The following is a 56,698-nucleotide window of genomic DNA, read 5'->3' as shown; positions in this document are numbered from 1 at the left end:
ACCAGATGGTGTCCGGCACCACTGTCAGCTTGCTCCAGATCCGTATAACCGCTGCCATCAGGTAACCAACGGGTTGAGCCAACGGATTTAGCGCGGTACGCAGAGCTGTTATAAAGCGCATCAAGGGTCAGCAAGTTTCCCTGTACGCGCGCAGGCGATTCATTGTCCGCCGATTCATTGTTAGCAGAAATTGTGCTACAACCGGCGATAGCCAACAGCATACAGACGCTGACGAGCGCTTTTAAGCTAAACCTGTGGTGCATGATGAATCCCTTATTATGATGGTAGCTAACGCGTGCTTGCCTTGAAAAAGCCGCTATTGGTCCACACATGGTTAGAATAGTTACTTAATTATCAAACGCATTATTCAAGAGGACGTTCCATGAGTCAAAACCCTTTGCTCACTGATTACCATTTACCGCCCTTCGATGCGATAAAACCTGAGCATATAGTGCCAGCCATTGAGAAGCGTATTGCTGACTGTAAAGAAACCATCGCTGAGGTGCTGGCGCAAAACGACTATAGCTGGGACGGTCTGGTGGCACCACTGGAAGAAGTGGACGATAAGCTCGAACGCAGCTGGTCGCCGGTGTCGCACTTAAATGCGGTGATGAGCTCACCAGAACTGCGCAGCGCCCATGATAGCTGCCTGCCGTTGTTATCCGAGTACGGTACTTTCGTGGGGCAGCATGAAGGCCTGTACAAGGCGTTCAAGGCGGTGCATGAACGGGATGATTTTGCGGAACTCAGCGAAGCCCAGCAAAAAGTAATTACCGACACCCTGCGGGACTTTAAATTGTCAGGGGTCGCGCTGCCAGCCGACAAAAAGCAGCGTTATGCCGACATCATGACGCGCAAATCCGAGCTGTCTTCAACATTCAGTAATAATCTGCTGGATGCAACCGATGGTTTTCACTACCTGGTAGTCGATAAAGATCAACTGCAAGGCATGCCTGAAAGCGCCATCGCTGCCGCCGAAGAAGCGGCCAGAGAAAACGATCAGAAAGGCTGGCGACTGGGTCTGGACATTCCCAGCTATTTGCCGGTAATGACCTACGCCGACAGCAGCGAACTGCGCCGCACTATGTACATTGCCTTTACCACCCGCGCGTCGGACCAGGGGCCCCAGGCGGGCAAGTACGACAACAGTGACATTATGAAAGAAACCCTGGCACTGCGCGACGAGCTGGCGCAGTTACTTGGCTTTCCGAATTACGCCGAGTTGTCGCTGGAAACCAAAATGGCTGAATCGCCGGAGCAGGTGGAAAGCTTCTTACTGGATCTGGCCGAGCGCTCGTTGCCGCAGGCGCGGATTGATTATCAGGAAGTAGTGGATTTTGCCCGCAGTGAACACGGTGTTGATGATATCGAAGCCTGGGATGTGGCCTATTACAGTGAAAAGCTGAAGCAGAAAAAGTACGCGATTTCGGATGAACAGCTGCGCCCTTATTTTCCTGAACAGCAGGTGCTGAAAGGTCTGTTTGAGGTGGTCGAACTCTTATTCGGGTTGCAGATGGAAGAGCAATCTGATGTTGAAGGCTGGCACCCGAATGCGCGCTATTTTGAAATCCGGGATAACAACGATGATGTGCGTGGCAGTTTCTGGCTGGATCTCTACGCCCGTACCGGTAAGCGTGGTGGCGCCTGGATGGCAGAAAGCTCGGTGCGTCGCATCAAAGCGACCAAAGAGCTGCAGTTGCCGGTGGCCTATCTGACCTGCAATTTCAATAAGCCGGTTGGCGGTAAACCGGCGCTATTCACCCATGATGAAGTGCTGACGCTGTTCCATGAATTCGGTCACGGACTGCACCATATGTTGTCCAAGGTTGATGTTGCTGGTGTATCTGGCATTAACGGTGTGGCCTGGGACGCGGTCGAGTTGCCGTCGCAGTTTCTGGAAAACTGGTGCTGGGAACCCCATGCCCTGGCGCTGATCTCCGGCCACTATGAAACCGGTGAACCGCTGCCGAGCCATTTGCTGGATAACATGCTGGCGGCGCGTAATTTTCAGTCGGCTATGCAAATGGTCCGGCAGCTTGAATTCAGCTTGTTTGATCTGCGTATTCACCGGGATTTTGATGCCAGTAAGGATAATCAGATCCAGGCCATTCTGGATCAGGTCCGGGATCAGGTGGCGGTGCGTAAACCACCAGAATATAACCGCTTCCAGCACAGCTTCGGGCATATCTTTGCCGGTGGTTACGCCGCCGGGTACTACAGCTATAAATGGGCCGAGGTGCTGTCGGCGGATGCCTTTGAGCGCTTTGAGGAAGACGGTATTTTTAACCGGGATACCGGCCAGGATTTTCTCCGGGCTATTCTGGAGCGCGGTGGTTCACGCGACGCCATGGATTTATTCCGTGAGTTTCGCGGTCGCGAGCCGCGGGTGGATGCGCTGTTGCGTCATTCAGGAATTGTCGACCCGACTAAGCCTATGGCAGCACCCAGTTCACAATCAGAATCAGACTAAGTACGAACAGCACGATAAAGATAATACCGATGGTGATGTAGGTAGCGGGGCTTCCGCTACCGAAGTCGCGTTGCCGGTTACGCTCGGTTTGCACGCCAAATAAGGCGGCAATAATACTTAAGGCAACACGGAGCAGGCCGGGCTTGTCTTGCTTCTGTTCTGAGGAGCTCATCGGGTTAGCGTAGCTTGTTGCTGGAATAGTCTCGCTGCGCGGTGTCGCCGAAGAGTAATTCGAATAAATCAAGGTAGTGGAACTGAGTAGAGCGGCTACCGGTAAACCAGGAACTCCAGGTCACTTCTTCGCTGGCTGCGCTGCAAACCAGTTTAGCCTGCTCGGCTTCAGCATAACGCATGAGTTTGTCGCATTGCTGAGCAAGGTTCGCAGCTTCGACCTGAGACGCAGGATTACTCATTGCGCTAAGCAGCACAATTCCGCAAATTACCGCAACTGAACCGAACCGGTACGTCATGGACATTTCCTGAGTAAGACCTAAGTTAAACCTGCGTAAAGACAAGTGCTCATAATTTAACAGGAAAAGGACGCATCTGCCAAGCGTCACAGCGGTTTTTTTGACTGTTAAGTGAACGCCCGTCTGGTACACTATGGCCAATTTCAGACAGGCTTGAGGTTCTCATGGCGGATTATCTTATTGCTCCTTCCATATTGTCAGCTAATTTCGCGCGCCTTGGCGCCGAAGTTGATGCAGTGCTGGAAGCCGGTGCCGATGTGGTGCACTTTGATGTGATGGACAATCACTTTGTCCCGAATCTGACAATAGGCCCGATGGTATGCAAAGCGCTTCGCGATCATGGGGTGACGGCGCCGATTGATGTCCATCTGATGGTGCAGCCCGTTGAGCGAATGATCGACAGCTTTGCTGAGGCCGGCGCGTCGATTATCAGCATTCACCCGGAAGCGACCATGCATGTTGATCGCTCGCTGCAACAAATCAGAGACGCTGGCTGTAAAGCCGGGCTGGTATTTAATCCGGCAACGCCGCTACACCACCTGGATTATGTGCTGGATAAAGTGGATGTGATTTTGCTGATGTCGGTGAACCCGGGCTTTGGCGGACAGAAGTTTATTCCGGCCACCCTGGATAAGCTGCGACAGGCCCGCCAGCGCATCGATGAGAGCGGTTATGATATCCGGCTGGAAATTGATGGCGGCGTAAAAACCGATAATATTGCCGAAATAGCTCAGGCCGGGGCCGATATGTTTGTCGCCGGCTCAGCGATTTTTAATGAACCCGATTATGCGAAGGTGATCGCGGCGATGCGTCGCGAACTGGCTTCGGTAGCACATTCGAAAAAGTAGTAACAGGAAACCCCGAATCATGAGCGGTAAACCCATTGTATTAAGCGGCTGTCAGCCATCCGGACAACTGTCTGTCGGTAATTATATCGGTGCCCTGCGCCAGTGGGTGGCGATGCAGGATACTCATGACTGCCGGTTTATGCTGGTCGATCTGCATGCCATTACTGTGCGTCAGGATCCGGCCAGGCTGCGTGAAGCGACATTAGATGGACTGGCGCTATATATGGCCTGTGGCCTGGATCCGCAGCGCAGTATTATTTTCGTGCAGTCCCATGTGGCCGAGCACGCGCAGCTGGCCTGGGTGTTAAACTGCTACACCCAGATGGGCGAACTGAACCGCATGACGCAGTTCAAAGATAAGTCACTGCAGCATGCGGGTAATATTAATGCCGGGCTTTACACCTATCCGGCGCTGATGGCCGCAGATATTCTGCTGTATCAGGCCAACCAGGTGCCGGTGGGCAATGACCAGAAACAGCATCTGGAACTGGCCCGCGATGTCGCCACGCGCTTTAACAACCTGTATGGCAACGTGTTTACCATTCCGGATCCTTTTATTCCGGAAGTGGGCGCACGGGTTATGAGCCTTCAGGATCCGACTAAAAAAATGTCGAAGTCAGATGAAAACGAAAATAATTTCATTGGTTTACTGGAAGATCCTAAGCGCATTACCAAGAAACTGAAGCGCGCCGTAACTGACTCTGACGAGCAGGCCCGCATCTACTTTAATCCGGAAGAGAAGCCCGGCGTGTCGAATCTGTTGTCGATGTTGTCGGCGGCAACCGGTAAGCCGATTGCCGCACTGGTTCCGGAGTATGAAGATAAGCTTTATGGTCATCTGAAAACCGATACCGCTGAGGCTGTGGTGGCCATGTTGGAACCCATTCAGCAGCGTTATCAGGATTACCGTAATAACATGGATTACCTGAATAAGGTGATGGCATCCGGAGCTGAACGGGCCAGTGCTCATGCTGCGCAAACCTTAGCTAAGGTCTATGATGTAATAGGGTTCGTTCCGCGTCCTTAAATTCATCTTTCGCAGGCAGGTGGTGTAAATGACAGCTTCGATGCCTAAGATTTATCAGTATCCGGATCAAGTTGCTGACGCTATTATTCAGCAGGTTGGCAAAACCATCGTGCTGGGTTTGCCGCTGGGGTTGGGAAAAGCCAACCATATAGCCAACGCGTTGCTGCAGCGGGCGGTGAAGGATTCCAGTATTCAGCTGAAGATAGTCACCGCGCTGAGTCTGGAGGCACCCCGGCCGGGCAGTGAGTTGGGCCGTCGTTTTTTTGAACCTGCCCGCGAGCGTCTGTTCGGTAATTATCCTGACCTTGATTATATCCGGCTGATCCGCGAGCAGCGCCTGCCGGATAATATTCAGGTCAGCGAATTCTTTTTTATGGCCGGCCAGTGGTCGACTAGCCCCGTTGCCCAGCAAAGTTATATCCCCGTGAATTACAGTCATGCGCTTGGCCTGTTAGTGGATCAGGGTGTGAATGTGGTGGCGCAGATCCTGGCCCGCGAAGGCGATGACTTCAGTCTGAGCTGTAACCCCGATATTACCGCCGACCTGTTGAAATTACGCCGCCAGGGCAAGCTGAAATTCGTGCTGGCGGGCCAGTACAACAGTGAATTACCTTTTATGGGCGGTGACGCCCAGATTGGTGCCGATCAGGTGGACGTGCTGCTGGACAGCGAAGAAACTGATTTTGAACTCTTTTCAATTCCCAAGCGTCCGGTCAGTTTTCAGGATCAGGCGATTGGCCTGCATGCCGCACGGCTGGTACGCGATGGCGGTAGTCTGCAGATTGGTATCGGCTCGATTGGTGATGCCATTGCCCATAGCCTGATCTTACGGCATAAACAAAATCGCGATTTCCGGCGGCTAGTGGCAGACATGACCGCCGGGCAGCCGGCGCTGGCCGATGCCGAAGATACGCCGTTTGCCGTGGGGCTATATGGTATCAGCGAGATGTTTGTTGATGGCTTTTTGCACCTTGCCGAGCACGGCATCCTGAAACGCGAAGTCGACGGCGCCATTCTGCACGGCGGTTTTTTTGCGGATTGCCGCTCGTTTTACCGGCGGCTGCGCGAAATGAGCAGCACTGAGCGCGCCCGTTTCGTCATGAAACCCGTTAGTTTTACGAATCATTTATACGGGCAGGAGCATGAGAAGCGGCAGGCCCGCGAGAAAGCGTCCTTTATTAACAATGCCATGATGGCGACTCTGCGTGGTGCCATTGTTTCTGACGGCCTGGCTGACGGGCGGGTGATCAGCGGCGTTGGCGGGCAACACGATTTTGTTGATCAGGCGTTTGCGCTGGAAGATGCGCGGTGCATCATTACCGTTAATGCCACCCGTACCGAAAAAGGCAAAGCGCGTTCGAATATCGTCTGGAACTATGGCCATCAGACTATTCCCTGGCATTTGCGCGATATCGTCGTCACCGAATATGGTGTGGCTAAGCTGCGTGGTAAAACTGAATCTGAAGCGATTAAAGCCATGCTCAATATCAGTGACTCGCGGTTTCAGGATGAACTGCTGGAGCAGGCAAAACAGGCTGGGAAAGTAGAGAAATCCTGGCAGATTCCGTCCGCATGGCGCGACAACACGCCTGAACGTCTTAATACGCAGCTGTATCGCGCGCGACAAGAAGGCTTATTGCCGAAGTTTCCACTTGGAACCGACTTTACTGAAACCGAACAGCGGCTGCTGGCTCCTCTGGAGCTGCTAAAGGACCGAAGTCATTCGAAGTGGGCGCTGACAAAAATGATCTTGTCCGGATTACTGGCCGGTACTCCCAACGAGCACGACCAGGCTTGTCTCGAGCGCATGCAGTTAGCCAGCCCCAGCGGATTCAAAGAACGTATATATCAGAAGCTGCTATTGGCAGCGCTGGCTGAAAGCCGCGTATGACAGGTATTTTCGCATGTTGCTGATGGTGGATAACTACGATTCGTTTACGCACAATGTGGTGCGTTATTTTCGTGAACTGGGCGCCGACATTCAGGTGGTCCGCAACGATGCACTGACACTCAGCGCGATTCGTGAACTTCCACTAACCGGATTGGTGATTTCACCAGGCCCCTGTACGCCAGATGACGCCGGTATCTCGCTGGAACTGATAAGAGCCTTCGCTGGCACGCTGCCGATACTGGGGGTCTGCCTTGGTCATCAGGCGATCGGCCAGGTATTTGGCGCTAAAGTGGTGCGCGCCGGGCGTGTCATGCATGGCAAAACCTCATTGCTACATCATAACAGTGACGGCCTGTTCCGCGGTTTGCCCGAGTCATTTACTGTGGCCCGTTATCATTCACTGCTGCTGGATCCGGCAAGCATGCCGGCCGAGCTCATGGTCGATGCCTGGACCGAAGATGCAGAGGGTAACCGTGAGGTCATGGCGATTCGCCACGCTTCGTTGCCGATTTGGGGTGTGCAATATCATCCGGAAGCAGTGCAGACTGAGCAGGGCCATGCGGTACTTGAAAACTTTTACCGCGCCACAGTTTCTTTGCAGTAGTTATTCGTCGCTACGCGGTTAAACCGCATACTTATGCAGCACCCCTGCAAGCTTAGCTAAATCACTGTCAGCCCTCAGTTTTTCTGCGCCGGCGCGCAGACAGAGATGCTTTTTTCTGCAATAATATGGCCATCAAAATAGTCGTAGTGAATAGCGAACAAGGGGAATTTATGTCAACGTCCAAATCAGCACAACAACCAGTCAGTCGCGCCATGTTCGACGATGTCATGGTACCTAATTACAATCCGGCTAAGATGATTCCGGTCCGCGGTGAAGGCTCCCGGGTCTGGGACCAGGCCGACACCGAGTATGTCGATTTCGCTGGTGGTATCGCGGTGAACTGCCTTGGCCATTGTCATCCGGCGATGGTCAGCGCGCTGACCGAGCAGGGCAATAAGCTCTGGCATCTGAGCAACGTATTCACCAATGAGCCGGCTATCCGGCTAGCCAAAAAACTGACTGACGCGACCTTCGCCGAGCGGGTTTATTTTGCCAATTCGGGCGCCGAAGCCAATGAAGCGGCGCTGAAGCTGGCGCGTCGCTGGGCGCTGGATAACCATGGTGAACAGAAGCAGCAAATTATTGCCTTCACCAAAGGTTTTCACGGTCGCACCTTCTTTACCGTGACCGTTGGCGGTCAGCCTGCTTATTCTGAAGGTTTCGGACCTAAGCCCGGCGGTATTGAACATGTTGCCTATAACGATCTCGAAGCGCTCGAAAAGCTGATGTCAGAGAAAACCTGCGCGGTGATGATGGAACCTCTGCAAGGCGAAGGCGGTATTATCAGCCCGGATCAGGAGTTCGTTAAAGGCGTACGTGAGTTATGTGATAAGCATCATGCGCTGCTGATTTTTGATGAAGTTCAGACTGGATTTGGCCGCACCGGTAGCCTGTACGCATACGAGCAGCTGGGTGTGACTCCGGATATCCTGACTACAGCCAAGGCGCTTGGCGGCGGTTTCCCGATTGGCGCGATGCTGACGACCGCAACGATTGCCTCACATCTGAAGCCCGGCACTCACGGTAGTACGTATGGCGGCAATCCGCTAGCCTGCGCGGTGGCTGAAGCTGTATTTGATGTGGTGAATACCGAGGAAGTACTAACCGGTGTGAAGCAGCGTGAATCGCTGTTCAAAAAGCTGCTGAACGACATCAACGACCGCCACAATGTCTTTAAAGATATTCGCGGCCAGGGGCTTTTGCTCGGTGCCGAATTGAACGATACCTGGGCCGGTAAAGCCCGGGACTTTCTGAACGCTGGTGCAGATGAAGGTGTAATGGTGTTAATTGCAGGCCCTAACGTGATCCGGTTTGCGCCATCGTTAATTATTCCTGAGCAAGATGTAATTGAAGGTCTGGCACGATTTGAACGTGCGGTAGCTAAACTGGCGGGTTAATCCGGCGGAGATAATTTATGTTAGTGGTTCGTCCTATTACGCCCCAGGATTATCAGGCGCTGTATACCTGCGCGGAAGAATCCGGTCATGGCTTTACGTCGCTACCGGTTGACGAAGACCTGCTGCAACGGCGTATTGCCCGGGCGCAGGAAGCTTTCGCCCTGGAGCAGGTCAGTAAGCCCGGTGAAGAAGGCTATCTGTTTGTGATGGAAGATACTGAAACGGGCGAGATTGTCGGCTGTAGCGGTATTGAAGCAACCGTGGGTTTGTCGGATGCCTTTTATCATTACCGCTTAGGTAAGGAAGTGCATCATTCCAGGCAACTGGGTGTCTATAACGCGTTAGAAACACTGACGCTGTGTAACGATTACACTGGCGTGAGTGAACTCTGCACGCTGTTTCTGCGCGAGCCCTTCCGGAAAAATATGAACGGCCGGGTATTATCCCGTTTCCGCATGTTGTTTATGGCTGAATTCAAAGAAAGGTTCAGCCAGTATGCCATCGCTGAGATGCGTGGTGTGTCCAACGACGACGGCGAGTCGCCGTTCTGGCGCTGGCTGCAGCAGCACTTCTTTTCGATGGACTTCATTGATGCAGACTATCTGACGGGCATTGGCGAGAAGACCTTTATCGCCGAGCTCATGCCCCGGCAACCCATCTACGTAAAATTATTAGATGCTGAGGCTCAGGCTGTGGTTGGCCAGGTACACAAAAGTACCCGCCCGGCCTTAGGCATGCTGGAAAGTGAAGGCTTCCGCTTCCGCGGCTATGTCGATATTTTTGATGCCGGCCCGACAGTGGAAGTGGAAGTAAATAATATCAAGAGCGTCCGCGAGAGTAAGCGCTTACCAGTGACCATTGGCGAGGTTGCAGAAGGACCACTCTATATTGTCTGTAATACCCGCGTAGCTGACTTCCGGGCGCTGCAGGCACGGGTCAAAGTGACCGCAGAAACCGTCACCATTGACGCTGACAGCGCTGCTGCGCTGCGGGTGCAACCTGGTGATCAGGTTCGCATTGTCTCACTGACAGGAGAAAATTCATGACAGCAAAAAATTTATTTATTAATGGGATCTGGACTGAAGGGCAAGGCGACCAGTTTAGTTCAGTCGATCCAGCGCGCAATGAAACCATCTGGAGCGGCAAAGCAGCTATTGATACGCAGGTTGAGCAAGCGGTTATCGCCGCCCGTGGTGCCTTTGTTGCCTGGGCTGACAAAAGCTTTGATGAGCGCCTGGCGATTTGTAAAAAGTACGCTGAGCTGCTGGAAGAGAACAAAAAAGAACTGGGCCTGCTGATCGCCCGTGAAACCGGCAAGCCGCTGTGGGAGAGCCTGACAGAAGTTGGCGCAATGATTGGCAAGGTCGCTATTTCTGAGCGGGCTTACCATGAGCGTACCGGCACCGTCGAAAATCCGATGCCTTCGGGTAAAGCCTTTGTCCGCCATAAGCCGCACGGCGTGGTGGCGGTATTTGGCCCCTATAACTTCCCCGGACATTTACCCAACGGCCATATAGTGCCTTCCTTGCTGGCAGGTAATACGGTGATCTTCAAGCCCAGCGAGATGACTCCTTATGTGGCGGAATATTGCGTTAAGCTCTGGGAAAAAGCTGGCTTGCCAGCTGGGGTGCTGAATCTGGTTCAGGGCCTGGTAGATACCGGCAAATCCTTGTCCGCGCATCCGCAGATCGACGGGCTGTTCTTTACCGGTTCTTCCGGTACGGGGCACATTTTGCATAAACAGTTTGCCGGTCGGCCGGATAAAATTCTGGCGCTGGAAATGGGCGGAAATAACCCGCTACTGGTTAAAGACGTTGCCGATGTTGATGCCGCCGTACACGATATTGTGCAGTCAGCATTTATCAGCTCTGGCCAGCGTTGTACCTGTGCCCGACGGCTGTTCCTGGAAAAAAGCGACAACGGCGATGCGATCCTTGAGCGTCTGCTGGAAGTGGCTGAAAACATTCAGGTTGATGACTATGAAGCCGACCCGCAACCCTTTATGGGCGCGATGATCTCTGCCAAAGCTGCCAGCGATATGGTTAGTGTGCAGCATGAACTCAGCGACGCCGGCGCGACCGTATTATTGCGTATGGTTCAGAAAGATCACAATCTGGGCTTCGTATCACCGGGGATCCTGGATGTCACTAACGTCGATGAGATGCCTGATGTTGAGCATTTTGGTCCGCTGCTGAAAGTTTACCGTTACACCGACTTCGACGAAGCGATCAAAGAAGCGAATAACACCGAATTCGGGCTTTCTGCTGGTATTTTATGTGATGAAGAAGACACTTACCGGTACTTCTTTAAGCGTATCCGTGCGGGTATCGTCAACTGGAATAAGCCGATTACCGGTGCCAGCAGCGCGGCACCTTTCGGTGGTATAGGTGCCAGTGGTAACCATCGCCCCAGCGCCTACTACGCCGCCGATTACTGCGCTTATCCGGTCGCCTCGGTGGAAGCAGACAAAGTGGCTCTACCTGAAAAGTTATCGCCGGGTCTGAAATTTTAAGCTGACTGACTACGAGGACAGAACATGACCAAGCCTGCCACTATGAGTGCCCGCGTTGACTGGACGCAGGGCCTGCAATTTACCGCCACCAGTGGCTCTGGCCATCAGGTGCTTACCGACGGTGATAAGCAGACGGCGGCCAGTCCGATGGAGTTGGTACTGATTGCCGCCGGCGGTTGTTCGTCGGTGGATGTGGTGATGATCCTGGAGAAGGCCCGGCAGGATGTTACGGCCTGCCGGTGCGAAGTGACAGGAACCCGGGCCGATCAGGTGCCAGCGGTATTTACTGATATCCATCTGCATTTCGTGGTCACCGGCAACAACATCGCTGAGGCACATGTTGAGCGGGCAGTACGCTTGTCTGCCGAAAAGTACTGTTCGGTGGCAAAGATGCTGGATGTTGCTGTGGTCATGACCCACAGCTACAGCATTGAGCCGGCCTGAGCCACCATCGATGAATTATCGCCACAGCTATCACGCCGGTAACTTTGCTGATGTACTGAAGCATTCGCTGCAGATGATTTGCCTTGATTACCTGCGGCAGAAAGACAAACCATTTTGGGTGCTGGATACCCATGCCGGTATTGGTATGTATGATTTGCGGGGCGAGCAGGCAAGTAAAACAGCGGAGTGGGAGCAAGGTATTGCCAGGCTGCTGGATGCTGAGAATCCGCCTGCTGCGCTCAGTGCCTACCTTGATTGTGTCCGCGTTCTTAATCCTGACGGCGAATTACGCTGGTACCCGGGATCCCCCTGGTTGAGCGCCCGGCAGCTGCGCTCGCAGGATTCACTGGTACTTTGTGAATTACACCCTGAAGATGGCGGCTTGCTTGAGCAGAATGTGCGCCGCGATTTCCGTTCTGCCGGGTCAGTCAAAGTCATGACAGAAACCGATGGTTATGGTGCTGTAAAAGCGCTGCTGCCGCCGCCAGCAAAGCGCGGGTTAGTCCTTATTGATCCACCGTTTGAGCAGCGCGATGAATTCATTCAGGCAAGTACGGCGCTCGGCCAAGGGCTACAGCGCTGGGCTAACGGCACCTATGCGGTCTGGTATCCGATTAAAGATCCCCTTAATGTCGGTGTTTTTCATAAGCATGCTGTGCGTCTGGCGGGGGCTGATAAAGTGCTGGCGGTGGATTTAATGATCCGGGCACCGCACGATCGCACCAGACTAAACGGCTGCGGTATGTTTTTTATTAACCCGCCTTATGGGCTGCTACAACAGCTGACCGAAGTGATGGAATTTCTGACCCCATTGCTGGCCCAAGGCGAAGGCGCGGAATGGCGTGCGACCTGGCCAGCTTAGCGGCTAAGCTTATCCAAGGGTTCGCCCCGGCGCTTCCTCTCAATGATCTCTTCAATCAACGGCGCCAGAATAAGCTCCATAGCGAATACCATTTTGCCACCGGGCACCACTAAGGTATTCATCCGTGACATAAAAGCACCGTCGATCATCTGCAGATAATAAGGGAAGTCGACATTTTTTATGCCCCGGAACCGGATCACCACAAAGCTCTCGTCGAGCGACGGAATATCTTTTGCGCTGAACGGATTCGAAGTATCTACGGTGGGCACCCGCTGAAAGTTAATATGGGTACGGGAGAATTGCGGCACGATATGGTGAATGTAATCCTCCATACTGCGCACTATGCTCTGGGTGACCGCTTCGCGCGAATGGCCGCGTTCTGAGGTATCCCTTAGTAGCTTCTGGATCCACTCAAGGTTGACGATCGGCACCATACCAATCAGCAGATCAACGTACTGGGCTACATCATAATCTGCACCGCTGACTCCGCCATGCAGCCCTTCATAGAACAGCACATCGGTATTTTCCGGGAGTGGCTCCCAGGGTGTGAAGGTACCCGGCATCTGATTGTAGGGCACCGCGTCGTCGAAACTATGCAGGTACCGCCGGATCTGGCCGTCGCCGCTTTCGCTGTACTCGCGGAACAGTGCTTCAAGGCGGGCAAAATCGTTGGCTTCAGGGCCAAAATAGCTGATGTGCCGGCCTTGTTCCTGGGCTTTGCGAATGGCCAGGTCCATCTCGGGCCGGGAGTAGCGGTGAAAGCTGTCACCTTCGGCAAAAGCAGCGTTGATGTCCTGGGTACGGAAAATATGCCGTAATGCCTGGCTGGTGGTGGTTGTGCCGGCACCCGATGAGCCAGTCACTGCAATAATAGGGTGTTGTACCGACATATGCCCTCCGCGAAGTTGAGTGAATGTTATACGGCCTCAGCTGCGAGGGGTCAAGTTCAGGACGGGGCTGATCAGTAATGTGGTGGTCGTTCGTTGCCGGCATCCGGTGTTGCGTTGGCGCTCTCATCCTGCACTTGCTGGAAGCGTTCGCCGAGCAAAGCGACCTTACGTTGTAGTTCGTACAACGCATCCGACTGCTGGGTCAGTAACTGATTCAGCGTTTCGATGGTATCTTCCTGAAACGCCAGTTGGCTTTCGAGATCAGCAATACGCTGGCTAAGTTGGTTATCTTCGGTGGCAGCCATAGGCAAATGCCCCTGTTTATGTGTAGTATAGGAATTGCGATGAATTACACCTTGTTCTGATAGAAAATTCAATCCTGGAGATAGGCATGAAGCAATTTAAAGTACCACTGGCTATGACGATAATCGCGTTAGCTGTAGTGGGGTGTACCAAACAACAAGAACCTTATCCTGTCAGCGAGCAGGCCCCTACTGAAGAGCGTGGCAAAATGGCTTACGCACTGGGCGCCTCGGTTGGCACTTTTGTTGATTCAAACTTAACCAGCCAGGAAGAAGTTGGCTATGAGCTTGATCGCAGCCTGGTTATCGCTGGTTTCGTAGACTCCCTGAAAGCTGAATCAAAAATCAGCCAGGAAGAAGCTGATGAACTATTAGCGCAAATGCAGCAGGAATTTATGGAGCTGCGTCAAAGCGAACTAGGCTCAAAGGCGATGGAAGAAGGCGAAGCTTATCTTGCTGAGAACGCCCAAAAAGAAGGTGTGACGGTCACTGAGTCAGGCCTGCAATACGAAGTCATCAGCGCAGGTCCGGAAGGCGCACCAACCCCTGAAGCCACCGATATCGTTGAAGTTCATTATGAAGGTAAGCTGATTAACGGCGAAGTCTTCGACAGCTCATTTGAGCGCGGTGAGCCAGCAGTATTCCCACTGAACCGGGTCATTGCGGGCTGGACTGAAGGCGTACAACTGATGCCGGTTGGTTCAAAATACCGTTTCGTGATCCCGGCTGATTTAGCCTATGGCGATCGCGAAGTTGGTGGTGGCGCTATCCCGCCTAATTCGACACTGATTTTTGAAGTCGAACTGTTGGATATCAAAGAGCCGGCAGAAGAAGCGCAACCAGTTGAAGAAGGCGGGCAATAATAGCCGCTGAAGTTAGCAAAATGTGCTACAAAAAAAGCCAGTCAGTTGACTGGCTTTTTTAATTGTTTCGTTGTTTATTCGACTTCAGGCTCGGGGGCTTTGATTAACTGGTGTTGTTCCAGCGTTTGCATCAGCTCGTCTTCAAACTCCATCCGTAGTTCAAGCGCTTCACCAAGCTGTGACAGGGCCGCATCGAAGCCCGGTAATGGAGCTTTCGGCGCTAAGTCGCCAAACGTATCGTTGAAATCAAGTGCAACTTCGGTGGTATCCGCAATCAGCGGAAACAGTCGGTTAGCCAGATCACGGGTCGATTGGGGCAGCTCTGCAGCGTTACTGATCAGCTGGTCATAAATTTCAAAGTGGCCGGCAGATACATAGTCCACCAACGAACCACAGAATTCCCGTAGCTCATTTGTTTCCGGCAACACGTTATGCTCTCTTTCGTACGGCGGCAAGCCCGCCAACTTAAAATATTCAATCAACAATAGCTGGCGAGCTTGTAGCCAGTTATCTATTGCCTGGTGAGCGCCAATCCATCGCTCGGTTGTTTGCTCATGACGACTTAACATGATCTTCCCCTAGGTGACTGATAGCCCCCATAATCGGATGATGCTAAGCTGGCGTCAACTATTTTTACATCGGATTTAGTACGTTTTATGACCAAACCTAATCAACGCCCCGGTCCGAATGAGCCAGCGTGGTGGTTTATTGTCGCGGCTGGTGAACTGGTTCTGGGCCGTGATGAGCCTCTACCGCCGCACGGTATGGCGGCCCAGATGCCGATGCCTGATCTGTCGGAGTACAAGATTGTCTTTTTAGGCGAACTCCGGGAGCGTAACTGCTATCTGGTGCTGGCTGATTATGGCGACACTCAGTTTGCTGAACTCGGCGAATTCGGTAACGTTCGCGAACTGCTGACAGTCGGCGATGAAGCGCTGTTTGCAATCGCGGCACGTGCTAAGCAGGTCAGCGAATTCCTTTCTACCCATCGCTTTTGCGGTCGCTGTGGGGTACGCATGCACGAAGTGGACTGGGAGCTGGCGATGCACTGCCATAGCTGCCAGCATCGCTGCTACCCGCGTATTTCGCCCTGTATTATTGTAGCTATCCGCAAAGGCCGGCAGGTATTGCTGGCGCGCGGCAAGCGTCATCCGGAAGGACTGTTTTCGGTGCTGGCCGGCTTTGTCGAAGCCGGAGAAGCAATTGAGCGCACGCTGGAACGGGAGGTGATGGAAGAGGCTGGCATCAAAATTAAGAATCCCCGGTTTGTTGGTACCCAGTCGTGGCCGTTTCCACACTCACTGATGATTGGCTTTACCGCCGAGTGGGAATCAGGCGAGTTGCGGCTCGATCCCTTTGAGCTGGAAGAAGGCGACTGGTTTGATATTGATAAGTTACCGCGCATCCCGTCGGCAGGAACTATCGCCCGCAGACTAATAGATCGACTAAAAACTGAAATTGATCAGGAAACCGAAAGCAGAGGCTGATAAAATGCCGCCCACTTAAGGTAACGGATTCGTATCGCCATGACTGAACTAAAAAATGATCTCTATCTTCGTGCTTTATTGCGCCAACCCACGGCCCGGACTCCTATCTGGATGATGCGCCAGGCGGGGCGCTATTTGCCGGAGTACCGCGAGTTACGTCAGCAAGCTGGCGATTTCATGAGTCTGTGTAAGAATCCGGAACTTGCCTGTGAAGTGACGCTGCAGCCGTTGCGTCGTTTTTCGCTGGATGCGGCGATTCTGTTCTCTGATATTCTGACCATTCCCGATGCTATGGGTTTAGGCCTTTACTTTGAAACCGGCGAAGGTCCTAAATTTAAGCACCCGGTGCGCGACTTAAAGGCGATAGAGCGGTTAGGCGTACCTGATCCTGAGCAGGAACTACGGTATGTAATGGACGCGGTACGCACCATCCGCCGCGAACTGAAAGGTGAAGTGCCACTGATTGGTTTCTCCGGCAGCCCCTGGACACTGGCAACTTATATGGTCGAAGGCGGCAGCACCAAGAACTTCAGCCAGGTTAAAAAACTGATGTTTGCCGAACCTCAGGCTATGCACCTGCTATTGGATAAGCTGGCGGACTCGGTCATTTTATATCTGAACGCCCAGATTGCTGCTGGCGCGCAGGCCGTGATGGTATTCGATACCTGGGGCGGCGTGCTGAGTCCGCGCGATTACCGTGAGTTCTCGCTGCGTTATATGGACAAGATCGTTAAAGGGCTGACCCGCCAGGCCGAGGGCCGGCAGGTACCGGTGACGCTCTTTACCAAAAACGGTGGCGCCTGGCTGGCTGATATGGCGGCGACCGGCGCCGATGCCCTGGGCGTCGACTGGACCATGAATATGGGCGATGCCCGCGCTGCGGTAGCCGATAAGGTCGCCTTACAGGGCAACATGGACCCCAGCGTATTGTATGCATCGCCCAACCGCATTGAAGAAGAAGTTGGCCGTATTCTGGCCAGCTACGGGCAAGGTAATGGCCATGTATTTAACCTGGGCCACGGTATCCACCCGGAGGTTAATCCCGAGCACGCCGGGGCCTTCATTAATGCGGTTCATAAGCTGAGCCCCGCCTACCATAAATAATAATCGCTGATTTGCGGTTAACCCCATGTATTGAGCGGTAAGCGGGACTTCCGCTCGATACAGCTGCGTTACAATAGGGCATCTGATTTCGTCTGCCTTGCTGTGCAGTCTCTGGGGTTTTTTTTATGGCAATTCGCAAAATATTTAATCCACTCACACTGTTTGTCGCAATCTTTGCACTTGCAGCGGCATACTTCTGGTTTATCCACGAGCCCCAGGGCGAGCAGCAGCAACAGCAGGCGGCGGTGCCGGTACGGGTGCAGATCGCAGAAATGGCGGAATACCGCGATGTCATTGAAGCCCTCGGCACGGCGCAGGCCAATGAGTCGATCGTGGTTACCGCACAGGCGCAGGAAGTGGTGGTTGCCGTTCACTTTGATGACGGCGACATGGTTGAGGCAGGTGAGTTACTGGTTGAGCTGGATGCCCGCGAAGAACGTGCCGGGGTTCAGGAACTGAAATTTCGACTGGCAGAAGCTCAGCGCCAGTATCAGCGGCTATTGGATCTGTCCCGCCAGAACGCTGCCTCACAGCAACAACTTGAATTACAGGACGTACTGGTAAAAGAAACCACCGCGGCGCTGGCTGTGGCCGAAGTGCGCCTGGCCCAAAAACAAATTATTGCCCCATTCGCCGGTCGCCTCGGCATCCGTCACATAAGTGTCGGCTCACTGGTATCGCCTGGCCAGGAAATCACTACGCTGGATGACGTCGCCCCTATCAAGCTTGATTTTAGTGTTCCTGAACTATACTTTGCCAGCCTGCAGATCGGCCAGAAGATCACGGCCCGCAGCGGTGCTTATCCGGGCGAAGAGTTTACCGGTGTCATCCGTGGTATTGATTCACGCGTTGACCCGCTTACCCGATCAATTCTGGTGCGCGCAAATATCCCGAACGACGACGCCAAACTACGCCCGGGCATGTTGCTGCGGGTGAATCTGCTACGCAGTGTAGATACCACCATGATTCTGCCCGAAAAGGCGATCGTACCGATGCAGGATCGCCATTACGTTTACGTGGTTGGCAGCGATGATATTGCCCGCCAGACCGAAGTCGTGGTGGGTCGTCGCAAGCCCGGTATTGTCGAGATTGTCAGTGGCATTAAGCCGGGCACCAGAGTAGTGACCGAAGGCATGGTGCGTTTACGTGACGGCGTTGCTGTTACTGTCCGGGAGGGCTAACCATGTTGCTGTCTGACGTTTCGGTCAAGCGCCCGGTATTCGCGTCGGTAGTCAATATCCTGCTGATCGTTTTCGGTATTGTCTGCTTCACGATGTTGCCATTACGAGAGTATCCGGATATTGACCCACCGGTAGTCTCTATTGATACCCGTTATAACGGCGCTTCAGCGGAAATTGTTGAAACCCAGATAACCCAGATCATTGAAGACCGCATTAGTGGCATTGAAGGCATCAAAAATATTAATTCGAGCAGCCGTAACGGCCGCTCGCGCATCAGCATCGAGTTCACTCTTTCCCGCGATATTGATGCCGCGGCCAATGACGTCCGGGACCGGGTGTCACGGGTGTTAGATAATCTGCCCGAACAGGTCGATCCGCCGGAAGTGTCCAAGGCGAACTCCGATGAAAGCACGGTAGTCTGGTATAACCTGCGCAGTGAAACCATGAGTATTCTGGAACTCACCGACTACGCCGACCGCTATATCGTGGACCGCCTGTCGGTAGTTGACGGCGTTGCCCGGGTTAATCTGGGCGGCGAACGCCGCTATGCGATGCGCATCTGGCTGGATCGCGAGGCCATGGCAGCGCGCAATATTACCGTTGCTGACATTGAAAACCGGTTACGTTCCGAAAACGTCGAGCTACCGGCCGGAGAGGTTGAGTCGATCGATCGGGAATTTACTGTGCGGGTGGCCCGCACCTATCTGACCCCCGAAGATTTCAAGCGCCTTTCCATTAAGCGGGGTGACAATAATCAGCTGGTACGCCTGGGCGAAGTCGCCCGCGTTGAAATGGATGCTGAGGACGATAAAACCGAATTCCGCGGCAACGGTATCAACATGATTGGTATCGGCGTTATCAAACAATCGAAAGCCAATACCCTGGAAGTGGTGGAAAACGTCCGGCGCGAAATGGACTTAATCAGCCAGACCTTGCCAGGCACTATGATCATTGTGCCCAGCTACGATTCATCCATATTTATCAAAGGGTCGATCGATCAGGTATACAACACCCTTGCCATTGCCATGGGCCTGGTGGTGGTGGTGATTTACCTGTTCCTGGGGAATGTGCGGGCCACCCTGATCCCGGCGATAACCGTACCTGTTGCGATCATTGCCTCTTATATCGCGCTCTTCGCCATGGGTTTTTCAATTAATTTGCTGACGCTGCTGGCACTGGTGCTGGCAATCGGGCTGGTAGTTGATGACTCCATTGTCGTGCTGGAAAATATTTACCGCCGGGTTGAGGCCGGCGAGCCGCCGTTGCTGGCGGCCTACCGCGGCGCCCGGGAAGTGGGATTTGCGGTGGTAGCAACTACCCTGGTGCTGGTCTCAGTATTTGTACCACTAGCCTTTCTGGAGGGGAACATCGGGCAGCTGTTTACCGAGTTTGCCCTGGCGATTGCGGCGGCGGTGGTGTTCTCAAGTATCGCCGCGCTCACGCTATCGCCAATGCTTGGCTCTAAGATCCTGCGCCGGCAGGAACGTTCAAGCCGCATCGGCCGAACCATTGAAAAGACCTTCAACTGGGTTGAGACCGGCTATGTGCGCGTGTTACGCCGCACCCTGGCGTATCCATGGATGGCAGCGGTGCTGGTTATTATCTCAGGCTTACTTGCTTACAGCCTGGTGCAACAGATCCCGCAGGAATTTGTGCCGCCGGAAGACCGTGGCACCTTCTATGTACAGGTACGCGGGGCTGAAGGTGCAAGCTTTGAATCCAACGCCGCACATATGCGCGAGGTCGAACAAATCCTGCTGCCGTATATCGACCAGGGTAAAATTGACCGCCTGATTATCCGCTCGCCCGGTTGGGGCGGCTCAGCAGGTATCGCTATTGTTGGCGCCATTCCGTTTGATGAGCGTGAGTGGTCTACTTTTGATCTGATGAAAGAGGTTTCCGATAAACTCAATACGGTGACCGGCGTTCAGGCTTTCGCCTTTATGCGCAGCGGCATCAGTGGCGGCGGTGGCCGCCCGGTGCAGTTCGTGCTGCAGGGAAACACCTATGAGCAACTGGCGGCCTATCGCGATGTGGTTATCGAAGAAGCCAGTAAGAATCCGCAATTGCTTAATATTGACAGCGATTTCCGCCAGACTTTGCCGCAACTGCTGATTCGGATCAACCAGGAGCGCGCCTCTGATATGGGTGTTTCGGTTGGCGATATCGGTCGTACGCTTGAAACCATGCTCGGTCAGCGCCGTGCCACCACCTATCTCGACCGGGGTGAAGAATACGACGTTATTCTGGAGGGTGAGCGCGCGGATTACCGTAGCCCGACGGCGATCGATAATATCTATGTGCGCTCAAACTCCAGCGGCGAACTGATCCCGCTATCGAATCTGGTCACTATTGAAGAACGGGCTACCTCTGGCAGCCTGAACCGGTATAACCGTATGCGCAGCATTACCATTGAAGCCAACCTCGCTGAAGGCTACTCACTGGGCGAAGCGCTCGCTTACCTTGAGAACATCGTACAGGAGCAACTACCTGACGATGTCTCGATTGATTACAAGGGCGAGTCGCAGCTGTATAAAGAAAGCGGCAGCTCGGTCATCTTTGTCTTTATTCTGGCGCTGGTGATTGCTTACCTGGTATTGGCCGCTCAGTTTGAGAGCTTCGTGCATCCGCTGATCATCATGCTGATGGTGCCCCTGGCTTTTCTGGGGGCGGTAATCGGCCTGTATCTGGCCGATATGAGTCTGAATATTTATAGCCAGATAGGTATCGTCATGCTGATTGGTCTGGCAGCTAAAAACGGTATTCTGATCGTTGAATTCGTCAACCAGCTGCGCGATGCCGGCGTCGACTTTGATGAAGCGCTGGTGCGTGGTTCACAGCAGCGGTTGCGGCCTATCGTTATGACGGCGTTTACCACCATCATGAGTGCGGTGCCCCTGATTCTGGGCTCAGGCCCTGGTGCTGAAAGCCGGATGGTAATAGGTATGGTGATTTTCTGTGGGGTAGCCTTGTCAGCGTTTCTGACGATTTTCGTGATTCCGTCACTGTATTCATTGCTGGCGCGCAACACCACCTCGCCATTGCAGCTGACTCATAAGTTAGCGGAACTGCAGCGTGAGCATCCGGTGAGCGGTCGCAACTAGCAAACTGGCTGCCGGGCTAAATATTCTTCTGTAACTCAGGGGGAGTCACCGGCAGTCCGTTAAGAATATTAATACTGCGCCGTGGGTCGTTGGTGAAAATGCCATCGACGCCCATGGTCTTCATCTCATAGATATCTTCAGGCTCATCCACGGTATAGACAAACACTTTCAGGTTACGCTGATGGGCGTCTTCGACAAATTCCTTAGTAACGAAATCAACATCGGCGTGTACCGACCAGGCATTCAGCTCTTCGGCAAACTGTGCATAGGTGAGCGGACAGGCAGAGGTAAGCGCACCAATAAGTTGTTCAGGATGATCCTGTTTGAGCTGCTTTAACCAGTGATGGTTAAAGCTCGAAATGATCAGTTGTTCAGGTTTGAAATTGGCGTTATTGACTGCGTTTAGCAAGTGACGGGTAAGGCCGCGGCGGATGTCCGCGCCCTTCAGCTCAATATTGACCAGACAGCGGCCGTTAATAAATTCCAGCGCTTCAGCGAGGGTTGGCACCGGATGCTGGCCAAAAACTTTTAGCCGGCGTACCTGCGCCAGGGTCAGATCACAAAGACGGCCGGGATGGGCCGCCAGTCGCGTCAGATAGCGATCGTGAAAGACAATCCACTCATCCTGCAGCGGGTAGATATCAAACTCAATACCATCGACACCGGCATCCAGCGCCCGGCTGAATGCCGGCAGGGTGTTTTCCGGTGCCTCAAAGCTGGCGCCGCGGTGAGCCAGGATTAGCATAGCTTTTAGTCACGTTCCCCGATGACTTCGCCGACCCGGGTCACATCAAGGGGTTTGAGATCCTCATCAAAGTCGATGACATCTTCAGGAAACAGCATAATGACCGTCGACCCGAGCTTAAAGTGTCCCATTTCTTCTCCCTTTTTCAGGTGAATCGCCTGATCACCGCCGGCGGGGTATTCCCAGCTATGTACTTTAGGCCCTCTGGGCGGTGTAACAGTGCCAGACCAGACCGTACCGATACTGGCTACTATAGTAGCGCCAACCAGAACCATAGCGAACTTGCCAAAGTCACTGTCAAAGATAGCGACCACGCGTTCGTTGCGGGCGAACAGGTTAGGAACATTAGCGGCAGTCATGGGATTGACTGAGTACAGATCGCCGGGCACATAGATCATCTTGCGCAAGGTACCGTCCCACGGCATATGAATGCGATGGTAGTCGCGTGGGGCCAGGTACACAGTCGCAAAGTCACCGTTACGGAAGGGGTGTGCATCGCGCGGGTCGCCGCCGATCAGCTCAGTCAGACTGTAATAATGGCCTTTGGCCTGAAAGATGCGGCCGTCTTCGATATCGCCAAACTGACTCATAGCCCCGTCGACCGGATGGGCAAACTGTTGCTCGCCGGTTGCTTTGAAAGGGCGCGCCTCTGGCTTCAGATAGCGGGTAAAGAAATCATTAAAGCTTTTATAGTCTGATGGTTTTTCCATGATCGCTTCAGACATATCTACTTTATAGCGCCAGATGAAAAAGCGAATAAAAATTTGCGTCAGCCAGCCCCAACGGGCCGCTGCGTACTTACCGACCAGGCGCGATAAGCCATGTTTGGGGGTAAGGTGTTGTATCTGAACTTTAAATTTATCCAGGTTCACGTCTTCGATCCTTTAGCGGTAGCCCGTGATGGCTTCTTCAGCGTCATCGACTCAATAATTCGGTGGAAATTGTACAGCCTAAGTTCATGCAGGTCACCATCCACCACGGCTTGTTGTAATGCACAACCGGGGTCATCGACATGCTTGCAGTCGCGGAACTTACATTGCCCCAGAAACGGCCGGAAATCCCGGAAGCACCAGGCTACACGCTCGGGTTCAAGGTGCCAGAGGGCGAACTCACGGATTCCCGGCGAATCGATGAGTACGCCGCCGTCGGGTAGCGGATAGCGGGTTGCCACGGTAGTGGTGTGCTGACCCAGCCCGGAGCCACCGGAGATTGGCCCAACGCTGGCATCAATATCCGGCAGCAAGGCATTGACCAGTGACGATTTGCCGACCCCGGATTGCCCGACCACGATAGACACCTGTCCTTCTAATACGTCGTGGAGCGGTTTCAGACCACCAATTTGTTTGGCACTGACTTTAAGCACCCGATAGCCGATATCCTGATACATCTGCAGCGCGGCTTCGATTTGGTTTTGTTCTTCCGGCGGCAACTCACTCATCAGGTCGGCTTTATTCAGTACGATCACCGGGGTGACTTCAATGTCTTCACAGGCAACCAGATAGCGATCGATGATTTGGGTCGAAAATGCCGGTAACAGGCTGGATATAATCAGGATCTGATCGACATTGGCAGCAACCGGCTTGAGGCCGTCATAATAATCGGGGCGGCTTAGTAAGGAGCGCCGTGGCTGGACGGCTTCGATGACACCGCCGACATCTTCAGCGGAGCTCGGATCCAGCCGGCGCCAGACGACTTCATCACCGCAGACCAGTGATTCCACGGTACGGCGGATATGACAACGCATGGGCGTATCATCGGCAGTCACAATAATTGCTTGCTGGCCGTACCGGCTGATAACCACACCGGCTTCGGGACCGCCCACTGTATCTGCGGTTGTTTCGGGCTCAAGCCCGGCCTGATCGAGCCGCTTTTGCTGATTGGCGCGAACCCGCCGAATCTGACCTTTATTTAGACGTCGCTGTTTTGCCACCACTACCTACTTTATGAAAACCGGTTGAATTAAATATAATTCAGTTAATACTGGTAAGAATCATACCTCATTACGCACAATAGCGCCTGAAGTTAATTGTAACTGAACCCTAAAGGATAGTTGTTATGAATTCGCCCGCAAGCCAAGCAGCACAGCGGTTAATCTGGATTGACCTGGAAATGACCGGCCTTAGCCCGGACTACGATCATATTATCGAAGTTGCCACTATTATAACCGACTATGATCTGAATATTTTGGCCGAGGGGCCGGTACTGGCGGTGCATCAGCCACAGGCTAACCTGGATAAAATGGATGACTGGAATGTGCGCACTCACACTGGCTCCGGCCTGGTTAAGCGGGTGCAGGAGAGCGCGTTCTCTGAAACCGATGCCAGCAATGCGACGATCGAATTTCTGCAGCAGTATGTAACGCCGGGCAGCTCGCCGATGTGCGGTAACAGTATCTGCCAGGATCGCCGTTTTCTGGCGCGCCATATGCCTGAACTGGAGGCATTTTTTCATTACCGGAACCTTGATGTCAGCACCGTTAAACAGTTGGCAAAGTACTGGGCACCGACGGTGGCGGAAGGGGTGACAAAGCAGGGCGCGCATACCGCGCTGGCGGATATTCGTGAATCGATTGAAGAGTTACGCTATTACCGTGAGCACTTTTTCATCATTCAGGGCGAATAAGCTACAAAAACGGTTGCAAAGGCTACTGAATTCAGTAAAATTCGCCTCCGTTGTCACGTTTGGCAACAGAAGTTTCTGCGGGAATAGCTCAGTGGTAGAGCACAACCTTGCCAAGGTTGGGGTCGCGAGTTCGAATCTCGTTTCCCGCTCCAGACTTCCTCCGAATAATTATCTTACCGATGCGGGAATAGCTCAGTGGTAGAGCACAACCTTGCCAAGGTTGGGGTCGCGAGTTCGAATCTCGTTTCCCGCTCCAGATTCCGAAAAACCCTGAACGCCGAATGAATCTGGCCTTCAGGGTTTTTTTATGGATGAAATTTGCCGCAGGGACTATGGTTAGTTAACCGTTCAATTCATTTGAAAGGAGCTAACTAATGGCAAAAGTTTTAGTTTTATATTATTCGATGTACGGGCATATCGAGACCATGGCGAACACCGTTGCTGAGGGAGTTAAATCCGTTGATGGTGTCGAAGTGGATGTAAAGCGGGTGCCTGAGACTATGTCGGAAGAGCAGTTTAAGGACGCCGGCGGCAAGACGGATCAGGCTGCACCGGTAGCCAGAGTCAGTGATCTGACCGACTACGACGCGCTTATTGTTGGTACCCCCACCCGGTTCGGCAATATGTCAGGACAAATGCGCACCTTCTTTGATCAGACCGGCAAACTCTGGCAGGAGGGTTCGCTGGCTGGGAAGCTGGCAAGTGTATTTACTTCTACCGCGACCGGCGGTGGTGAGGAAATGACCATTACCTCAACCTGGACCACTCTGGCCCATCAGGGCTTCATTCTGGTGCCTTTAGGTTATACCCATTCGGCGATGATGGATGCCGATGCGGTCGGTGGGGGCACACCTTACGGTGTTTCAACCATTGCGGGTGCGGATGGCTCCCGTCAACCGGATGACCGTGAGAAAACGCTGGCCCGTCATCAGGGGGAGAAAGTTGCCAGGCTGGCACTGAAACTGTTCGGTTGATAAATCACATTCATTCCTCTTGACCTTCCCATGAGGGGAAGCTTTATCATAGTCTTATCTTCTGTGATCAGGCTAATTGCTAAGGCTTCCCCATGACGTCAGTCAGACAACTTCAGTTTAAAGTGAAAGGCATGAGCTGCGGCTCGTGTGTTAAGCGTGTGGAGAAAGCGCTGAGCGCCGTACCGGGTGTTATCAGTGCTAATGTGAACCTGGCTACTGAGCAGGTTATGGTAGAAGCCTCTGCTTCAGTGAATGCCGGCCAGCTGGCTGAAGCCGCTGAAAAAGGTGGCTACCAGCTCGAAGCCATGGGCGGCGTCAGCCAAGCTGAAGACTCTGGCGAGACGCCATTTTACCGGCAGGACTGGTTTCCGGTAGCTGGTGCCGCCGTACTGACGATACCGCTGGTACTCCCCATGATTGGTTTATTATTCGGTAAACACTGGATGTTGCCGCCATTCTGGCAATGGCTGCTCGCTACACCGGTGCAGTTTTACTTTGGTGCGCGCTTTTATCGTGCCGGCTGGCTGGCGCTTAAAGCCGGCACAGGCAACATGGACCTATTGATTGCAATAGGCACCAGTGCCGCTTATGGTCTGTCGATATATCTTTGGTTTACTTTTACCGGCCATCATGGCGGTCCGGAGCTCTATTTTGAAACCAGCGCCGCGGTACTTACCCTGGTGTTGCTGGGTAAGTACCTTGAGCATCGTGCCAAAGAAAAAACCACCGATGCCCTGCGCGCACTGGAAAGCCTTCGCCCGACAGAAGCCCGTATTTTGCGCGACGAGAAGTGGATAACCGTTGCGGCCACTTCGGTGGTGGACGGACAAAGGGTTAAGGTATTACCCGGCGAACGGATCCCGGTTGATGGCGAGGTGATTTCCGGTCAAAGTAACGTCGATGAAGCCCTGATCAGTGGCGAAAGCATTCCTCTGCATAAAAGTACCGGCGATAAGGTGATTGGCGGTTCGGTAAACCTTGATGGCGTGCTTCAGTTGCAGGCGGCCGGAGTGGGTACCGAATCCACTTTATCAAAAATCATCCGTATGGTTGAGCAGGCGCAGGGCGCTAAAGCACCGGTGCAGGCGCTGGTGGATAAGGTGGCGGCGGTGTTTGTACCGGTCGTGCTGGTGGTAGCTTTATTCACTTTATTGGGCTGGGGGGTTATTGGCGGGGCCTGGGTTGCCGGTATTCTCAATGCGGTGGCCGTGCTGGTTATTGCTTGCCCCTGCGCACTAGGTCTGGCTACGCCCGCTGCGATTATGGCAGGGACGGGTACGGCCGCCAGGCTGGGCATACTGGTAAAGGATGCCGCGGCGCTGGAGCAAGCCAATCAAGTCGATCTGGTCGTATTCGACAAAACCGGCACACTGACGATGGGGCAGCCGGTACTCACGCAACTTACGGCACTGAACGGCACTGAGCACAAGCTCCTTGAGCTGGCTTGTTCACTGCAGCAGCACAGCGAGCATCCGCTTGGTAAAGCGGTGGTCGCAGCGGCGGAACAGCAACAGATTTTGCCGCGTGTTACAGATGATTTTCAGGTGGTGGCGGGGCACGGCGTAAAAGGCGCCCTGGATGATCAGCAACTGCTGATGGGTAGCAGTCACTGGATGCGCGAACTGGGGCTTGAATTGCCGCTGGAGCGGATTGAAACCAAAGGCGCTTCAGTGGCCTGGCTGGCCCGGCAGAATAGCAGCGAAACCGAACTCATCGGGCTGTTTTGTTTCCGGGATGCAGTAAAACCAGAAGCAGAGCATACCATCAGGCAACTGCAGCAACAGGGTATCCGGGTAGCCATGTTAACGGGTGACAGCCAGGCCAGTGCTGAACTGGTTGCTGCTGAGCTTGGCCTTGATAGCTATCAGGCGGAAGTGTTGCCAGGAGACAAAGCTGATTTTATCGCCCGCTATCAGCAGCAAGGCTATCGGGTCGCTATGGTGGGCGATGGTATTAACGACGCGCCGGCCTTAGCCCAGGCGGATTTAGGTATGGCGATGTCGACTGGCACCGAAGTGGCGATCAGCGCTGCGGATATGACCCTGATGCGGGGTGAAACCCAACTGGTAGTGGCGGCACTCAGATTATCCCGGCTGACGTACCGTAAAATTAAACAGAACCTGTTCTGGGCCTTTATTTTTAATACACTGGGTATTCCACTGGCAGCGCTGGGCTACCTGAATCCGATCATTGCTGGTGCGGCAATGGCGTTCAGCAGTTTATTAGTGGTAAGTAATGCATTACTGCTGCAGCGCTGGGGTAACAAGGAGTAAGCAAATGGCAAAACCATTAACTATTGGCGAGGCTGCCGCGTTGACCGGTGTTTCGGCCAAAATGATCCGGTATTATGAAGAAATCGGAATGCTGCCGGCGGCCGCCCGTACAGAATCGGGTTACCGGTTATATAACGGGTTCATGCTTCAGCAATTAGGCTTTATCCGCCAGGCAAGGAATCTCGGCTTTTCGCTGGAAGAAATTCAGTCACTCGTGAAGCTTTGGCGAGATCCTTGTCGTGAAAGCCGGGAGGTGAAAGCCATTGCTGAGCAGCATCTGGCCGATATCAGCCAGAAAATTGCTGAGCTGAACCGCATGCAGCAGGCTTTGCAGCAGTTGGCAGCGGATTGCCGCGGGGATAGCGCTGCCAATTGCGCCATTCTCGATGCCATGATTCCCGAGCACTTACTGACTGCTGCCGTTTAACCAGAGGATAAAGCTCATCATAAAAGGTATAGAGAGTCTGCTTTGCCCGCTTGATGGCGGTTTACTCGAGCGAACCGGTAATAGCTGGTGCTGTGCCCACGGCCATAGCTTTGACATTGCCCGGCATGGCTACGTTAACCTGTTACCAGTACAGAACAAGCGCTCAAAAGATCCAGGTGACAGCAAAGCCATGGTGCAGGCGCGCCAGCGTTACCTCGGCCACGGCTTCTATGCGCCTGTTGCTGATGCGCTGACCGCCAGGGTACTCCAACTTAATCTTGGCAGTGTGCTTGATGCTGGCTGTGGTGAAGGATACTACCTGAGGCAGTTAGTCGATGGAGCTGAAACTGAGCAGATTCCGCTGAAGGCGGCCGGGCTGGATATCTCAAAGTGGGCAGTTATGGCAGCGGCCAGAGGGGAACAGCGGCTTACCTGGCTGGTGGCTTCAAATGCGGCAATTCCGTTAGCTGATGCGAGCGTCGACGGGGTGGTTTGCGTATTTGGGTTTCCCGTTGCCGGAGAGTTCCGCCGCGTTCTGCGTCCGGGTGGGCATTTGTTGACTATTGATCCTGGTCCGGATCACCTGGTTGAGTTAAAGCAAATTATTTACTCGGATATTAAAGCTAAACCGGTATATCAGCCCATGCCTGAGAGCTCTTTTGAACTTATCTCAGAGCAGGTGATTAATTTCCCGATCGGGCTCAGAACGAATGACCTCGTTCAGGATCTGTTGATCATGACGCCACATCTGTACCGCGCCAGTAGTGCAGGGCGGGCCAGGGCCAACGCGCTCGATAACCTTAACCTGACGGTTGATATGCGGTTACGAACTTACCGCTGCTGAATAACTGTACGAGCATGTTAAAAACTAATTGCGTGACGTAGTTATTCTGTTGTGAGAAACTGCCCCTGTGGAATAATTGTTCACTTATCAGGGATGGTCCGACAATGAAAGCTACTCTGTTTTTGCTTCCTGCTCTATTCAGTCTCGTTGTTATCACTCCCGAAGCAGCAGAAATAAATCTTGCGAAGGCTGAGACGCTGGGCTGTATCTCTCTTGACGAGATCAGTAATAGCAACAGCCCGGCAGAAATTTTTGGTGCCCTGACTTTGTGCATGGATAAACAGGATTATCAAAGTGCGGCCGCGCTTTACACCGTGGGAACCTTGTATGCAGTTTATGATACCAAACGGGTAGCGGACGAAAGCGCCCATCAGGCGATTTCTTTGTTGCGGATGTACGCTTTGAGTGGTCGCCCGGAGGGGGCGCTGGAACAGCTACAGGCGGAAGTTTCTGAATTATTAACTGACAACACGGAAGTATGTAAGGATATTCTGAAAAGAGGAAAACCTACTTATCGGCCTACTTATATGACGGAATATAGTACGGCAGAACGAACCGATAGTAACCCTGAGCCGCAACTCGTGGAGGACTTTAATGAGCAGGAAGCCTGGCGGGATTCGCTGGCGATAGTACCCCACTGCTGAAAGGCCGGCATAGCGCTGCGTTGAACGCTATGCCGGTAATAACTTAAAACCAGTTAAATGCCAAAGTCATCAAAGCGAATCTGATCGCGTGGTACACCTGCCTCGGCAAGCATCGCCATAGTCGCTTTCAGCATCGGCGGCGGACCGCAAACGTAGACATCCAGCTGATTAACATCCTGATTCCGGATCCAGGCTTCAACTTCCTCGTGCACAAAACCTGTTGCTCCTTTCCAGCCTTGGTTTTCCTTAGGTTCCGAAATGACCGGAATATATTCAAGCTGGTCAACACCGGTGAACTCGTTACGATAACAGAGCTCATTCACGTGGCGCGCGCCATAAAAGAATACACAGCTACGCGGCTGGCTGCGGCTTAACTCGGTTTGCAGCAGCGCCCGTAATGGGGCAATGCCTGCACCGCCACCAATAAACAGCTGCGTACGCTGGCTGTTTTCACTGAGTATGAAATCACCAAAGGGACCTATCGCTTCAATGGTGGCGCCTTTTTCCATACCACACAGGTAAGTAGAACCTATCCCGGGTGGGATTTTCTCACTGGGTGATGGCATCTGGCGAACCGTGAACACGAAACGATGCGGATCCGGGCTGGTAGCCATTGAATAATGGCGTGTCAGCACCTGCTCGCGGTGCGGAATACAGAACTGCATGAACTGGCCCGCCTGATAACTCACCGCTTCGCTACTGTTGAAGGTAAGTTCAACGATAGAGGGTGACAGCAAGCGCCGTGTTGCCAGCTCCAGCGTTACGGTAGCAGCATCATGATCAGGCAGTTTGATGCTGTACTTGTCGTCCACACGATGTTGGCAAGACAACCGCAAGCCACCTTCAATCTCTGATTCGCTGAGCAGAATTTTCTCAGCGGGCGTAGGTGCCGGCAGGTCGTCGCCTTCCAGGGTGACTTTACACAGGCCACAGGTACCGCCTCCGCCACAACTGCTCGCTACGGGTTTCTGCTCACGTTGCAGGTGCTCCAGCATAGTGGGCTTACGCCGCGGATTCATATCGCCTTTTGCAAAGTTATTAATCAGCAGAATTAACCCGGACAGCGAGAACCATAAAGCCAAGAGCCCGGCACTCCAGATCAGGAGGTGATTAAAGCTGCGGCCCCCACTGTAATCCATAAAATGCAAACGGAATGCCCAGTCTGCCAAGGTCCATGGCGTGTTCCGGTGGTTCAGCATCTGGCCGGAGGCAGCATCAATATAGATGCGGGTATTCAGATCATCCTCGAGATTCACCTGATAGCCAGCGTCGTCCCAGTTGAGGATCTCATCTGAACCTTGTATGGCCGAAACTTCCTGCACGTCACCAGGGCCATTGTAGGTGCTCATGGCAATGGTCGTCGCCAGTTCGGGGCTGGTAGTCCAAACCGCACCGGTGAGGCCATTCAGATAATGGGTATCATCGACTGAGGTCACGATAAATTGCGGAATACCAGCAATGCTGTGCAGACGAATCGTTTTCGCATCCGGATAGCGCTGGCGGATGTCGGCAACGTCTACCGTCGGGGCGACCTCACTTAACATCGCGTGATCACCGTGTTCAAGGTACTGGTGCCCAGACATACCGTGGTGGCCATTCAGACTGAAATAGAAGCCACTAACCAGCCATAACAGAACCTGGATAACGATAATTAAGCTTACCCAGCGGTGCAGCCATTGGAAAAATCGCATCATTCTGCACCTCCAGGACGCTTACGGCGGAAACTAATGGTGTAAACCAGCAACACAACGCCGGTGATCATTAAAATAAAGGTGCCAATCATGAATGCCTGCAACCACCAGGATTCTATGTCGGTGCGATCCTCATAATCCATGATGTGGGTCATCCAGAAAAAATCGAATCCGCGCCAGAAGGTATGACGTTTTACCAGCATTTCGCCGGTCTCCGGAGACAGATATAAACTGGTATTACCGAAATCATCGTAGTTAACCTGCCAGATAGGCAATAACTTCGGATTTAACTCCGTCGGTGGATTTTCAGTAAGGTAAACCACTGAACTCACCTTGGGCTCGCCTTTGGCGTAATAGCGATTGGCTAGCTCAACGATATGCTCTTCGCTTAGCTCAATCGGCGCCAGTGAAGTAGCATCAAGTAGCTCGGTACCGTGATGACCTTCAGCGATATAAACCGAATGCAGCTGCTGGTTTATCCAGCGGGTATCTAACGTGACTGTTTGACTATGCGGGTAATTCTGAATTACCGCGCTAACAGGCTGGACATCTGCGTCAGGGGGAACAACGGTAGTGATATCCTGAACCAGGTGATCACCATGAATGAAATCAAGATCAAAAAACACCATGTAGGCGCCGCTAATGCTCCAGATCACCATCTGAACGCCAAAAATAACGGACAACCAACGGTGCCAGACTCGCCAACGACTTGTACGTTGCTGTTGGGGCATGAATTACCTCAGAAATTTAATCTGGAAAAAGGCCGCCTGCAGAACAGACGGCCAACCAGGGAAGTTATCAGAACGCGTAGCGAAGTTTGACGTATAACTGACGACCAAGTAAATCATAAGTCATGGTGTCGGTGTTAGCATCAGTCCAGCTTTGTATAAATGGCGGTTCTTTATCGAACAGGTTATTCACGCCGCCGGTCACGCTTAGCTCGTTGTTGACGTAGTATGTACCTTGAACGTTGTGATAGAACACACTCGGCGCTTCAGCACCAATATCACCAGGTGACGCGTTAATGTCGTCAGCGCCGCCGATGTACTGAATACCATAATGAGCGCGCCAGTTATCGCCTTTTACCGTTGCTGATGCATTTGAACGCCACTGCGCATAGCTGCCGCGGCCGCCGGTAATATAGCCGGCATATTCAATCTCCGGCGCACCTTCAAATGGCGCAAAGGTATACTCTTTCAGGTAGCTGATATTCCAGTCAAAGTTCGTATCAAAACCGGCAATCTGAGTCTGATAGAACATTGCTGCGTCGATACCCGAGACATTTTCTGTCGCGGCATTGGTAGGCTGTGCTGACAGGAAGTTGATTTCGCCGGTCAACGGATCACGGGTGAAATGCTCATCGGAACAGAACTGATGTGACATGTTGTCCGAGTTGTAGCATACCGCCAGCTTGGTTGAGCCAGGGATCCGCTGAATCGCGTTTTTCACGTCGATGTCGTAGTAATCCACAGTTAACTGAAGATTTTCGATATAAGACACATCCCAGACAAATCCGGCGGTGAAGGTATCGGCATCTTCTGGTTTCAGGTTTGGATTACCGCCTACGGTAGTCAGTACTGTGGCACCTAGCTGAGTATAACCGGCTGGTACACCATCGGCGCTACAGTTAGCTGCAACCACAGGATCTTTGCCCGGCTGATCCCAGCCATCACATGGATCCGTGGTGGTCAGGTTACCTTCAGCTACGCCTCCAAAGAGTTCCGGAATGTTCGGAATACGGAACGCCGTCGATTTGGTAGCGCGTAATTTCAGATCGTCCGATACTTGCCAATGCAGGCTGGCTTTGTAGTTACCATCGCTGCCAAAGGTGTCGTAATCGCTGTAGCGGTATGCAAGGTCAAGACTGATATGTTGTGCAAACTGCTTGTCAGCGACTAACGGAATTGAGGTTTCTGCATAAACTTCATTAACCGTGTACTGGCCTTCAATTGGTTCAGCCTGGTTAGTGTTCATAATACCAGCCGCAATTGAGGAGTCCGGATTACGCCAGCCTTTCTCTTTACGATGCTCGACACCGAACGCTACTGGTACCCAACCTGCTGGTAAGCTGAACAGGTCGCCGGTGATGTTAGCGGTTAATGAGCGCTGCTCGTTACCACCATCGCCACTGGTACGGAACATGATGTGATCCAGTGCTTCGTCGGTAAGGTCGCCAAAGCCCAGCAAATCAATACACGGGATACCGTCAGAGCCACAGGTGTTTGGATCCAGACCCTGAGCCAGGCGTTGGGTATTTACGATATTGGTCATGCCGTCGACTGCGGTATTACGGCCGTAGTTATAAGCGACTTCCCAGTTCCAGCCCTCGCCAACAACGCCGTTCAGGCCAGTGACAACGCGGAAGGTATTGACGTCCTGGAAAAAGATCCGTGGTCCGCCTTCCAGCAGCCGGCGACCGTCCAGCCGGATATCTTCACCGGTAGGGTTGGTCGGATGGCTCGCATCAAGCTCTATACCACGCAAGGTGCCAGGCGTCGCCAACTGATCAGAAGTCCGGTTGTTATAAACAAACTCGCTAAAGAACGTGGTATCTGGCGACAGGTGGTAGTCACCAAAGGCAGTGAAATTCCAGTTACTTACCGGGTTAACCGAGTTCAGGAAAGGGAAATAGTCAAAGTTATGTATATCTGGATCATAGGGTGCGAACGAGTCGCCGTCGCCACTTGGATCCTGATTGAAATTGATTCGTTGACCAGCGTCAGGACCGGTTAAGATGGTCGCCCGGCCACCAACGGTGCTGGAACTACCAAAACAACGTAGCTCACCCGGAACTGTTTCAGCCAGCGCGCATTTTGCCTGGTCCGACATATTAAGAGCGTCAGATGAACGATAACCAACGGTTGCCATCACGCTGCCTTTGTCACCGGAAGTACCAAGGATCAAGTTAACGCTACGATCCTGCGCGTCGCCACTATCAGTAGCGCCAGTGCGGGCTTCGATCGCGAAACCGTCATAGCTCTTTTTGGTGATGATGTTTACAACACCAGCAACCGCGTCTGCACCATAGATGGCTGACGCGCCGTCTTTCAGCACTTCAACACGCTCAATCACTTCCACCGGAATCATATTCAGGTCGACAGAACTGTTCGCGCCGGTGCCACCGTTCACGATACGACGACCGTTAAGTAGCACCAGAGTACGGTTAATACCAAGACCGCGCAGGTTTACCTGGGCCGTACCGTAACCGTTGCCGGTCCAGTAGGCGTTGCTCTGGTTACCGGCAAAACCAGCGGATGCTGACATCCGTTGCAATACCATTTCGAGCGAGGTCACGCCTGATGTTTCGATATCTTCGGCGGAAAACACCTGTATCGGTGCTGCACTTTCAGCTTCGGTACGCTTAATACGTGAACCGGTGACAACAATGCGCTCATCGACTTTAGCCTGATCGGTATCGCTTGCCTGAGCGGATACGGTCATTGGAGTGATAGCGGTTGCAACGGCTACTGCCACGGTTGAGAAGAGTAGTTTTTTCATATTGTCACCCTGAATAAATTATCATTATAGTGTGTGCTTTGTGACGGAGTTCTCACCCGGCCAAGTTGTTTATACAACTCCTACAATAAGAGCTTCTGAACAATAGTAAAGTGTTATGAAATGAAAAGTTGTATAAAAAACGTCATATTTGGTGGTATTTTCCGTGGTTGTATAGTCAAGTCAGACACAGCTAACTAAAAGCGCCGCAAAGGAAAAAATGCCAACCGACAGGAAAAAACAGGGCAAAATAAAAAAGTTGTTCAGGATGAAAATATAAGTGCTAATTATGCATTTATATTCATAATTTATTAGGCCTTAATTACGGCGTAGGCAATCCATAGCCAGCCAATAATAAAGGCCGCTCCTCCGACTGGAGTTACCGGGCCGAACCAGCTGATGCCGGTCAGGCTGAGCAGGTACAGGCTACCGCTGAACAAAATGATGCCCGCTAACAAAATCCAGCCCCCGGTCCGCAGCCCCCGGGCATTAGGAAAATACAGCAGTAGCAGGCTGACGAGCAGTAAGCCCAGCGCATGGTAAATCTGGTACTGCACCCCCACCTGAAACACCGCCAGCATATCGGCACTTAACTGTTGCTTCAGGGTATGGGCCGCAAAGGCGCCTAAAATCACGCCCATGGCCATATTAAGGGCACCCAGCATCGCAAATAGTTTCATGGCTGAACTCCTGTGTAGCAGCCCGATGAATCGACATGGATCAAATCGCGCTTAGCTACCATACTTATAGTGGTTTAATTATTTATTAGCTTACCAGATTTACTCAAGGAGGCATTCATGAAGTTAGGTTTTGCTCGAACTGCTTACCCCGTTATTCTTAGTGCAAGTGTGGTACTGGCTGCGCTGATATCGCAGGATGCGCATGCCGTGAATGGTAAGAAGTCGTACGCGGCGAACTGCCAGGCCTGCCACCAGGCTGAAGGGCAAGGCATTCCTGGTGCATTTCCTCCGCTGAATGACAACCCGCATATTCAGCAAGATAAGCTGCATATCGCCAGAACGGTATTAAAAGGGATGTCTGGTGAACTGGAAGTAAAAGGTAAAACCTATAATGCGGCAATGCCGGCGCAGCCCCATCTGACTGATGTTGAAATCGCGCAGATAGCCACCTACATCCTGCAGCAATTTGATAATGGCGGTGGCACAGTGACGCCGGAAGAAGTCGCAGAGGTGCGCGAAGAAGTGAATAAATAAAAAAAACTTATTGACAAGATTCCGATTCATCTCTATATCGTCAGTGTCGCTATAAGCAAAACCAGTTTTAGCTAGTTGTTGGTCTGGAGGAAGAGGCACAAAATGGCAACGATGAATCGTGATCTGATCACTAAGAAGGCGTTTAACGACTTCAAAAATTATCCTTACGGCTTTGCCCGTTCAGGGGATTTCTCCATTCGTGAAAGCGACTTGCTGGCTAAGCATGGCAGCCTGATCGCTGCGCTGATGAGCGGTGAAATTGAACCTGAATCGGCAGAAGAGCAATCATTACTGGCAGTTGCCCGTGGCGAAAAAGCGGCAGAGACAGTGGTTGAGAAGGCCTGGTCAAAGTATCAGGCGCGTATTAACCGCCCGAAAGTTGGCAGCATGTATGGCCGCAGCCGCTACACTGACGATGTCTTTGAAGTCACCAGTAGTGATGATGATGATTTGGTAGTCGAAGACTAATTCAAAAAAGCCGGAGCGCTGCATGATGCCGCGCGCCGGCCCTTGCTGTCTTATTGCTCGCGGGCGATTGCCCGATGAGCGATGTCATTGCGGTAGTACAGATCCCGCCAGTCGATTTCTTTGACCGCCCGATATGCCGCACGTTGCGCTTCAGTAACATTGTCGCCGATGGCGGTGACGCATAAAACCCGGCCCCCGGCAGTGACCAGGTTACCTCGCTCATCGGTTTTGGTACCCGCATGGAATACCTTGGCACCTGTTGCCTCGGCTGCATCGATTCCCTGAATCACATCGCCTTTCAGATAGTTATCAGGATAGCCTCCAGCCGCTAATACCACACCAACTGTAGCGCGTTCATCAAACGCGATGTGTTGCTGCGCCAGATCCTGTTTACAGGCGGCCAGACATAGTGCGACCAGGTCGGATTGTAAGCGCATCATAATTGGCTGAGTTTCGGGATCACCGAAGCGGCAATTGAACTCCAGCACTTTGGCCGTGCCATCAGGGGCTACCATCAGGCCGGCGTATAAGAATCCGGTATAGGGGTGACCTTCATCCGCCATCCCTTCAATAGTCGGCTGAATCACGTGATTCATAACCCAGTCATGAACCTCAGGCGTCACTACCGGAGCGGGAGAATAAGCGCCCATACCACCGGTATTAGGGCCTTTATCGCCATCGTCACGGGCTTTATGATCCTGACTTGAAGCAAAAGGTAAGGCAGTTATCCCGTCTACCATGACGATGAAGCTGGCTTCTTCACCAACCAGAAACTCTTCGATAACGACCCGGCTACCGGCTTCGCCAAAGCGATTACCAGCCAGCATGTCATCAATGGCGGCAAATGCGTCGGCTTCGGATTCAGCAATGATCACGCCTTTGCCGGCTGCCAGGCCATCGGCTTTAATAACAATCGGCAGACGGTTTTGTCGTATATAAGATTTAGCTTGTTCGATATCGGTGAAGGTACCGTAAGCGGCAGTTGGTATGTTATGACGAGCCAGAAAATCCTTGCTGAAAGCTTTGGAACCTTCCAGTTGTGCAGCTGCCCGGGTCGGTCCAAAAACCTTCAGTCCGTCGGCCCGGAACTTATCAACAATACCCGCTACCAGAGGGGCTTCAGGACCAACGATGGTCAGCCCGACCTTGTTGGTTTTGGCGAAATGCAGCAGGCCATCGATATCCTCTGCGCTGATATTCACATTCTCAATGCCTTTTTCACTGGCGGTGCCGGCATTGCCGGGGGCTACATAAACTGTTTCCGCCAGGGACGATTGCGCTGCCTTCCATGCCAGCGCGTGTTCGCGGCCACCGCCGCCAATAACCAATACATTCATGCTCAGACTCATTACTCGTTCGTTGTTTCAGGTTTCACAAATCGCAGGGTGAAGCGGTCACTCTCGCCAATACCAACGTAATAATCCCGGTTATCTTCGCCTAAGCGCAGCGTTGGGGGCAGGGTCCAGACACCTCGTGGGTGATCTGCGGTATCATCAGGGTTGGCATTCACATCGCTGCTGGCATCCAGCACAAAACCAGCTTGCTCGGCCTGTTCAATCACCCAGCTTTCTTTCATGTAGCCGGTTGAGGCCATATCTTCATCAGGCCGGTCCTCTGGCAGACGATGATCAACAACGCCCAACACGCCGCCCGGTTTAAGTGCTTCGTAAAAATCGCTGAAGGCACCTTCAACGCCTTCCTCACCATGCGCCATATACCAGTTGTGCAGGTTACGGAAAGTCAGCACCATATCGGCGCTGGCAGGTGGTGCGATGTCGCTGTCGGCCAGAGGCGCAAATTCAGTGAGGATAACGTCCGAGAAATAGGGATCATTAGAGAGCCGCTCGGCAAAATCCTGACGTGACTTAGCATAATAGCTGCGCGTATCAGAGGCCGGGAAGTGCGCTGCGTAGAGTTGTCCCTGGGCTTGCAGGTAGGGTGCCAGAATCTCGGTGTACCAGCCGCTGCCGGGCCAGATCTCGACCACGGTCATATCAGGCTCAATACCAAAAAACTGAAGCGTTTCGACCGGGTTACGAAATTCGTCCCGGAGTTTATTGGAGGTTGAGCGGGCCGGGTGATTCTGGGCTTCACCAAGGGTGATAATCTTCTGATTACTGGTGTCGGTTGCCTGTTCGGTTTCCCGCGGTGCATTGTCGCAGCCAGCCAGAGCCAGCACGGCCAGCATACTTGCAGTAGTTAACATTGGATGTCTCATAACCTATCTCCTGTAGAGGGTATTCGGTAACTAACTAATTATACTGCTTATCCTAGTCGGCTTGTGGCAAAGGGGCAATGTTAACTGCCTGTTGCTGGCGTTAGTGGCAGCATTAGTGCCGAAAATGTCGCATGCCAGTAAAGACCATGGCAATGCCATGCTCATCAGCGGCGGCGATGATTTCGTCGTCACGAATGGAGCCACCCGGCTGAATAATTGCTTTAATCCCGGCCGCCGCTGCCGCGTCAATGCCATCGCGGAACGGAAAGAATGCATCCGAAGCCATCACTGAACCGGTTACCTCAAGGTTTTCATCTGCTGCCTTAATACCGGCGATTTTGGCGCTGTACACCCGGCTCATCTGACCGGCTCCGACACCAATGGTCATGCCGTCACGGGCATAAACGATGGCGTTGGACTTAACGAACTTAGCCACTTTCCAGCAGAACAGCAGATCCTGCAGTTGCGCTTCATCAGGCTGGACCTTAGTCACCACCTTGAGGTCGCTGCGGTCGATTTTGCCCTGGTCGGAATCCTGCACCAGCAAGCCCCCGGCTACACGTTTATAGTCAAAGCTGACTGGCCGTTGTGCTGACCATTGGCCGCACTCCAGTAACCGGACATTGGCTTTACTTGCCACGATGTCGCGGGCTTGCGCGCTAACAACCGGAGCGATGATAACTTCAACGAACTGGCGATCGACGATAGCCTTGGCGGTGGCCGCGTCAAGTTCACGGTTGAAAGCAATGATGCCACCGAAAGCTGAGGTAGGGTCAGTTTTGAAGGCGCGCTCATAGGCATCAAGTAGCGAATCGCCAATAGCCACACCGCATGGGTTGGCATGCTTGACGATAACGCAGGCAGGTTCGGCAAACGACTTAACGCATTCCAGCGCGGCATCGGTATCAGCGATATTGTTGAACGACAGCGCTTTACCTTGCAGCTGTTTTGCTGTTGCCACAGAGGCTTCGGCGGTTTCAGACTCAACATAGAATGCTGCTTGCTGATGGCTGTTTTCGCCGTAGCGCAGATCCTGCTTTTTCTGCAGTTGCAGATTATAAGTACGGGGAAATTTGCTGGTCTGTTCAGCCAGGCGTGCGCCAAAGTAATTGGCGATCATCCCGTCGTACTGGGCCGTGTGCTCAAAGGCTTTGATAGCCAGGTCAAAACGGGTATCCAGGGTCAGGCTGTTGTCATTAGCGTCCATTTCGGCGATTACCCGGCCGTAATCTTCAGCATTGACAAGGATGGTGACATCCCGGTGATTCTTAGCTGCGGCGCGCACCATGGTCGGGCCGCCGATATCGATATTCTCCACCGCATCTTCATGAGAGCAGTCTGGGTCAGCAACGGTTTTAGCGAAGGGGTACAAATTGACAACGACCATGTCAATAGGCGCGATATCCTGCTCGGACATCACCTGTTGGTCACAATCGCGGCGGCCTAAAATGCCACCATGTATTTTCGGATGCAGGGTTTTCACCCGGCCATCCATAATTTCGGGCTGACCAGTATGTTCTGATACATCGGTCACTGCGATGTCATGCTTGCGCAGCAGACTCGCAGTACCACCGGTCGACAGCAACTGCACACCACGTTGCTGGAGATTACGGGCAAAATCAACAATACCTGTTTTGTCTGAAACACTCAGCAAGGCGCGTTGAATAGGACGATGTTGCATTGAATTCACCATTGTAGCCATAAATAAAAAAGAGCACACCAGGCGCTCTTTTTTGTTTTGAAATTAGTTCATACCGTATTTTTTTAGCTTCTTCCGCAAAGTACCGCGGTTGATGCCCAGCATGGTAGCAGCGCGAGTCTGATTACCCCGAGTATAGGTCATAACTTCTTCCAGCAGCGGAGCTTCTACTTCCGCCAGTACCAGATCATATAAAGCTTCAGGGTCAGCACCTTCCAATTGCTTAAGGAAGGAATTAACCGCCTGCTTTACCGAGTCGCGCAGCGGCTTGGGCTGAGCATTGTTACCAATAGTGGTAAATGGAGAAACCTGGTCACGATTTGTGTTGTGATCAAACATAGGTGCGCTCTATCTCTTCTAGTTTACAGTTACAAAATAATCCGCCAACGCATCAAGTTGCTGCTGTGCATCCTCAAATGCGACAAACTGGCGGCGAAATTCACTGGTGGGATACTGCTGCTGCAAGTACCACCCCACATGTTTGCGGGCTATCCTGACTCCCGTGAAGTCGCCGTAGTGCTCATGCAGCCGACGAACATGCGTCTGCACCACTGCGGACACTTCCGCCGGAGTTGGCGGAGCCAGTTGTTCACCAGTTGCCAGGTAATGCGCAATCTCGCGAAACAACCATGGATTGCCCTGGGCTCCGCGACCAATCATGATCGCATCGGCACCCGTGTAATCTAAGACTTCTCTGGCCTCTTGTGGTGATGTGATATCGCCGTTGGCGACCACCGGAATCGATACCGCAGCCTTGATGGCCTTAATGGTGTCGTATTCCGCTTCACCTTTGAACATACAGGCCCGGGTACGGCCGTGAACTGCCAGGCATTGTATGCCCGCCTGCTCAGCAATACGGGCAATTTCCCGGCCGTTCCGGTTATCCGGATCCCAGCCCGTGCGTATTTTTAACGTGACCGGCACATTCACCGCAGCAACCACTGCAGAAACTATCTGTGCGACGAGTTCCGGATACTGTAGTAACGCGGAACCGGCCAGTTTTTTATTCACCTTTTTTGCCGGACAACCCATATTAATATCGATGATCTGGGCGCCGTGCTCGACATTATGGCGAGCGGCTGCAGCCATCAACCCGGGTTCTGAGCCGGCAATCTGCACTGCTTTTATCCCCGGCTCGTCGGCATGACCCATGCGATACCGTGATTTCCTGGTATTCCATACCCGCGGATTGCTCGACAGCATCTCAGACACTGTAAGCCCCGCCCCCAGCTCATGACACATGCGCCGGAAGGGTAAGTCAGTCACCCCGGCCATCGGGGCCAGAATGACAGGATGTTTCAGATGATAAGCTCCGATCCGCATCGGTTAAAAACTGTGCAAGTAAAGGGTCGGAAATTTTAGGGAATTTGGGGCAGAAAGAAAAGGACGTAATTTGTACAAAAGCCGTCTTTTTTGCAATTTTGACTCTTGACAAATTACGCCTGGGTTACTGTTTGCGCGTGGCGTGGAGCATCACCCATTCATTTTTAAGGCGCGGCTGACTAAACTCGAATTCACTCAGGTAAGCTTGCTGTACGGAATCAATCTGGCGTTCCAGAATGCCAGACATGACCAGTTCGCCACCCGAGCCAACGTAGCCGCTGATAACAGGAGCTAACTCCCGTAGCGGGCCCGCCAGTACGTTTGCCAGTACCAGGTCGGCCTTCAGACTGGGTTGATCGGCGGGCAGGTAAACCTCAAGCCGGTCGCCGACACCATTGCGTATGGCATTGTCGCGGCTGGCGATAAGGGCCTGCTTATCAATATCAATACCTATGGCACGTTCAGCGCCAAGCAAGAGCGCGGCGATCGCGAGGATGCCGGAACCGCAGCCAAAATCGACCACGGTTTTGCCGGTCAGATCCTGCTCATCCAGCCAGCCCAGGCATAAAGCGGTGGTGGAATGGGTGCCGGTACCAAAAGCCATGCCCGGATCCAGCATAATATTAACTGCTTCAGGCTCAGGAATATCACGCCAGCTCGGACAAACCCATAAGCGTTTGCCGAACTGAATCGGGTGGAAGTTATCCATCCATTCCCGTTCCCAGTCTTTATCTTCAAGCTGATCGGTTTTGTAACTGAAGTCAGCAGGTACCAGATCGGACTCCCGTAGCGCGCGTACTACCGGGCTGATATCGGTATCGGCTTCGAATAAACCGGTTACCAGCGTTTCATGCCAGTAAAGGATCTGATCCAGGGGTGGTTCAAATATCGGATTATCCTGCGCATCGCGGTAGGTGACCGCCAGTGCGCCTTCTGCTTGCAGCATGTCACCCACTAAAGGTGCATGCTGCTCAGAAGCCGATAGAGTAAGCTGAATCCAGGGCATAAGGCTTAATGACCGCCCATACCAAGTTTCTTCTCCAGATAATGGATATTGGTTCCGCCTTGCTGGAAATTCTCATCCGCCATGATATCTTTCTGCAGCGGCACATTGGTCTTGATGCCTTCAATAATCAGTTCGCTCAGGGCGTTGCGCATGCGGGCAATAGCCACTTCGCGAGTTTCGCCGTAGGTGATTAGCTTGCCAATCATTGAGTCATAGTTAGGTGGTACCCGGTAGTCCGCGTAAACATGCGAATCCCAGCGTACGCCCAGACCGCCCGGGGGGTGGAAGCGCGTTATGGTGCCGGGTGAGGGCACAAAGGTTGCCGGGTCTTCGGCGTTAATGCGGCACTCAACGGAATGGCCGCGAATCACCACGTCTTCCTGAGAAAAAGATAACGGACGGCCAGCGGCAACGCGCAGCTGTTCTTTAATCAAATCGACACCGGTGATCATTTCGGTCACCGGGTGTTCAACCTGAATCCGGGTATTCATTTCAATGAAGTAGAATTCATTATTTTCGTAGAGGAACTCGAACGTACCGGCGCCGCGGTAGCCAATCTCAATACAGGCTTTTGAACAGCGCTCACCGATGAACTTACGCAGTTCCGGAGTAATACCGGGTGCTGGCGCTTCTTCCACCACTTTCTGGTGGCGGCGTTGCATCGAGCAGTCACGCTCGCCAAGATAAACAGCGTTGCCCTGACCATCAGCCAGCACCTGAATTTCAATGTGGCGGGGGTTCTCCAGGAATTTTTCCATGTAGACCACAGGGTTGCCAAAAGCGGCACCGGCTTCAGCCTGGGTCATGCTAATAGCACTAAGCAGTTCATCTTCTTTACGTACCACGCGCATACCGCGGCCACCGCCGCCACCAGCGGCTTTGATGATCACCGGATAGCCAATCTTCTTGGCAATTCGCATATTTTGCTGATCATCGTCGTCCAGCGGACCATCTGAACCAGGCACACATGGTACACCGGCTTTTTTCATAGCGGCGATAGCGGAAACTTTATCGCCCATCAGACGGATAACATCGGCGGTGGGGCCGACAAAAATAAAACCGGAGTTTTCGACCTGCTCGGCAAAATCAGCATTTTCGGCGAGAAAGCCGTAACCCGGATGAATCGCGGCGGCGTCAGTGATTTCTGCGGCGCTGATGATCCGGGGGATATTCAGATAGCTGTCAGTAGCAGGCGCCTTACCGATACAAATCGATTCATCAGCAAGCAGCACGTGCTTAAGATTACGGTCCACGGTGGAGTGTACCGCGACTGTTTTGATACCGAGCTCTTTGCAGGCGCGTAATATGCGCAATGCAATCTCGCCCCGGTTTGCAATTACAACCTTGTCTAACATGATGGTGTCCTGATCTGGTGAGCTTACTCGATGATAAATAGCGGCTGGTCAAATTCTACCGGCTCGCCGTTTTCTACCAGAATTTGTTTGATCACACCGCCTTTGTCGGCCTCGATCTTGTTCATCATCTTCATTGCTTCAACAATGCATAACGTCTCGCCGGCTTTGACTTGTTGGCCAACGCTGACGAAGTCAGGGGCGCCTGGCGCCGGAGCTGCGTAAAAGGTACCGACCATAGGCGAGCGCATAATATGACCGCTAACTTCCGGTTCAACTGGCTCAGCAGCAGGTGCCGGAGCGGCTGCCTGGGCTGGCGGTGCGGGCTGTTGTAGCTGTTGCACTGGCGCGTATTGCATGGGCTGACTATAGCTGCTGCCCCGATGAATACGCACTGATTCCTCACCCTCGGTAATTTCCAGTTCGGCAATGCCTGATTCTTCGACCAGCTCAATCAGTTTCTTTATTTTACGAATATCCATGATCTGTAATGACCCCAGTAGTAAGTTATTTAATTGGTCAGGACGTCAACTGTCGCTGTGCGGCTTGCAAGGCAAAGGTATAGCCCTGCGCACCCAGCCCACAAATGACTCCGGTGGCGATGTCTGATAAATACGAATAATGACGAAATTCTTCCCGGGCGTGAATATTGGACAAATGAATTTCGATAAAAGGAATGGCGACGCCGCTTAAGGCATCCCGTATCGCTACGCTGGTATGACTGTATGCGCCCGGGTTAATCAGGATAAAATCAATGTCGGTGCTGCGCGCTTCGTGGATCCAGTCAATCAGCTGATGTTCAGCGTTAGACTGTCGGCATTCCAGGCTGATCCCCAGATGTTTTGCCTGATCTAGCAGCCGCTGCTCGATTTCGGCGAGCGTTTCTGCTCCATACAGTTCCGGTTCCCGCGTTCCCAACAGATTCAGGTTCGGGCCGTTTAGTAGGAGTACTCTGCTAGTTTGTGCGTTATTTTCAGTCATTATGCTGCTATCTGCTGCGATGTGATTGATAAAGTGAGTTGACTCTAAATTTAGACGCCGACGGATTAACTATCAACTCATTATAATTAAAAAATACAGTAAAGCAGTAAAATACTGGTCTTATCACCGAAGTTCGCCGCAGTATCCCGAACAAAAACAACTTATTGCAGTTGCTCAACATGGCGGGCAAAGGTTTCCGCCGGCATAAAGCCGGTTACCCGCGCAGAACTTAACTCGTCGCCCTGATAGAAAAACAAAATTGTCGGCAGACCCAGCACCTGGTATTCCCTGAGAATCGCATTATTCGCCGGGGTGTTGGCGGTGACGTCCGCCTGCAATAATAGGGCGTTGCCAAGCGCTTTTTTTACGCGTTCGTCGGTAAAGGTGTAGCGTTCAAATTCTTTGCAGGCGACACACCAGTCAGCATAGAGGTCGAGCATCACCAGCCGATTTTCCTGCTCGGCCGCGCTTAGTTGCTGCTTAATCTCAGCAAGCGACTGCACTTGCGTGAAGGGCAGCCGATCTTCCGGGGCATGGGGCCACCACTGGATCATCAGTATGGTTGCTATAGTCAGCCAAATCGCGCTGAACACACCGGCAGCCCGGGTCGAAAGTTCACGCCAACCGCTGAAAATCAGATAGCAGGCGCTGACAAAGATAAAGCCAATCCATAGCCAGTCAGCGATCACATAGGGGAGCAATCGCTCGACCAGCACCAGTGCCACGGCCAGTAATACCACCCCGAACAGCCGCTTCACCGTATTCATCCAGGCACCGGCTTTGGGCAGCAACTTGCCTCCGGTCACCCCAAATAGCAGCAGCGGTAGCCCCATGCCGACACTGAGGGCATAGAGCACGGCACCGCCAATCAGCAGGTCGCCGGACTGCGCGATAAACAGCAGGACACCAGATAAGGGCGCAGTGGTACAGGGCGAAACGATGAGTCCGGACAGCGCACCCATCAGGAATACACTCGGATGGGCACCGCCGCGACGCGCCTGGACGATATCATTCAGGTACTGTTGCACGCGCTGGGGTAATTGCAGCGTGTAGGCGCTGAGCATGCTCAGCGCGAGCAGGATAAACAAGGTGGCCAGGGTAATCAGGATCGCCGGATGCTGTAACATCGCCTGATAACGTAGACCCGCCAGAGCCACCACGACACCAAGCAGTGAATAGGTTATTGCCATGCCCTGTACATAGGCCAGCGATAGCGTAAAGGCGCGGCGGGTACTGATTGGCTCGCGCTGACGGGCACCATGCTGCTGGCCCATGATAATGGCTGAAATAATCGGGTACATAGGCAATACGCAGGGCGTAAATGCCAGGCCAATGCCGAGCACCAGGAACATTGCCAGCGATAACCACAAAGGCTGCTGGTGAAGAAAGTCCAGCAGGCTGTTGGAGGTACTCTGCTGACTGTTGGCGGCAACCTGTGCCACGTTAATCCCGGTACTGCCGTCACCGGCTACAGCATCCAGATAAATGGTCTTGTCAGTAGGTGGATAGCACAGGCCGGCATCAGCGCAGCCCTGATACGAGACAGTAAACGACTGGTCGGCAGCGGCCTGATTCAGTACATAAGTTATGGAAACGTGATCACGATAGACGATGGACTCACCGAAGAATTCGTCAACGTGCTCTTCACCCGGCGGGTAAACCGGCAGTTCCGCTAATTCAGCAGCAGGATCAGGGCTGAAGCGATGTTGATACAGATAATAGCCATCGGCGATATCCCAGCTCAGAATAAGTTTGTCGCCCTGTTGGCGAAAATCAAACTGAAAGGCTTCATCGACGGGCAAAAACTTCTGCTGCGCGAACGGGTCATCATCCGCGGGGAAGTTACCGGCCTGACCGAAGGCGGGCGCCGTGGTAGTTAACAAAAGCGCGAAAAAGAGACTGAACAGAACGGCTAACCGCATCATGAGCGCACGACCTGTGCCAGCCAGTCGAGGTACTCATTGCCGCCTTCGCTTACCGGCACCGCCAGTAACTCAGGCACATCATAGGGGTGCGCCTGCTGTAGGGCGCTGAACAATTCCGGTAACTGACCGGTGGTGGTTTTGATCGTCAGTACTACTTCGTCATCGCTATGCAGATGATCGTCCCACCAGTACATCGAGGTACTGGTCGCGCCGATGTTGACGCAACCCGCCAGGCGTTGCCGTAAAACCTTTTCAGCGAGGGCTTTGGCGGTGCCCCGATCAGGGCAACTGCAGAATACAATCCGGAAGTCAGTAGACATAATCAGTACTCGTTGAAGCAATCAGATTAAGTGATGCCATCAGTATACGGAAAACTGAAAAAATTTTTAGCTAAAACCTTGTGATTGGCAATTTGCCCCCCATAACTGTGGCACACAACATTTTTAACTGCCCTGTGTCAGTTTCTGAACAGGGAATTGTTATCAACCCACAACTTAGGTTTAGGAGTCATCAAAGATGAAACTTCGTCCCTTACATGATCGTGTGATCATTAAACGTTCTGAAGCAGAAACCAAATCTGCCGGAGGCATTGTGCTAACTGGTTCAGCCGCTGAGAAATCAACTCGCGGTGAAATCGTAGCCGTAGGCAACGGTCGCATTCTGGACAACGGCGATGTCAAAGCGCTGGAAGTGAAAGTTGGCGATAAGGTGCTGTTCAACGAAAGCTATGGTGTAAAAACGCAGAAAATTGAGGGTGAAGAATACCTCATCATGAGCGAGTCAGACATCCTGGCAATCGTCGAAGGCTAAGCTATCCGGTTACTAACGCATTCTGAAGAGGAATAAGAATATGGCAGCTAAAGAAGTTAAGTTTGGAATCCCAGCCCGTCAACGCATGCTGAAAGGCGTAAACGTTCTGGCTGATGCCGTGAAAGTGACACTGGGCCCGAAAGGCCGTAACGTGGTTTTAGAGCGCTCATACGGTGCGCCACTCATCACTAAAGATGGCGTAACTGTTGCGAAAGAGATCGAACTTGAAGATCGTTTCGAGAACATGGGCGCGCAGATGGTGAAAGAAGTCGCTTCTAAAGCAAACGATGAAGCGGGCGACGGCACCACCACCGCTACCGTACTGGCACAGTCTATTGTCAATGAAGGCCTGAAAGCTGTGGCTGCGGGCATGAACCCGATGGATCTGAAACGCGGTATTGATAAAGCCGTGATTGCTGCCGTCGAAGAGCTGAAAAAGCTATCTCAGCCATGCGATAACAACAAGGCTATCGCTCAGGTTGGTACTATTTCTGCGAATTCTGACAGCACTATCGGCGAAATCATTGCTAAGGCGATGGAAAAAGTCGGCAACGAAGGTGTTATCACTGTTGAAGAAGGTCAGGCCCTGCAAGATGAGCTGGATGTAGTCGAAGGTATGCAGTTCGACCGCGGCTACCTGTCACCTTACTTCATCAATAACCAGGAAAGTGGCTCCGTCGAACTGGACAGCCCATTCATTCTGTTAGTTGACAAGAAAGTTTCCAACATCCGCGAATTACTGCCGGTATTGGAAAACGTTGCTAAATCAGGCAAGCCATTGCTGTTGATCGCTGAAGACGTCGAAGGCGAAGCTTTAGCGACTCTGGTGGTAAACAATATGCGTGGCATCGTTAAAATTGCTGCGGTTAAAGCGCCAGGCTTCGGCGACCGTCGTAAAGCTATGTTGCAGGATATCGCCGTGCTGACAGGTGGTACCGTTATTTCTGAAGAAATTGGCATGGAGCTGGAAAAAGCTCAGCTGGAAGATTTAGGTACTGCTAAGCGCGTTGTTATCAATAAAGACAACACCACTATCGTTGATGGTAACGGTGAAGAGGACGTGATTGAAGGCCGGGTTACTCAAATCCGCCAGCAAATCGAAGAAACGACTTCTGATTACGATCGCGAGAAACTGCAGGAACGTCTGGCGAAATTAGCCGGTGGCGTTGCCGTCATCAAGGTTGGTGCAGCGACTGAAATGGAAATGAAAGAGAAGAAAGCGCGCGTTGAAGATGCCCTGCACGCAACCCGTGCTGCGGTTCAGGAAGGCGTAGTACCTGGTGGTGGTGTAGCCCTGGTTCGTGCAGCGAGCAAGCTGCAGGATCTGCGCGGCGATAACGAAGACCAGAACGTCGGCATCAAACTGGCGCTGCGGGCGATGGAATCACCACTGCGTCAAATCGCCTCAAACGCGGGCGCTGAAGGCTCAGTGGTTGCCAACAACGTGAAAAACGGTGAAGGCAACTACGGTTACAACGCCGGTAACGACACCTACGGCGACATGCTGGAAATGGGTATCCTGGATCCGACCAAGGTCACCCGTTCAGCGCTGCAGTTCGCGGCTTCTGTAGCGTCCCTGATGATCACCACCGAAGCCATGGTTGCTGAACTTCCAAAGGAAGAGCCAGCAGCACCTGACATGGGCGGCATGGGTGGAATGGGCGGCATGATGTAAGCTGCTCTGGTCACTATGACGAGCAAAAAACGGCGCCCTCGGGCGCCGTTTTTATTTGTGTCTGTCACACTTTGCTATACTTAAGCATCATACTTACTGTTAGCCACCAAGGAGGTAATTATGCGTAAGTCTATTATTGCATTAATGACAGTAGCGTTTGGTATGACAGCAACTACCGTTTCCGCAGCAGAAACAACGGTTATTTTTGAACAACCTGACGAGTATCAGGATATTGAAGCAGTTAATTCCAAACAGGATGAGTTTGAGCAGATGATCATGGAAGGCCTGCGCAAGCATATTGTAAAGCTCGGTGAAGAACTGCCCGAGGGCTATAACCTGGAATTTGTGGTCACGGACCTGGACCTGGCCGGCCGTGTAGAGCCAACGTTTGGAGCAACCACCAGCAGCTACATGCGGGTGCTTGACCGGATTGATTATCCGATGATTGAGTTCCGCTATAAACTGACCGATGCCCAGGGTGAAAACATCAAGTCAGGCGATGAACGCCTGCGCGATATGGGTATCACCAGCACAATGCGCGCCGCAAAAGAGTCGGGCCGCGATGTGCTCTATTATGAGAAAGAAATGCTGAGCCAGTGGTTTGATCGTCATCTGAAACCAGCGGCAAAAGAATAACCGCTGGTTTTATAAAGGCGTTTTACTCGGTTCACCGGCGACTTCCCGTACCAGCTTAGGTACCAGAAAGCCCGGTAACCGGGTACGCAGTTCAGCTTCTATCGAGCGGGCGCGGTCATCGCTAATGGCGAAATGGCTGGCGCCCGCTACTTTATCCAGCTGATGTAAATAATAAGGCAGCACTTTTGCTGCGAATAGCGCTTCGCTAAGTTCTGCCAGCGTTACCCCTTCATCGTTTATCCCGCGCAACAACACACTCTGATTCAGTAAAGTAATGCCGTGACTGGCCCATATAGTTGTGCCTGTGCCGAGATCCGCTGAAATTTCGCGTGGGTGATTAGCATGCAACACCAGAATTGCCTGCAGCCGGCTTTTCTGCAAACGCTGAGCCAGATCCTTGGTCAGCCGGCTGGGGATTACCACCGGCAGGCGGCTATGAATGCGCACCCGCAATAACTGCGGTAATGCTTCAAGTTCAGTCAGCAACTGGCTTATCTGATCATCGGTCGCCAGCAGCGGGTCGCCACCGCTCAAAATCACTTCATTGACATCTGGATGCGCCTGGATATAGCTGAGCAGCTCACTACGCTCCGCCCGGCCAAAGTGATGTTCCTGGTAGGGGAAGTGGCGGCGGAAGCAATAACGGCAGTTAATAGCACAGCCACCGCGAAAAATAACCAGTACCCGCGACTGGTATTTATGCAGCAATGCTGACTGCGAGCTTTGCTCGTCAAGCGGATCCGTTACAAAGTCAGGGTGCTCAGTAAACTCATCAGCCAGGGGCAGTACCTGCAACAGCAAGGGATCGTGCCGGTTACCCGCTTCCATCAAGCTGACAAAATGACGGGGTGCGCGCAGCGGGAAAAGCCTGCGGGCGGCGATATCGCTTTCCTGCAGTGAATCACTGATATCCAGCAATCGCGCAAGCTCAAGTGGATCCGTTATCGCCTGTGCGAGTTCCTGTTGCCATTGCGGCCGGAGGGAGACAATTGTTGATGCGCTCACGCAAGTCCTTAAACTGGTTCAGTAAATAAAATCTGCCACTTATGCAGTGATTTTACCTGAAAAGCGCCGCGCTTTGGTTTATTATTGCGCGCGAAATCGCTTATTTTCAAAGCATACGAGGGATCTATGGCGAATTACAGTACCAATGAATTCAAAGCAGGCTTAAAGATCATGCAGGACGGCGAGCCGTGCTCCATTGTCGAAAACGAAATGGTCAAGCCAGGCAAAGGACAGGCGTTTAACCGGGTCCGTATCCGCAAGTTAATCAGCGGCAAAGTAGTCGAGAAAACATTCAAGTCGGGCGATTCAGTAGAAGCTGCCGATGTGGTTGATGTCGATTTGGCCTATTTGTACAGCGATGGCGAGTTCTGGCATTTTATGAACAACGAAACCTTCGAGCAGATCGCGGCCGACGAAAAAGCTGTGGGCGACACTGTTAAGTGGTTGGTTGAGCAAAATATTCACACCCTGACGCTGTGGAATGGTAACCCGATCGCGGTTACGCCACCGAACTTTGTCGAACTTGAAATCACTGAAACGGACCCTGGTCTGAAAGGTGATACCGCCGGCACTGGCGGTAAACCGGCCACGCTGAGTACTGGCGCTGTGGTGAAAGTACCGCTATTTGTTCAGGTCGGGGAAGTCATCAAAGTCGACACCCGCTCTGGCGAGTACGTATCGCGCGTGCAGAAGTAGTATCAAGGTACCGGAATGATGCAGCTCGACGAGTCATGGCAACCTGATGCCAGCCTGGCGATGCTGCATCAGCGGGCTGCATTATTGCGGCAGATCCGTGAATTTTTTTATGCCCGCGATGTACTTGAAGTCGATACGCCAATTCTTAGCCGCTTTGGCGTAACCGATGTTCACTTAAGCAATGCGATTTCTTATCTGGGCAAAGATACCCGTGCCTGGTATTTGCAGACGTCCCCTGAGTACGCGATGAAGCGGTTACTTGCCGCCGGATCCCCCTCGATTTACCAGCTCGGTAAAGTATTCCGTAACGACGAACTCAGCACCCGCCATAACCCTGAATTCACAATGCTCGAATGGTATCGGCTTGGTTTCACTATGACCGAGCTTATTGCCGAAGTGGATCTGCTGTTGCAGGTTACGTTGAATGCTGCGCCCGCCCACCGCATCAGTTACGGTCAGCTTTTTATTGACCAACTGCAGGTGGATATCTTCAGCAGCAACGGCTTTGCCGGGCTGCAACAGGCTCTGCAAGGCTTTCCTGCGGTGGCTGAACTGGCCGCCCGTGAAACGGATTTTGATACCCTGCAGCAATTAGCACTGGCACTGATTATCGAACCCCGCCTGGACCCATCGGTGCCCGTTATCCTTTACGACTATCCGGTCAGTCAGGCTGCACTGGCACAGGTTTCGGCTGAGGATCCGCGGGTAGCTTGCCGGTTTGAAGTATTTTATCAGGGCATGGAACTGGCCAACGGCTATCAGGAACTCACCGATGCCACGCAGCAATTGCAGCGATTTCAGCTGGATCAACAACGTCGCGAACAGGCCGGCTTACCGGCTATGGCGATAGATTCAAGATTAATGGCTGCGCTTGAAGCTGGGCTGCCGGCCTGTTCTGGGATTGCTTTAGGCTTTGATCGCTTGCTGATGATTCGTACTGGAGCGCAGCATATCAGAGAGGTTCTGCCCTTTAGCATCACCCGCGCCTGATCCCTTCCGAATCTTATTTTCCCCGATGCAACTTGCGCAATAAAAGGTGATGTTATAATATAACACTGTAACTTCGACAGGGCAGCCGAGCAGAATATGCGTTTTTTAGGATCACAACGATCAATTGACAGAACAGGGATTTGGGTCACCACCATTTGTGCGATCCATTGTCTGTTGCTGCCTGTCATCCTGCCGATGTTGTCACTGATTGGTTTGTCATTTATCGGTGAAACGTTACTGGAGCGCACAATTCTTGGAACCAGCATCGTGGTCGGACTAATTGCCCTGGTGATGGGCATGCGTCAGCATGGCCGGACTTTTCCGGTTTTATTCCTGATTGCTGGCGGCGTTATTTACTGGCACAAAAACATTCTGGGTGCCAGCGGCGAACCTTTTGTGATTTTAGTGGGTGCCGGCCTTATTATCGCTGCACACTTCATCAACCTGAGGCTGATACGAGCCAGACAAGTGGCACCATCGCGCAACGCCGCCACTCAAACTGCCTAAGCCACCTGAATTAGCTGCTAAATTAACTCCGACGCTTTAGTACCACACCTGTTTCGATATGATGGGTGTATGGGAATTGATCAAACAGCGCACTTTGAACCACTTCATGAGTCGACGCCAGGCTGGCCAGATTTTCCACCAGTGTTTCCGGGTTACACGAGATATAAATAATTGTCGGGTAGTTCCGGACGAGTTCTGTGGTCGCCTCATCAAGCCCGGCCCGCGGTGGGTCCACCAGGACTGTCGAACAGTCAAAGGTCTCAATTTCCGCTTCATCGGCACGGCGAGACGTTCGTTCACCTGCGAGCACAGCGCTGAAGTCCTCTGCTGACATCCGCACCAGGGTTACATTATCAATTCCGTTTAACGCACAGTTGTAGCGGGCAGAAGCCACCGAGGTTTTACTTATTTCAGTTGCCAGCACCCGGTCAAAGTTCTGTGCCAGCGGCAGGCTAAAGTTTCCGTTACCACAATAGAGCTCGAGTAAATCGCCCTGACTGTCGGCCGTGGCCGCCAGCGCCCATTCAATCATGCTGGTATTTACTGCCGCGTTAGGTTGGGTAAAGCTGTTTTCAACTTGCTGGAAGTGAAACGGTTGATTATTGATCATCAGCGTTTCAGTGACCCAGTCCTGCTCAAGAATTACCTTTTGCTTGCGTGAACGGCCGATCAAATGAATGATGCCAAATTGTTGCAGGTGGCTTTTCAGATCGCTTGCTGCCTGCTCCCATTCATCTTCCAGCGGGCGATGATAAATGAGCGAGATCAGCGCCTGTCCGGTGGTGGTGGTTAAAAATTCAACCTGGAACAGTTTTCGCCTCAGTACTGGCCGGCTTCGCAGATAATCAATGATTTCCGGCATCAGCGTATTAATCAGAAGGCTGCCGGCCGGAAACGCATCCATCCTGATTTTTTCCCGGGTTTCGGGATCAAACATAATGTAATAGAGGTCATCACCCTCATGCCAGACCCGGAATTCGGCGCGCATACGGTAATGGAGTGGCGGTGACGGATAGACTTGCGGTTGCTGCGCCACGAAAGGCTTAAGCAGTTGCGCCAGATAGTCGCGCTTGGCTGACAGTTGGCTGGCATAGTCTTGCGTCTCAATGGTGTGATGGGTCATTGGCTCTCCGAAGGTGAAACGACTGCGAATTGTAATGACTTGATAGACAAAGTCTAGCTTTTCACTAATTAAGAAAATTTACTAAAAAAACAGCATTTGTTATTGAATTGCTGCGCTGGATGTAACAGGATGTTTCAGGTCCGCTATAAAAACAGTCAGTATGAAGCGGTGAACAACAAGAATTCCAAAATATAACAATAAAGGAAATTGATCATGTCCACGTATTTAAACAAAAAAGGGGCTTTTGCCCTTGCCGCTTTATCGATGGCGGTTTCTGCCGCGGTATCCGCTGCACCTGCTGAGCAGGAGCGCGTTATTGTCGAGTTTAAACCCGGAGCCAAGGCGCAGATCGAGCGTGCGGTAACACGGGCTGGCGGTCAGCGTCATGTAGACCTGTCAAACTACAATGCCATGGCAGTTAGCCTGCCGGCGGCGGCAATTAAAGGCCTGCAGAATAATCCAAACGTAGTCTTGATTGAAGAAGACGTGCGCCGTGAACTCTATAGTACGCAGTATGAGCCAGGTTTACCTTACGGTATCGTTCAGGTCCAGGCTGATCTGGTTTCTGATGGTGCCGCTGGTACGCGCAAAGTTTGTATTATTGATTCGGGCTATGACCTGGGGCACCCTGATTTGCAGACCACAGGTGTAACGGGCAAATATGACAGCGGTACCGGTAACTGGTATACCGATGAGAACGGCCATGGTACTCATGTAGCCGGTACTATTGCTGCGTTGACCAATAGCACTGGTGTGGTTGGTGTGCTGCCGAGCGGTCAGGTCAACCTGCATATTGTTAAGGTATTTACTGCTAGTGGCTGGGGCTATTCATCATCCTTAGTAGCTGCGGCAGATGAGTGTGCGGCCGAAGGCGCGAACGTTATTAATATGAGTTTAGGTGGCACCCGTGCCAGCAAAACCGAAGAACGGGCCTTTGCCCAGCTGGACAGTGCTGGCGTATTAAGTATTGCCGCGGCAGGGAATGACGGCAATACCCGCGACTCTTATCCCGCTTCTTATGATTCAGTCGTATCAGTAGCGGCAGTTGACGCGAATGAACAGATCGCTGCTTTCTCACAACAGACGGCCCAGGTTGAACTGGCGGGTCCGGGTGTGTCGGTACTTTCTTCGGTTCCACGTGGTACCGGTGAACTGGTAGCGCTGGATGTTGCAGGCGTTGCTTTTGATGCCAATGGTATGGACGGTGGCGCGCGCGCAACAGCAACCGGTGCGCTGGTTGATTGTGGTATCGGCGATCAGGCCTGTGCTGGCGCAACGGGCGAAATCTGCTTAATTCAACGCGGTACCATTAGCTTTGCCGAAAAAGTACAAGCGTGTGAAGCCGGTGGCGGTGCAGGTGCTATTGTCTATAACAATGAGCCTGGTGCGTTATTAGGTACGCTCGGTGAGTATAGTGCGAGCATTCCGGCTATCGGAATCTCTGATACGGATGGTGCTACGCTGATGGGACAGCTTGGTAGCTCAGCTACTGTGCAGGTTACCGCAAGTGACTGGGCCTTCTTTGACGGCACTTCTATGGCAACCCCACACGTTGTTGGTGTAGCTGCTTTAGTCTGGAGCCACCATACGACCTGTACTAATGCGGATATTCGTGCGGCATTACACGCATCAGCGAAAGATCTGGGTGCAGCTGGTCGTGATAACGCCTATGGCTATGGTCTGGTACAAGCCAAAACAGCAGTTGATTACCTGACTGCGAATGGTTGTGGCGGCACGTCCGGCGGTGGTGACACCGGTGGCGACGATGGCGGCAGCACCAAACCAGGAAACGGCAAGGGCGGCGGTAAGAAATAACCCTCAGGTTGCCGAAGTGAAACAAAAAGCTCGCATTTGCGAGCTTTTTTTATGCGTCCTGTTCAGAAACGCAGCAGTCGGCAA

At 52.6% G+C, this 56,698-nt stretch carries 56 protein-coding genes, 2 tRNA genes and 1 pseudogene (1 of these 59 cut by a window edge); 33 read left to right on the top strand and 26 right to left on the bottom strand.

Annotated features, from left to right (window positions below):
* A protein-coding gene (locus IDSA_RS07930) for a S9 family peptidase (protein ID WP_034775803.1) crosses the window boundary here: on the bottom strand, window positions 1–263 show its 5' end (the start). It extends 2,032 nt beyond the left edge of the window; only the first 263 of its 2,295 coding nucleotides appear in the window; the start codon lies at window positions 261–263; its stop codon lies beyond the left edge, outside the window.
* Window positions 264–382: 119 nt separating this feature from the next.
* On the opposite strand from IDSA_RS07930, the gene prlC reads away from it, so the two are divergent.
* Entirely contained in the window at window positions 383–2,470 is a 2,088-nt protein-coding gene (prlC, locus tag IDSA_RS07925; RefSeq protein WP_034775800.1) for an oligopeptidase A, read from the top strand.
* Here the strand turns inward: prlC and IDSA_RS07920 are convergent.
* Complete coding sequence (locus tag IDSA_RS07920; protein ID WP_034775798.1) at window positions 2,433–2,642, bottom strand: DUF2970 domain-containing protein; 210 nt, start codon at window positions 2,640–2,642, stop codon at window positions 2,433–2,435. The two genes, prlC and IDSA_RS07920, sit on opposite strands and share 38 nt — an antisense overlap.
* Window positions 2,643–2,646: 4 nt before the next feature.
* Window positions 2,647–2,940, bottom strand: a complete 294-nt coding sequence (locus IDSA_RS07915) for a hypothetical protein (RefSeq protein ID WP_034775796.1) — start codon at window positions 2,938–2,940, stop codon at window positions 2,647–2,649.
* A gap of 164 nt (window positions 2,941–3,104) precedes the next feature.
* On the opposite strand from IDSA_RS07915, the gene rpe reads away from it, so the two are divergent.
* From rpe to IDSA_RS07870, 9 genes are all read left to right on the top strand, one after another.
* Window positions 3,105–3,788 carry a ribulose-phosphate 3-epimerase gene (rpe, locus tag IDSA_RS07910; RefSeq protein ID WP_034775794.1) on the top strand — a complete coding sequence of 228 codons (684 nt, stop codon included), beginning with the start codon at window positions 3,105–3,107 and terminating at the stop codon, window positions 3,786–3,788.
* A gap of 19 nt (window positions 3,789–3,807) precedes the next feature.
* Window positions 3,808–4,815, top strand: coding sequence for a tryptophan--tRNA ligase (gene trpS, locus IDSA_RS07905; protein WP_034775792.1), 1,008 nt, complete (start codon window positions 3,808–3,810; stop codon window positions 4,813–4,815).
* Between the two features lie 28 nt (window positions 4,816–4,843).
* Window positions 4,844–6,706 carry an acetyl-CoA hydrolase/transferase C-terminal domain-containing protein gene (locus IDSA_RS07900; protein ID WP_198024056.1) on the top strand — a complete coding sequence of 621 codons (1,863 nt, stop codon included), beginning with the start codon at window positions 4,844–4,846 and terminating at the stop codon, window positions 6,704–6,706.
* Window positions 6,707–6,719: 13 nt separating this feature from the next.
* On the top strand, window positions 6,720–7,310 hold the full coding sequence (locus IDSA_RS07895) for an anthranilate synthase component II (RefSeq protein ID WP_034775790.1): 591 nt from the start codon (window positions 6,720–6,722) through the stop codon (window positions 7,308–7,310).
* Window positions 7,311–7,480: 170 nt separating this feature from the next.
* Window positions 7,481–8,707: an aspartate aminotransferase family protein gene (locus IDSA_RS07890; protein ID WP_034775789.1), complete on the top strand. Its 1,227-nt coding sequence runs from the start codon at window positions 7,481–7,483 to the stop codon at window positions 8,705–8,707.
* Window positions 8,708–8,724: 17 nt separating this feature from the next.
* A complete protein-coding gene (astA, locus tag IDSA_RS07885; RefSeq protein WP_034775786.1) occupies window positions 8,725–9,753 on the top strand; it encodes an arginine N-succinyltransferase in 1,029 nt (342 codons plus the stop codon).
* A complete protein-coding gene (gene astD / locus IDSA_RS07880) occupies window positions 9,750–11,219 on the top strand; it encodes a succinylglutamate-semialdehyde dehydrogenase (RefSeq protein WP_034775785.1) in 1,470 nt (489 codons plus the stop codon). The genes astA and astD overlap by 4 nt, the downstream gene beginning before the upstream one ends.
* A 42-nt stretch (window positions 11,220–11,261) precedes the next feature.
* Window positions 11,262–11,663 carry an OsmC family protein gene (locus IDSA_RS07875; RefSeq protein ID WP_034776175.1) on the top strand — a complete coding sequence of 134 codons (402 nt, stop codon included), beginning with the start codon at window positions 11,262–11,264 and terminating at the stop codon, window positions 11,661–11,663.
* A gap of 10 nt (window positions 11,664–11,673) precedes the next feature.
* Window positions 11,674–12,525, top strand: a complete 852-nt coding sequence (locus IDSA_RS07870) for a 23S rRNA (adenine(2030)-N(6))-methyltransferase RlmJ (RefSeq protein ID WP_034775784.1) — start codon at window positions 11,674–11,676, stop codon at window positions 12,523–12,525.
* Here IDSA_RS07870 and IDSA_RS07865 read toward each other — a convergent pair.
* Window positions 12,522–13,415, bottom strand: coding sequence for a phosphoribulokinase (locus IDSA_RS07865; protein ID WP_034775783.1), 894 nt, complete (start codon window positions 13,413–13,415; stop codon window positions 12,522–12,524). The genes IDSA_RS07870 and IDSA_RS07865 overlap by 4 nt on opposite strands.
* A gap of 71 nt (window positions 13,416–13,486) precedes the next feature.
* Complete coding sequence (locus IDSA_RS07860; protein WP_034775782.1) at window positions 13,487–13,720, bottom strand: SlyX family protein; 234 nt, start codon at window positions 13,718–13,720, stop codon at window positions 13,487–13,489.
* Between the two features lie 86 nt (window positions 13,721–13,806).
* Here IDSA_RS07860 and IDSA_RS07855 point away from each other — a divergent pair, with 86 nt between their 5' ends.
* Window positions 13,807–14,580 carry an FKBP-type peptidyl-prolyl cis-trans isomerase gene (locus IDSA_RS07855; RefSeq protein WP_034775781.1) on the top strand — a complete coding sequence of 258 codons (774 nt, stop codon included), beginning with the start codon at window positions 13,807–13,809 and terminating at the stop codon, window positions 14,578–14,580.
* Between the two features lie 74 nt (window positions 14,581–14,654).
* Here the strand turns inward: IDSA_RS07855 and IDSA_RS07850 are convergent, their stop codons facing one another.
* Window positions 14,655–15,149, bottom strand: coding sequence for an Rsd/AlgQ family anti-sigma factor (locus IDSA_RS07850; RefSeq protein ID WP_034775780.1), 495 nt, complete (start codon window positions 15,147–15,149; stop codon window positions 14,655–14,657).
* An 87-nt stretch (window positions 15,150–15,236) separates the two neighbouring features.
* Here IDSA_RS07850 and nudC point away from each other — a divergent pair, with 87 nt between their 5' ends.
* The 4 genes from nudC (at window position 15,237) to IDSA_RS07830 (ending at window position 21,456) form a co-directional block, all read left to right on the top strand.
* Entirely contained in the window at window positions 15,237–16,067 is an 831-nt protein-coding gene (gene nudC / locus IDSA_RS07845) for an NAD(+) diphosphatase (RefSeq protein WP_034775779.1), read from the top strand.
* A 39-nt stretch (window positions 16,068–16,106) separates the two neighbouring features.
* Entirely contained in the window at window positions 16,107–17,171 is a 1,065-nt protein-coding gene (gene hemE, locus IDSA_RS07840) for a uroporphyrinogen decarboxylase (protein ID WP_034775778.1), read from the top strand.
* Between the two features lie 125 nt (window positions 17,172–17,296).
* Window positions 17,297–18,352, top strand: coding sequence for an efflux RND transporter periplasmic adaptor subunit (locus IDSA_RS07835; protein WP_034775777.1), 1,056 nt, complete (start codon window positions 17,297–17,299; stop codon window positions 18,350–18,352).
* A 2-nt stretch (window positions 18,353–18,354) separates the two neighbouring features.
* The gene (locus IDSA_RS07830) at window positions 18,355–21,456 is read left to right on the top strand and encodes an efflux RND transporter permease subunit (RefSeq protein WP_034775775.1); all 3,102 of its coding nucleotides are present in this window, start codon (window positions 18,355–18,357) and stop codon (window positions 21,454–21,456) included.
* Window positions 21,457–21,472: 16 nt separating this feature from the next.
* Here the strand turns inward: IDSA_RS07830 and IDSA_RS07825 are convergent, their stop codons facing one another.
* Genes IDSA_RS07825 through rsgA form a run of 3 tightly spaced genes read right to left on the bottom strand, consistent with a single transcriptional unit; the run spans window position 21,473 to window position 24,131 of the window.
* A complete protein-coding gene (locus IDSA_RS07825) occupies window positions 21,473–22,201 on the bottom strand; it encodes a glycerophosphodiester phosphodiesterase (RefSeq protein WP_034775774.1) in 729 nt (242 codons plus the stop codon).
* A 5-nt stretch (window positions 22,202–22,206) separates the two neighbouring features.
* On the bottom strand, window positions 22,207–23,073 hold the full coding sequence (gene asd / locus IDSA_RS07820; RefSeq protein WP_034775772.1) for an archaetidylserine decarboxylase: 867 nt from the start codon (window positions 23,071–23,073) through the stop codon (window positions 22,207–22,209).
* The gene (rsgA, locus tag IDSA_RS07815; RefSeq protein ID WP_034775771.1) at window positions 23,070–24,131 is read right to left on the bottom strand and encodes a small ribosomal subunit biogenesis GTPase RsgA; all 1,062 of its coding nucleotides are present in this window, start codon (window positions 24,129–24,131) and stop codon (window positions 23,070–23,072) included. The genes asd and rsgA overlap by 4 nt, the downstream gene beginning before the upstream one ends.
* Window positions 24,132–24,256: 125 nt before the next feature.
* Here rsgA and orn point away from each other — a divergent pair, with 125 nt between their 5' ends.
* From orn to IDSA_RS07775, 9 genes and pseudogenes are all read left to right on the top strand, one after another.
* On the top strand, window positions 24,257–24,823 hold the full coding sequence (gene orn, locus IDSA_RS07810) for an oligoribonuclease (RefSeq protein WP_034775770.1): 567 nt from the start codon (window positions 24,257–24,259) through the stop codon (window positions 24,821–24,823).
* 77 nt (window positions 24,824–24,900) lie between these two features.
* Window positions 24,901–24,975: transfer RNA gene (locus tag IDSA_RS07805), tRNA-Gly, on the top strand.
* A 29-nt stretch (window positions 24,976–25,004) separates the two neighbouring features.
* Window positions 25,005–25,079, top strand: a tRNA-Gly gene (locus tag IDSA_RS07800).
* A gap of 118 nt (window positions 25,080–25,197) precedes the next feature.
* A complete protein-coding gene (wrbA, locus tag IDSA_RS07795) occupies window positions 25,198–25,797 on the top strand; it encodes an NAD(P)H:quinone oxidoreductase (protein WP_034775768.1) in 600 nt (199 codons plus the stop codon).
* A 92-nt stretch (window positions 25,798–25,889) separates the two neighbouring features.
* A complete protein-coding gene (locus IDSA_RS07790; protein WP_034775767.1) occupies window positions 25,890–28,070 on the top strand; it encodes a heavy metal translocating P-type ATPase in 2,181 nt (726 codons plus the stop codon).
* Window positions 28,071–28,074: 4 nt separating this feature from the next.
* Window positions 28,075–28,497 carry a Cu(I)-responsive transcriptional regulator gene (gene cueR, locus IDSA_RS07785; protein WP_034775766.1) on the top strand — a complete coding sequence of 141 codons (423 nt, stop codon included), beginning with the start codon at window positions 28,075–28,077 and terminating at the stop codon, window positions 28,495–28,497.
* A pseudogene (locus tag IDSA_RS12275) lies at window positions 28,484–28,654 on the top strand (putative RNA methyltransferase); the annotation flags it as partial. The gene cueR and the pseudogene IDSA_RS12275, both read left to right, overlap by 14 nt.
* Before the next feature lie 33 nt (window positions 28,655–28,687).
* Window positions 28,688–29,341 (top strand): methyltransferase domain-containing protein, encoded by a 654-nt coding sequence (locus IDSA_RS07780; RefSeq protein WP_232221283.1) that lies wholly within the window; start codon window positions 28,688–28,690, stop codon window positions 29,339–29,341.
* A 104-nt stretch (window positions 29,342–29,445) separates the two neighbouring features.
* On the top strand, window positions 29,446–29,985 hold the full coding sequence (locus IDSA_RS07775) for a hypothetical protein (protein ID WP_034775764.1): 540 nt from the start codon (window positions 29,446–29,448) through the stop codon (window positions 29,983–29,985).
* Between the two features lie 53 nt (window positions 29,986–30,038).
* On the opposite strand, the gene IDSA_RS07770 is transcribed toward IDSA_RS07775, so the two are convergent.
* From IDSA_RS07770 to IDSA_RS07755, 4 genes are all read right to left on the bottom strand, one after another.
* Entirely contained in the window at window positions 30,039–31,679 is a 1,641-nt protein-coding gene (locus IDSA_RS07770) for a 2Fe-2S iron-sulfur cluster-binding protein (protein WP_034775763.1), read from the bottom strand.
* On the bottom strand, window positions 31,676–32,407 hold the full coding sequence (locus tag IDSA_RS07765) for a PepSY domain-containing protein (protein ID WP_034775762.1): 732 nt from the start codon (window positions 32,405–32,407) through the stop codon (window positions 31,676–31,678). The genes IDSA_RS07770 and IDSA_RS07765 overlap by 4 nt, the downstream gene beginning before the upstream one ends.
* Before the next feature lie 67 nt (window positions 32,408–32,474).
* Entirely contained in the window at window positions 32,475–35,174 is a 2,700-nt protein-coding gene (locus IDSA_RS07760) for a TonB-dependent receptor plug domain-containing protein (RefSeq protein ID WP_034775761.1), read from the bottom strand.
* Window positions 35,175–35,482: 308 nt separating this feature from the next.
* The gene (locus IDSA_RS07755) at window positions 35,483–35,851 is read right to left on the bottom strand and encodes a DUF423 domain-containing protein (RefSeq protein ID WP_034775760.1); all 369 of its coding nucleotides are present in this window, start codon (window positions 35,849–35,851) and stop codon (window positions 35,483–35,485) included.
* A 117-nt stretch (window positions 35,852–35,968) separates the two neighbouring features.
* Here IDSA_RS07755 and IDSA_RS07750 point away from each other — a divergent pair, with 117 nt between their 5' ends.
* Entirely contained in the window at window positions 35,969–36,385 is a 417-nt protein-coding gene (locus IDSA_RS07750) for a c-type cytochrome (RefSeq protein WP_051986170.1), read from the top strand.
* A 102-nt stretch (window positions 36,386–36,487) separates the two neighbouring features.
* The gene (locus IDSA_RS07745) at window positions 36,488–36,853 is read left to right on the top strand and encodes a MaoP family protein (protein ID WP_034775759.1); all 366 of its coding nucleotides are present in this window, start codon (window positions 36,488–36,490) and stop codon (window positions 36,851–36,853) included.
* 50 nt (window positions 36,854–36,903) lie between these two features.
* Here the strand turns inward: IDSA_RS07745 and purD are convergent, their stop codons facing one another.
* From purD to cutA, 11 genes are all read right to left on the bottom strand, one after another.
* Entirely contained in the window at window positions 36,904–38,190 is a 1,287-nt protein-coding gene (gene purD / locus IDSA_RS07740; RefSeq protein WP_034776172.1) for a phosphoribosylamine--glycine ligase, read from the bottom strand.
* Window positions 38,191–38,201: 11 nt separating this feature from the next.
* Window positions 38,202–39,071, bottom strand: coding sequence for a class I SAM-dependent methyltransferase (locus IDSA_RS07735; RefSeq protein ID WP_034775758.1), 870 nt, complete (start codon window positions 39,069–39,071; stop codon window positions 38,202–38,204).
* Window positions 39,072–39,183: 112 nt separating this feature from the next.
* Window positions 39,184–40,752, bottom strand: a complete 1,569-nt coding sequence (gene purH, locus IDSA_RS07730) for a bifunctional phosphoribosylaminoimidazolecarboxamide formyltransferase/IMP cyclohydrolase (RefSeq protein ID WP_415752594.1) — start codon at window positions 40,750–40,752, stop codon at window positions 39,184–39,186.
* 63 nt (window positions 40,753–40,815) lie between these two features.
* The gene (fis, locus tag IDSA_RS07725; RefSeq protein ID WP_034775755.1) at window positions 40,816–41,109 is read right to left on the bottom strand and encodes a DNA-binding transcriptional regulator Fis; all 294 of its coding nucleotides are present in this window, start codon (window positions 41,107–41,109) and stop codon (window positions 40,816–40,818) included.
* Window positions 41,110–41,127: 18 nt separating this feature from the next.
* On the bottom strand, window positions 41,128–42,093 hold the full coding sequence (dusB, locus tag IDSA_RS07720; protein WP_034775754.1) for a tRNA dihydrouridine synthase DusB: 966 nt from the start codon (window positions 42,091–42,093) through the stop codon (window positions 41,128–41,130).
* A 124-nt stretch (window positions 42,094–42,217) separates the two neighbouring features.
* The gene (prmA, locus tag IDSA_RS07715) at window positions 42,218–43,099 is read right to left on the bottom strand and encodes a 50S ribosomal protein L11 methyltransferase (protein ID WP_034775752.1); all 882 of its coding nucleotides are present in this window, start codon (window positions 43,097–43,099) and stop codon (window positions 42,218–42,220) included.
* A 5-nt stretch (window positions 43,100–43,104) separates the two neighbouring features.
* Complete coding sequence (accC, locus tag IDSA_RS07710; RefSeq protein ID WP_034775751.1) at window positions 43,105–44,454, bottom strand: acetyl-CoA carboxylase biotin carboxylase subunit; 1,350 nt, start codon at window positions 44,452–44,454, stop codon at window positions 43,105–43,107.
* A 23-nt stretch (window positions 44,455–44,477) separates the two neighbouring features.
* Complete coding sequence (accB, locus tag IDSA_RS07705) at window positions 44,478–44,933, bottom strand: acetyl-CoA carboxylase biotin carboxyl carrier protein (RefSeq protein WP_034775750.1); 456 nt, start codon at window positions 44,931–44,933, stop codon at window positions 44,478–44,480.
* A gap of 37 nt (window positions 44,934–44,970) precedes the next feature.
* Window positions 44,971–45,432 (bottom strand): type II 3-dehydroquinate dehydratase, encoded by a 462-nt coding sequence (gene aroQ / locus IDSA_RS07700; protein ID WP_034775749.1) that lies wholly within the window; start codon window positions 45,430–45,432, stop codon window positions 44,971–44,973.
* A 161-nt stretch (window positions 45,433–45,593) separates the two neighbouring features.
* On the bottom strand, window positions 45,594–47,357 hold the full coding sequence (locus IDSA_RS07695; RefSeq protein WP_084694079.1) for a protein-disulfide reductase DsbD: 1,764 nt from the start codon (window positions 47,355–47,357) through the stop codon (window positions 45,594–45,596).
* Window positions 47,354–47,677 carry a divalent-cation tolerance protein CutA gene (cutA, locus tag IDSA_RS07690; RefSeq protein WP_034775748.1) on the bottom strand — a complete coding sequence of 108 codons (324 nt, stop codon included), beginning with the start codon at window positions 47,675–47,677 and terminating at the stop codon, window positions 47,354–47,356. Before cutA ends, IDSA_RS07695 begins: the two co-directional genes overlap by 4 nt.
* A gap of 196 nt (window positions 47,678–47,873) precedes the next feature.
* On the opposite strand from cutA, the gene IDSA_RS07685 reads away from it, so the two are divergent.
* The 3 genes from IDSA_RS07685 (at window position 47,874) to IDSA_RS07675 (ending at window position 50,478) form a co-directional block, all read left to right on the top strand.
* Window positions 47,874–48,167, top strand: coding sequence for a co-chaperone GroES (locus IDSA_RS07685; protein ID WP_034775747.1), 294 nt, complete (start codon window positions 47,874–47,876; stop codon window positions 48,165–48,167).
* 40 nt (window positions 48,168–48,207) lie between these two features.
* The gene (gene groL / locus IDSA_RS07680; protein WP_034775746.1) at window positions 48,208–49,842 is read left to right on the top strand and encodes a chaperonin GroEL; all 1,635 of its coding nucleotides are present in this window, start codon (window positions 48,208–48,210) and stop codon (window positions 49,840–49,842) included.
* 120 nt (window positions 49,843–49,962) lie between these two features.
* On the top strand, window positions 49,963–50,478 hold the full coding sequence (locus IDSA_RS07675) for a DUF3016 domain-containing protein (protein ID WP_051986169.1): 516 nt from the start codon (window positions 49,963–49,965) through the stop codon (window positions 50,476–50,478).
* Window positions 50,479–50,487: 9 nt separating this feature from the next.
* On the opposite strand, the gene epmB is transcribed toward IDSA_RS07675, so the two are convergent.
* Entirely contained in the window at window positions 50,488–51,483 is a 996-nt protein-coding gene (gene epmB / locus IDSA_RS07670) for an EF-P beta-lysylation protein EpmB (RefSeq protein WP_034775745.1), read from the bottom strand.
* A gap of 126 nt (window positions 51,484–51,609) precedes the next feature.
* Here epmB and efp point away from each other — a divergent pair, with 126 nt between their 5' ends.
* The 3 genes from efp to IDSA_RS07655 all read left to right on the top strand — a co-directional run bounded on the left by efp (window position 51,610) and on the right by IDSA_RS07655 (window position 53,676).
* Entirely contained in the window at window positions 51,610–52,179 is a 570-nt protein-coding gene (efp, locus tag IDSA_RS07665; RefSeq protein ID WP_034775744.1) for an elongation factor P, read from the top strand.
* A gap of 15 nt (window positions 52,180–52,194) precedes the next feature.
* Complete coding sequence (epmA, locus tag IDSA_RS07660; protein WP_332248930.1) at window positions 52,195–53,169, top strand: elongation factor P--(R)-beta-lysine ligase; 975 nt, start codon at window positions 52,195–52,197, stop codon at window positions 53,167–53,169.
* A 96-nt stretch (window positions 53,170–53,265) separates the two neighbouring features.
* Window positions 53,266–53,676: a MerC domain-containing protein gene (locus tag IDSA_RS07655; protein ID WP_034775743.1), complete on the top strand. Its 411-nt coding sequence runs from the start codon at window positions 53,266–53,268 to the stop codon at window positions 53,674–53,676.
* Between the two features lie 22 nt (window positions 53,677–53,698).
* Here the strand turns inward: IDSA_RS07655 and trmA are convergent, their stop codons facing one another.
* Window positions 53,699–54,799, bottom strand: a complete 1,101-nt coding sequence (trmA, locus tag IDSA_RS07650) for a tRNA (uridine(54)-C5)-methyltransferase TrmA (protein ID WP_034775742.1) — start codon at window positions 54,797–54,799, stop codon at window positions 53,699–53,701.
* Window positions 54,800–55,012: 213 nt separating this feature from the next.
* Here trmA and IDSA_RS07645 point away from each other — a divergent pair, with 213 nt between their 5' ends.
* On the top strand, window positions 55,013–56,614 hold the full coding sequence (locus IDSA_RS07645) for a S8 family serine peptidase (RefSeq protein ID WP_084694078.1): 1,602 nt from the start codon (window positions 55,013–55,015) through the stop codon (window positions 56,612–56,614).
* Window positions 56,615–56,698: the final 84 nt, after the last annotated feature.

Source organism: Pseudidiomarina salinarum (assembly GCF_000753715.1).
In the GTDB taxonomy this organism is placed as follows: Bacteria; Pseudomonadota; Gammaproteobacteria; order Enterobacterales; family Alteromonadaceae; genus Pseudidiomarina; species Pseudidiomarina salinarum.
The sequence above is the reverse complement of the archived record's forward strand: the minus strand, read 5'-3'. Positions and strand labels throughout refer to the sequence as shown.

Coding starts and splice junctions, on each gene's coding strand:
- trpS (WP_034775792.1), top strand. CDS start 3,808: ATGAGCGGTAAACCCATTGTATTAAGCGGCTGTCAGCCATCCGGACAA.
- dusB (WP_034775754.1), bottom strand. CDS start 42,093: ATGCGGATCGGAGCTTATCATCTGAAACATCCTGTCATTCTGGCCCCG.
- IDSA_RS07775 (WP_034775764.1), top strand. CDS start 29,446: ATGAAAGCTACTCTGTTTTTGCTTCCTGCTCTATTCAGTCTCGTTGTT.
- IDSA_RS07825 (WP_034775774.1), bottom strand. CDS start 22,201: ATGCTAATCCTGGCTCACCGCGGCGCCAGCTTTGAGGCACCGGAAAAC.
- accC (WP_034775751.1), bottom strand. CDS start 44,454: ATGTTAGACAAGGTTGTAATTGCAAACCGGGGCGAGATTGCATTGCGC.
- IDSA_RS07750 (WP_051986170.1), top strand. CDS start 35,969: ATGAAGTTAGGTTTTGCTCGAACTGCTTACCCCGTTATTCTTAGTGCA.
- orn (WP_034775770.1), top strand. CDS start 24,257: ATGAATTCGCCCGCAAGCCAAGCAGCACAGCGGTTAATCTGGATTGAC.
- purD (WP_034776172.1), bottom strand. CDS start 38,190: ATGAATGTATTGGTTATTGGCGGCGGTGGCCGCGAACACGCGCTGGCA.
- IDSA_RS07890 (WP_034775789.1), top strand. CDS start 7,481: ATGTCAACGTCCAAATCAGCACAACAACCAGTCAGTCGCGCCATGTTC.
- efp (WP_034775744.1), top strand. CDS start 51,610: ATGGCGAATTACAGTACCAATGAATTCAAAGCAGGCTTAAAGATCATG.
- IDSA_RS07760 (WP_034775761.1), bottom strand. CDS start 35,174: ATGAAAAAACTACTCTTCTCAACCGTGGCAGTAGCCGTTGCAACCGCT.
- IDSA_RS07900 (WP_198024056.1), top strand. CDS start 4,844: ATGACAGCTTCGATGCCTAAGATTTATCAGTATCCGGATCAAGTTGCT.
- IDSA_RS07675 (WP_051986169.1), top strand. CDS start 49,963: ATGCGTAAGTCTATTATTGCATTAATGACAGTAGCGTTTGGTATGACA.
- aroQ (WP_034775749.1), bottom strand. CDS start 45,432: ATGACTGAAAATAACGCACAAACTAGCAGAGTACTCCTACTAAACGGC.
- astA (WP_034775786.1), top strand. CDS start 8,725: ATGTTAGTGGTTCGTCCTATTACGCCCCAGGATTATCAGGCGCTGTAT.
- IDSA_RS07915 (WP_034775796.1), bottom strand. CDS start 2,940: ATGACGTACCGGTTCGGTTCAGTTGCGGTAATTTGCGGAATTGTGCTG.
- IDSA_RS07755 (WP_034775760.1), bottom strand. CDS start 35,851: ATGAAACTATTTGCGATGCTGGGTGCCCTTAATATGGCCATGGGCGTG.
- IDSA_RS07780 (WP_232221283.1), top strand. CDS start 28,688: ATGGTGCAGGCGCGCCAGCGTTACCTCGGCCACGGCTTCTATGCGCCT.
- IDSA_RS07790 (WP_034775767.1), top strand. CDS start 25,890: ATGACGTCAGTCAGACAACTTCAGTTTAAAGTGAAAGGCATGAGCTGC.
- trmA (WP_034775742.1), bottom strand. CDS start 54,799: ATGACCCATCACACCATTGAGACGCAAGACTATGCCAGCCAACTGTCA.
- accB (WP_034775750.1), bottom strand. CDS start 44,933: ATGGATATTCGTAAAATAAAGAAACTGATTGAGCTGGTCGAAGAATCA.
- IDSA_RS07645 (WP_084694078.1), top strand. CDS start 55,013: ATGTCCACGTATTTAAACAAAAAAGGGGCTTTTGCCCTTGCCGCTTTA.
- IDSA_RS07865 (WP_034775783.1), bottom strand. CDS start 13,415: ATGTCGGTACAACACCCTATTATTGCAGTGACTGGCTCATCGGGTGCC.
- epmA (WP_332248930.1), top strand. CDS start 52,195: ATGATGCAGCTCGACGAGTCATGGCAACCTGATGCCAGCCTGGCGATG.
- IDSA_RS07835 (WP_034775777.1), top strand. CDS start 17,297: ATGGCAATTCGCAAAATATTTAATCCACTCACACTGTTTGTCGCAATC.
- IDSA_RS07765 (WP_034775762.1), bottom strand. CDS start 32,407: ATGCCCCAACAGCAACGTACAAGTCGTTGGCGAGTCTGGCACCGTTGG.
- IDSA_RS07830 (WP_034775775.1), top strand. CDS start 18,355: ATGTTGCTGTCTGACGTTTCGGTCAAGCGCCCGGTATTCGCGTCGGTA.
- cueR (WP_034775766.1), top strand. CDS start 28,075: ATGGCAAAACCATTAACTATTGGCGAGGCTGCCGCGTTGACCGGTGTT.
- IDSA_RS07860 (WP_034775782.1), bottom strand. CDS start 13,720: ATGGCTGCCACCGAAGATAACCAACTTAGCCAGCGTATTGCTGATCTC.
- IDSA_RS07895 (WP_034775790.1), top strand. CDS start 6,720: ATGTTGCTGATGGTGGATAACTACGATTCGTTTACGCACAATGTGGTG.
- nudC (WP_034775779.1), top strand. CDS start 15,237: ATGACCAAACCTAATCAACGCCCCGGTCCGAATGAGCCAGCGTGGTGG.
- astD (WP_034775785.1), top strand. CDS start 9,750: ATGACAGCAAAAAATTTATTTATTAATGGGATCTGGACTGAAGGGCAA.
- IDSA_RS07735 (WP_034775758.1), bottom strand. CDS start 39,071: ATGAGACATCCAATGTTAACTACTGCAAGTATGCTGGCCGTGCTGGCT.
- fis (WP_034775755.1), bottom strand. CDS start 41,109: ATGTTTGATCACAACACAAATCGTGACCAGGTTTCTCCATTTACCACT.
- IDSA_RS07920 (WP_034775798.1), bottom strand. CDS start 2,642: ATGAGCTCCTCAGAACAGAAGCAAGACAAGCCCGGCCTGCTCCGTGTT.
- IDSA_RS07850 (WP_034775780.1), bottom strand. CDS start 15,149: ATGTTAAGTCGTCATGAGCAAACAACCGAGCGATGGATTGGCGCTCAC.
- IDSA_RS07685 (WP_034775747.1), top strand. CDS start 47,874: ATGAAACTTCGTCCCTTACATGATCGTGTGATCATTAAACGTTCTGAA.
- IDSA_RS07870 (WP_034775784.1), top strand. CDS start 11,674: ATGAATTATCGCCACAGCTATCACGCCGGTAACTTTGCTGATGTACTG.
- prlC (WP_034775800.1), top strand. CDS start 383: ATGAGTCAAAACCCTTTGCTCACTGATTACCATTTACCGCCCTTCGAT.
- purH (WP_415752594.1), bottom strand. CDS start 40,752: ATGCAACATCGTCCTATTCAACGCGCCTTGCTGAGTGTTTCAGACAAA.
- cutA (WP_034775748.1), bottom strand. CDS start 47,677: ATGTCTACTGACTTCCGGATTGTATTCTGCAGTTGCCCTGATCGGGGC.
- wrbA (WP_034775768.1), top strand. CDS start 25,198: ATGGCAAAAGTTTTAGTTTTATATTATTCGATGTACGGGCATATCGAG.
- IDSA_RS07770 (WP_034775763.1), bottom strand. CDS start 31,679: ATGATGCGATTTTTCCAATGGCTGCACCGCTGGGTAAGCTTAATTATC.
- rpe (WP_034775794.1), top strand. CDS start 3,105: ATGGCGGATTATCTTATTGCTCCTTCCATATTGTCAGCTAATTTCGCG.
- IDSA_RS07695 (WP_084694079.1), bottom strand. CDS start 47,357: ATGATGCGGTTAGCCGTTCTGTTCAGTCTCTTTTTCGCGCTTTTGTTA.
- groL (WP_034775746.1), top strand. CDS start 48,208: ATGGCAGCTAAAGAAGTTAAGTTTGGAATCCCAGCCCGTCAACGCATG.
- IDSA_RS07875 (WP_034776175.1), top strand. CDS start 11,262: ATGAGTGCCCGCGTTGACTGGACGCAGGGCCTGCAATTTACCGCCACC.
- prmA (WP_034775752.1), bottom strand. CDS start 43,099: ATGCCCTGGATTCAGCTTACTCTATCGGCTTCTGAGCAGCATGCACCT.
- IDSA_RS07855 (WP_034775781.1), top strand. CDS start 13,807: ATGAAGCAATTTAAAGTACCACTGGCTATGACGATAATCGCGTTAGCT.
- IDSA_RS07655 (WP_034775743.1), top strand. CDS start 53,266: ATGCGTTTTTTAGGATCACAACGATCAATTGACAGAACAGGGATTTGG.
- IDSA_RS07745 (WP_034775759.1), top strand. CDS start 36,488: ATGGCAACGATGAATCGTGATCTGATCACTAAGAAGGCGTTTAACGAC.
- hemE (WP_034775778.1), top strand. CDS start 16,107: ATGACTGAACTAAAAAATGATCTCTATCTTCGTGCTTTATTGCGCCAA.